Annotated in this window: 52 protein-coding genes and 1 pseudogene (2 of these 53 cut by a window edge); 27 read left to right on the top strand and 26 right to left on the bottom strand. The window is 62.2% G+C overall.

Going from position 1 to position 56,231, the window contains the following annotated elements; translation table 11 throughout:
- A protein-coding gene (gene metR / locus VCJ09_RS17380) for a transcriptional regulator MetR (protein ID WP_324731352.1) crosses the window boundary here: on the bottom strand, positions 1-540 show its 5' portion. Its footprint begins 378 nt before the window's first position; the window shows 540 of its 918 coding nt (coding positions 1-540); its start codon is at positions 538-540; the stop codon falls past the left edge of the window.
- A gap of 198 nt (positions 541-738) precedes the next feature.
- On the opposite strand from metR, the gene metE reads away from it, so the two are divergent.
- Complete coding sequence (gene metE, locus VCJ09_RS17375) at positions 739-3,030, top strand: 5-methyltetrahydropteroyltriglutamate--homocysteine S-methyltransferase (RefSeq protein ID WP_324731351.1); 2,292 nt, start codon at positions 739-741, stop codon at positions 3,028-3,030.
- Positions 3,031-3,142: 112 nt separating this feature from the next.
- On the opposite strand, the gene VCJ09_RS17370 is transcribed toward metE, so the two are convergent.
- Positions 3,143-4,057: a LysR family transcriptional regulator gene (locus tag VCJ09_RS17370; protein ID WP_324731350.1), complete on the bottom strand. Its 915-nt coding sequence runs from the start codon at positions 4,055-4,057 to the stop codon at positions 3,143-3,145.
- Between the two features lie 154 nt (positions 4,058-4,211).
- On the opposite strand from VCJ09_RS17370, the gene speB reads away from it, so the two are divergent.
- The 9 genes from speB (at position 4,212) to VCJ09_RS17325 (ending at position 15,644) form a co-directional block, all read left to right on the top strand.
- Positions 4,212-5,183 carry an agmatinase gene (speB, locus tag VCJ09_RS17365; RefSeq protein ID WP_324731349.1) on the top strand — a complete coding sequence of 324 codons (972 nt, stop codon included), beginning with the start codon at positions 4,212-4,214 and terminating at the stop codon, positions 5,181-5,183.
- A gap of 93 nt (positions 5,184-5,276) precedes the next feature.
- On the top strand, positions 5,277-6,785 hold the full coding sequence (locus tag VCJ09_RS17360) for an aldehyde dehydrogenase family protein (protein ID WP_324731348.1): 1,509 nt from the start codon (positions 5,277-5,279) through the stop codon (positions 6,783-6,785).
- Positions 6,786-6,882: 97 nt separating this feature from the next.
- Positions 6,883-7,056, top strand: a complete 174-nt coding sequence (locus VCJ09_RS17355) for a hypothetical protein (RefSeq protein ID WP_177345213.1) — start codon at positions 6,883-6,885, stop codon at positions 7,054-7,056.
- 3 nt (positions 7,057-7,059) lie between these two features.
- Positions 7,060-8,541 (top strand): purine-cytosine permease family protein, encoded by a 1,482-nt coding sequence (locus tag VCJ09_RS17350; protein ID WP_324731347.1) that lies wholly within the window; start codon positions 7,060-7,062, stop codon positions 8,539-8,541.
- On the top strand, positions 8,534-10,219 hold the full coding sequence (gene betA, locus VCJ09_RS17345) for a choline dehydrogenase (RefSeq protein WP_324731346.1): 1,686 nt from the start codon (positions 8,534-8,536) through the stop codon (positions 10,217-10,219). Before VCJ09_RS17350 ends, betA begins: the two co-directional genes overlap by 8 nt.
- Before the next feature lie 223 nt (positions 10,220-10,442).
- On the top strand, positions 10,443-11,939 hold the full coding sequence (pdxR, locus tag VCJ09_RS17340) for a MocR-like pyridoxine biosynthesis transcription factor PdxR (RefSeq protein ID WP_324731345.1): 1,497 nt from the start codon (positions 10,443-10,445) through the stop codon (positions 11,937-11,939).
- 147 nt (positions 11,940-12,086) lie between these two features.
- Positions 12,087-13,160, top strand: coding sequence for a sugar phosphate isomerase/epimerase family protein (locus VCJ09_RS17335; RefSeq protein ID WP_324731344.1), 1,074 nt, complete (start codon positions 12,087-12,089; stop codon positions 13,158-13,160).
- 47 nt (positions 13,161-13,207) lie between these two features.
- Positions 13,208-14,473: an MFS transporter gene (locus VCJ09_RS17330; protein WP_324731343.1), complete on the top strand. Its 1,266-nt coding sequence runs from the start codon at positions 13,208-13,210 to the stop codon at positions 14,471-14,473.
- A 181-nt stretch (positions 14,474-14,654) separates the two neighbouring features.
- A complete protein-coding gene (locus VCJ09_RS17325; RefSeq protein WP_324731342.1) occupies positions 14,655-15,644 on the top strand; it encodes an alpha/beta fold hydrolase in 990 nt (329 codons plus the stop codon).
- Positions 15,645-15,866: 222 nt separating this feature from the next.
- On the opposite strand, the gene glpD is transcribed toward VCJ09_RS17325, so the two are convergent.
- On the bottom strand, positions 15,867-17,408 hold the full coding sequence (glpD, locus tag VCJ09_RS17320) for a glycerol-3-phosphate dehydrogenase (RefSeq protein WP_324731341.1): 1,542 nt from the start codon (positions 17,406-17,408) through the stop codon (positions 15,867-15,869).
- 193 nt (positions 17,409-17,601) lie between these two features.
- A complete protein-coding gene (locus tag VCJ09_RS17315) occupies positions 17,602-18,360 on the bottom strand; it encodes a DeoR/GlpR family DNA-binding transcription regulator (protein ID WP_324731340.1) in 759 nt (252 codons plus the stop codon).
- A 97-nt stretch (positions 18,361-18,457) separates the two neighbouring features.
- On the opposite strand from VCJ09_RS17315, the gene ybaK reads away from it, so the two are divergent.
- Entirely contained in the window at positions 18,458-18,928 is a 471-nt protein-coding gene (ybaK, locus tag VCJ09_RS17310) for a Cys-tRNA(Pro) deacylase (RefSeq protein ID WP_324731339.1), read from the top strand.
- A gap of 102 nt (positions 18,929-19,030) precedes the next feature.
- Entirely contained in the window at positions 19,031-20,518 is a 1,488-nt protein-coding gene (gene glpK / locus VCJ09_RS17305) for a glycerol kinase GlpK (RefSeq protein WP_324731338.1), read from the top strand.
- A 209-nt stretch (positions 20,519-20,727) separates the two neighbouring features.
- Here glpK and VCJ09_RS17300 read toward each other — a convergent pair whose 3' ends face one another.
- Together VCJ09_RS17300 and VCJ09_RS17295 are read right to left on the bottom strand one after the other, a co-directional pair.
- Complete coding sequence (locus tag VCJ09_RS17300) at positions 20,728-21,510, bottom strand: type IV pili methyl-accepting chemotaxis transducer N-terminal domain-containing protein (protein WP_324731337.1); 783 nt, start codon at positions 21,508-21,510, stop codon at positions 20,728-20,730.
- Between the two features lie 205 nt (positions 21,511-21,715).
- The gene (locus tag VCJ09_RS17295; RefSeq protein WP_324731336.1) at positions 21,716-22,945 is read right to left on the bottom strand and encodes a hypothetical protein; all 1,230 of its coding nucleotides are present in this window, start codon (positions 22,943-22,945) and stop codon (positions 21,716-21,718) included.
- 343 nt (positions 22,946-23,288) lie between these two features.
- Between VCJ09_RS17295 and VCJ09_RS17290 the strand changes: the two genes are divergently transcribed.
- Positions 23,289-24,095, top strand: a complete 807-nt coding sequence (locus VCJ09_RS17290) for a PhzF family phenazine biosynthesis protein (RefSeq protein ID WP_324731335.1) — start codon at positions 23,289-23,291, stop codon at positions 24,093-24,095.
- Positions 24,096-24,151: 56 nt separating this feature from the next.
- On the opposite strand, the gene VCJ09_RS17285 is transcribed toward VCJ09_RS17290, so the two are convergent.
- Together VCJ09_RS17285 and argF are read right to left on the bottom strand one after the other, a co-directional pair.
- The gene (locus VCJ09_RS17285; protein ID WP_324731334.1) at positions 24,152-25,261 is read right to left on the bottom strand and encodes an ABC transporter ATP-binding protein; all 1,110 of its coding nucleotides are present in this window, start codon (positions 25,259-25,261) and stop codon (positions 24,152-24,154) included.
- Positions 25,258-26,178 (bottom strand): ornithine carbamoyltransferase, encoded by a 921-nt coding sequence (gene argF / locus VCJ09_RS17280; protein ID WP_324731333.1) that lies wholly within the window; start codon positions 26,176-26,178, stop codon positions 25,258-25,260. The genes VCJ09_RS17285 and argF overlap by 4 nt, the downstream gene beginning before the upstream one ends.
- Before the next feature lie 330 nt (positions 26,179-26,508).
- Between argF and VCJ09_RS17275 the strand changes: the two genes are divergently transcribed.
- From VCJ09_RS17275 to grxD, 3 genes are all read left to right on the top strand, one after another.
- Positions 26,509-26,940, top strand: a complete 432-nt coding sequence (locus VCJ09_RS17275) for a hypothetical protein (protein ID WP_324731332.1) — start codon at positions 26,509-26,511, stop codon at positions 26,938-26,940.
- A 148-nt stretch (positions 26,941-27,088) separates the two neighbouring features.
- Positions 27,089-29,197 (top strand): molybdopterin oxidoreductase family protein, encoded by a 2,109-nt coding sequence (locus VCJ09_RS17270; RefSeq protein WP_324731331.1) that lies wholly within the window; start codon positions 27,089-27,091, stop codon positions 29,195-29,197.
- Between the two features lie 163 nt (positions 29,198-29,360).
- Positions 29,361-29,687, top strand: coding sequence for a Grx4 family monothiol glutaredoxin (grxD, locus tag VCJ09_RS17265; protein WP_079202765.1), 327 nt, complete (start codon positions 29,361-29,363; stop codon positions 29,685-29,687).
- A 150-nt stretch (positions 29,688-29,837) separates the two neighbouring features.
- Here grxD and bfr read toward each other — a convergent pair whose 3' ends face one another.
- Entirely contained in the window at positions 29,838-30,308 is a 471-nt protein-coding gene (gene bfr / locus VCJ09_RS17260) for a bacterioferritin (RefSeq protein WP_079202764.1), read from the bottom strand.
- 196 nt (positions 30,309-30,504) lie between these two features.
- Complete coding sequence (locus tag VCJ09_RS17255) at positions 30,505-30,723, bottom strand: bacterioferritin-associated ferredoxin (RefSeq protein WP_079202763.1); 219 nt, start codon at positions 30,721-30,723, stop codon at positions 30,505-30,507.
- Positions 30,724-31,017: 294 nt separating this feature from the next.
- Between VCJ09_RS17255 and VCJ09_RS17250 the strand changes: the two genes are divergently transcribed.
- Positions 31,018-31,620 carry a peroxiredoxin gene (locus VCJ09_RS17250; protein WP_324731330.1) on the top strand — a complete coding sequence of 201 codons (603 nt, stop codon included), beginning with the start codon at positions 31,018-31,020 and terminating at the stop codon, positions 31,618-31,620.
- Between the two features lie 99 nt (positions 31,621-31,719).
- Here the strand turns inward: VCJ09_RS17250 and rnt are convergent, their stop codons facing one another.
- Both rnt and pyrC read right to left on the bottom strand, forming a co-directional pair.
- Complete coding sequence (gene rnt / locus VCJ09_RS17245; protein ID WP_079202762.1) at positions 31,720-32,397, bottom strand: ribonuclease T; 678 nt, start codon at positions 32,395-32,397, stop codon at positions 31,720-31,722.
- Positions 32,394-33,440 (bottom strand): dihydroorotase, encoded by a 1,047-nt coding sequence (gene pyrC, locus VCJ09_RS17240; RefSeq protein WP_324731329.1) that lies wholly within the window; start codon positions 33,438-33,440, stop codon positions 32,394-32,396. Before pyrC ends, rnt begins: the two co-directional genes overlap by 4 nt.
- Before the next feature lie 239 nt (positions 33,441-33,679).
- Here pyrC and VCJ09_RS17235 point away from each other — a divergent pair, with 239 nt between their 5' ends.
- The 7 genes and pseudogenes from VCJ09_RS17235 to VCJ09_RS17205 all read left to right on the top strand — a co-directional run.
- On the top strand, positions 33,680-34,564 hold the full coding sequence (locus VCJ09_RS17235; RefSeq protein WP_324731328.1) for a flagellar protein MotY: 885 nt from the start codon (positions 33,680-33,682) through the stop codon (positions 34,562-34,564).
- A 156-nt stretch (positions 34,565-34,720) separates the two neighbouring features.
- On the top strand, positions 34,721-35,938 hold the full coding sequence (locus tag VCJ09_RS17230) for an argininosuccinate synthase (protein WP_079202759.1): 1,218 nt from the start codon (positions 34,721-34,723) through the stop codon (positions 35,936-35,938).
- Between the two features lie 136 nt (positions 35,939-36,074).
- Complete coding sequence (gloA, locus tag VCJ09_RS17225; RefSeq protein ID WP_324731327.1) at positions 36,075-36,467, top strand: lactoylglutathione lyase; 393 nt, start codon at positions 36,075-36,077, stop codon at positions 36,465-36,467.
- 211 nt (positions 36,468-36,678) lie between these two features.
- Positions 36,679-37,053, top strand: coding sequence for a GAF domain-containing protein (locus tag VCJ09_RS17220; RefSeq protein WP_324731326.1), 375 nt, complete (start codon positions 36,679-36,681; stop codon positions 37,051-37,053).
- Positions 36,962-37,213: a hypothetical protein gene (locus tag VCJ09_RS17215; protein WP_324734741.1), complete on the top strand. Its 252-nt coding sequence runs from the start codon at positions 36,962-36,964 to the stop codon at positions 37,211-37,213. The genes VCJ09_RS17220 and VCJ09_RS17215 overlap by 92 nt, the downstream gene beginning before the upstream one ends.
- Entirely contained in the window at positions 37,135-37,374 is a 240-nt protein-coding gene (locus tag VCJ09_RS17210) for a diguanylate cyclase (RefSeq protein WP_324731325.1), read from the top strand. The genes VCJ09_RS17215 and VCJ09_RS17210 overlap by 79 nt, the downstream gene beginning before the upstream one ends.
- 119 nt (positions 37,375-37,493) lie before the next feature.
- A pseudogene (locus VCJ09_RS17205) lies at positions 37,494-38,066 on the top strand (MMPL family transporter); the annotation flags it as partial.
- Positions 38,067-38,131: 65 nt separating this feature from the next.
- Here the strand turns inward: VCJ09_RS17205 and VCJ09_RS17200 are convergent.
- The 10 genes from VCJ09_RS17200 to metG form a co-directional block, all read right to left on the bottom strand.
- The gene (locus tag VCJ09_RS17200; protein ID WP_324731324.1) at positions 38,132-38,542 is read right to left on the bottom strand and encodes a MerR family transcriptional regulator; all 411 of its coding nucleotides are present in this window, start codon (positions 38,540-38,542) and stop codon (positions 38,132-38,134) included.
- A gap of 400 nt (positions 38,543-38,942) precedes the next feature.
- Positions 38,943-39,122: a PA3496 family putative envelope integrity protein gene (locus tag VCJ09_RS17195; protein WP_324731323.1), complete on the bottom strand. Its 180-nt coding sequence runs from the start codon at positions 39,120-39,122 to the stop codon at positions 38,943-38,945.
- 106 nt (positions 39,123-39,228) lie between these two features.
- Positions 39,229-39,867, bottom strand: a complete 639-nt coding sequence (nth, locus tag VCJ09_RS17190; RefSeq protein ID WP_324731322.1) for an endonuclease III — start codon at positions 39,865-39,867, stop codon at positions 39,229-39,231.
- Positions 39,864-40,577, bottom strand: coding sequence for an electron transport complex subunit E (locus VCJ09_RS17185; protein ID WP_324731321.1), 714 nt, complete (start codon positions 40,575-40,577; stop codon positions 39,864-39,866). Before VCJ09_RS17185 ends, nth begins: the two co-directional genes overlap by 4 nt.
- Positions 40,574-41,332: an electron transport complex subunit RsxG gene (gene rsxG, locus VCJ09_RS17180; RefSeq protein ID WP_324731320.1), complete on the bottom strand. Its 759-nt coding sequence runs from the start codon at positions 41,330-41,332 to the stop codon at positions 40,574-40,576. The genes VCJ09_RS17185 and rsxG overlap by 4 nt, the downstream gene beginning before the upstream one ends.
- Before the next feature lie 3 nt (positions 41,333-41,335).
- Positions 41,336-42,367, bottom strand: a complete 1,032-nt coding sequence (gene rsxD, locus VCJ09_RS17175; protein ID WP_324731319.1) for an electron transport complex subunit RsxD — start codon at positions 42,365-42,367, stop codon at positions 41,336-41,338.
- A gap of 146 nt (positions 42,368-42,513) precedes the next feature.
- On the bottom strand, positions 42,514-45,768 hold the full coding sequence (gene rsxC, locus VCJ09_RS17170; RefSeq protein ID WP_407692977.1) for an electron transport complex subunit RsxC: 3,255 nt from the start codon (positions 45,766-45,768) through the stop codon (positions 42,514-42,516).
- On the bottom strand, positions 45,765-46,340 hold the full coding sequence (gene rsxB / locus VCJ09_RS17165; protein ID WP_324731318.1) for an electron transport complex subunit RsxB: 576 nt from the start codon (positions 46,338-46,340) through the stop codon (positions 45,765-45,767). The genes rsxC and rsxB overlap by 4 nt, the downstream gene beginning before the upstream one ends.
- Positions 46,337-46,921 (bottom strand): electron transport complex subunit RsxA, encoded by a 585-nt coding sequence (gene rsxA / locus VCJ09_RS17160; RefSeq protein WP_079202736.1) that lies wholly within the window; start codon positions 46,919-46,921, stop codon positions 46,337-46,339. Before rsxA ends, rsxB begins: the two co-directional genes overlap by 4 nt.
- Before the next feature lie 158 nt (positions 46,922-47,079).
- Positions 47,080-49,122: a methionine--tRNA ligase gene (metG, locus tag VCJ09_RS17155; protein ID WP_324731317.1), complete on the bottom strand. Its 2,043-nt coding sequence runs from the start codon at positions 49,120-49,122 to the stop codon at positions 47,080-47,082.
- Between the two features lie 199 nt (positions 49,123-49,321).
- On the opposite strand from metG, the gene apbC reads away from it, so the two are divergent.
- A complete protein-coding gene (gene apbC, locus VCJ09_RS17150; protein ID WP_324731316.1) occupies positions 49,322-50,413 on the top strand; it encodes an iron-sulfur cluster carrier protein ApbC in 1,092 nt (363 codons plus the stop codon).
- 107 nt (positions 50,414-50,520) lie between these two features.
- Here the strand turns inward: apbC and VCJ09_RS17145 are convergent, their stop codons facing one another.
- Complete coding sequence (locus tag VCJ09_RS17145) at positions 50,521-50,730, bottom strand: cold-shock protein (RefSeq protein WP_079202733.1); 210 nt, start codon at positions 50,728-50,730, stop codon at positions 50,521-50,523.
- A 324-nt stretch (positions 50,731-51,054) separates the two neighbouring features.
- Between VCJ09_RS17145 and dcd the strand changes: the two genes are divergently transcribed.
- On the top strand, positions 51,055-51,621 hold the full coding sequence (gene dcd / locus VCJ09_RS17140; protein WP_079202732.1) for a dCTP deaminase: 567 nt from the start codon (positions 51,055-51,057) through the stop codon (positions 51,619-51,621).
- Between the two features lie 76 nt (positions 51,622-51,697).
- Here dcd and nadE read toward each other — a convergent pair whose 3' ends face one another.
- Positions 51,698-52,525 (bottom strand): ammonia-dependent NAD(+) synthetase, encoded by an 828-nt coding sequence (gene nadE / locus VCJ09_RS17135; RefSeq protein WP_324731315.1) that lies wholly within the window; start codon positions 52,523-52,525, stop codon positions 51,698-51,700.
- 544 nt (positions 52,526-53,069) lie between these two features.
- Between nadE and VCJ09_RS17130 the strand changes: the two genes are divergently transcribed.
- Positions 53,070-53,297 (top strand): hypothetical protein, encoded by a 228-nt coding sequence (locus VCJ09_RS17130; RefSeq protein WP_324731314.1) that lies wholly within the window; start codon positions 53,070-53,072, stop codon positions 53,295-53,297.
- A 163-nt stretch (positions 53,298-53,460) separates the two neighbouring features.
- On the opposite strand, the gene VCJ09_RS17125 is transcribed toward VCJ09_RS17130, so the two are convergent.
- Positions 53,461-55,998, bottom strand: coding sequence for a penicillin acylase family protein (locus tag VCJ09_RS17125; protein WP_324731313.1), 2,538 nt, complete (start codon positions 55,996-55,998; stop codon positions 53,461-53,463).
- 80 nt (positions 55,999-56,078) lie between these two features.
- Positions 56,079-56,231: the final stretch of a DUF2489 domain-containing protein gene (locus tag VCJ09_RS17120; RefSeq protein WP_324731312.1), read on the bottom strand. The gene runs 306 nt beyond the window's last position; 153 of the gene's 459 nt are visible here — the last part of the coding sequence; the start codon falls outside the window, past its right edge — the gene reads right to left on this strand; it ends in the stop codon at positions 56,079-56,081.

Raw genomic sequence — 56,231 nt, 5'->3', positions numbered from 1 at the left:
GGACTTGGCGGCCAGCGGATGCTGGTTGGCCACCGCGAGCATGGCCTCGTAGGTGAACAGCGGCACATAGGTGATGCCGGCCAGTTCCAGCGGGTCGCTGGTTACCACCAGGTCCAGGTCGCCGCGGGCCAGGGCCGGTAGCGGGGCGAAGGAGAAGCCCGAGGCCAGATCCAGCTCCACCTCCGGCCAGGCATCGCGAAACTGGTCGATGGTCGGCATCAGCCACTGGAAGCAGCTGTGGCACTCGATGGCCATATGCAGGCGCCCGGCGGTGCCACCGGCCAGGCGCGCCAGGTCGCGCTCGGCGCCGCGCAGCAGCGGCAGCACCGCATCGGTCAGTTGCAGCAAACGCAGGCCGGCACTGGTGAAACGCACCGGCTTGGTCTTGCGCACGAACAGCTGCATGCCCAGGCGCTCCTCCAGCTCCTTGAACTGATGCGACAGCGCCGACTGGGTCAGGTGCAGGCGTTCGGCGGCGTCGACCAGGCTCTCGCTTTCGCGCAGGGCGTGCAGGGTTTTCAGGTGGCGCAATTCGAGCATGGCGGCCTCGGCGGGAGGGTAGGGTGGATGTGGCTTCACCCATCCACCACAGGGGGTGTTTGCACGTGCTGGATGAAAGCAGGGTCATCCAGCCTACATGAGTAAAACTATAGATCAAGGCGAATATGTTGAGTTTGTCTCACGATGCTGGCTTACGGAGAATAGCCACCATCTTGTTTATCTATGGAGCGTTTCGACATGGCCCTGTCCCATTCCCTGGGTTTCCCGCGTATCGGCGGCGACCGTGAATTGAAGAAGGCCCTGGAGGCTCACTGGAAGGGCGAGCTGGACGAAACCGGCCTGCGCGCGGTCGGTCGCCAGCTGCGCGCCGTCCATTGGCAGCTGCAGAAGGACGCCGGAATCGACCTGCTGCCGGTCGGCGACTTTGCCTGGTACGACCAGGTGCTGACCCACTCGCTGACCTTCGGTGTGATCCCCGAGCGCTTCCGCCCGCACAGCGGCAAGCCGACCCTGGATACCCTGTTCGCCATGGCGCGGGGCGTTAGCCACAACAGCTGCTGTGGCGGTGCCCATGCTCAAGAGATGACCAAGTGGTTCGACAGCAACTACCACTACCTGGTCCCTGAATTCAGTGCCGACCAGCAGTTCCAGCTGAGCTGGGAACAACTGTTCGAGGAGGTCGACGAGGCGCACGCCCTCGGGCACAAGATCAAGCCGGTGCTGATCGGACCGCTGACCTACCTGTGGCTGGGCAAGGCCAAGGGCGACGACTTCGACCGCCTGGACCTGCTCGAGCGTCTACTGCCGCTGTACGGTGAAATCCTCCAGCGCCTGGCCAGTCAAGGTGTGGAGTGGGTGCAGATCGACGAGCCGATCCTGGCGCTCGACCTGCCGCAAGAATGGAAGAACGCCTTCGAACGTGCCTACAACCTGCTGCAGCGTGAGCCGGGCAAGAAGCTGATCGCCACCTACTTCGCCGGCCTGGAAGACAACCTCGGCCTGGCCGCCAACCTGCCGGTCGACGGCCTGCATATCGATCTGGTCCGCGCCCCCGAGCAATTCCCGAGCATTCTCGATCGCTTGCCGGCCTACAAGGTGCTGTCGCTCGGCGTGGTCAACGGGCGCAACGTCTGGCGCACCGATCTGGAAAAAGTCCTGGCCATCCTGCAACAGGCGCAGGAGCGCTTGGGTGATCGCCTATGGGTGGCGCCGAGCTGCTCGTTGCTGCACAGCCCGGTCGACCTGGACCGTGAAGACCAGCTGGATGCGGAGCTGAAAAGCTGGCTGGCCTTCGCCGTGCAGAAGTGCGAGGAAGTCGCCCTGCTGACGACTGCCCTGAATGACCCGCCGAACGCCAAAGTGCTGGCCGCGTTGGCGCAGAGCCGCGCCGTGCAGGCCAGCCGCGCGCAGTCGCCGCGTATCCACAAACCGGCGGTGCAGGCGCGTTTGGCGGCCATTACCGCGGCCGACAGCCGGCGCCAGTCGCCTTTCGTGCAGCGCATCGACCAGCAGCGCGCACGCCTGCAACTGCCGGCGCTGCCGACCACCACCATCGGCTCCTTTCCGCAGACCGCAGCGATCCGCCTGGCGCGTCAGGCGTTCAAGCAGGGCAAGCTGTCGCCCAGCGATTACACCGAGGCCATGCACCGCGAAATCCGCCATGCCGTCGCGGTGCAGGAACACCTCGGTCTGGACGTGCTGGTGCACGGCGAGGCCGAGCGCAATGACATGGTCGAGTACTTCGCCGAGCAGCTCGACGGCTATGCCTTCAGCCGTTTCGGCTGGGTGCAGAGCTACGGCTCGCGCTGCGTCAAGCCGGCAGTGATCTATGGCGACCTGAGTCGTCCGCGCCCGATGACGGTGGAGTGGACTCGCTACGCCCAGAGCCTCACCAGCAAGGTGATGAAGGGCATGCTGACGGGCCCGGTGACCATGCTGATGTGGTCCTTTCCGCGGGACGACATTTCCCGCGAGCAGCAGGCGCGGCAACTGGCGTTGGCGATTCGTGACGAAGTGGTGGACCTGGAAGCGGCCGGGATCAAGATCGTGCAGATCGACGAGGCGGCGTTCCGCGAAGGCTTGCCGCTACGCCGGGCGCAGTGGCAGGACTACCTGGACTGGGCCACCGAGGCCTTCCGCCTGGCTGCCTGCGGCGTGCGCGACGAAACGCAGATCCACACCCACATGTGCTACAGCGAGTTCAACGACGTGATCGAGTCGATCGCCGCCATGGACGCCGACGTGATCACCATCGAAACCTCGCGCTCGGGTATGGAGTTGTTGCAGGCCTTCGAGGCCTTCGATTACCCCAACGATATTGGCCCCGGGGTCTATGACATCCACTCGCCGCGGGTGCCGGACAGCGCCGAGATGCTCAAGCTGCTGCGCAAGGCGGCGCAGCGCATCCCCGCCGAGCGCCTGTGGGTCAACCCGGACTGCGGCCTGAAGACCCGCGCCTGGGCGGAAACCGAAGCGGCGCTGGTGAATATGGTGGCGGCGGCACGGCAGCTGCGTGGCGAGCTGGCCTAGCGGCCTGCGGCCTGGCAGCAAGCACAAGGCGACCCACGGGTCGCCTTTTTTCTGCTCAAACCATGCCCGGATCAGCTGGGCGCCGGACGAGACGCAGCGGTTGCTGCGGTTTTCAAGCGTGATTGGCGGTGGGTGAGCAGGTCGCCAGGTCTTCGAGGAAGGCGCGCAGGATCGGCGGCGGGGCCATGCCGCGCCGGGTGATCACGTCGAATGGTGACATCAGCTGCAGTTGGCTTGCCGCCAGTTGGCGCATGTCGCCGCTCTTGACCCATTGCGCGGTGAAGTGCACCGGCAGGAAACCGAGGTAAGCACCGGAGATGATCAGGATGGCCAGGGCCTCGATGTTGTCCACCGTCGCCGCCGCCTTGCTCACGCCCAGTTGCTCGAGGTCATAGTGCTGCATGTAGCCGCGGGCGACGATGCGGCTGGCGCGGATTTCCTCGAGCAGCTTGGCGCCTTCGGCCTGGCTGGCGAAGAGCGGGTGGCGGCGACCGCAATACAGCCCCAGCGCCTCCTGGTAGAGCGCCGAGTACGACAGCCCGGGCACATGGATGGGGAAGTGCCCCACCGCCAGGTGCAGGCGACCGTCGAGCACACGCTCCTCCAGTTCCGCCGGCGAGCCGATATAGACGTTGAGATGCACGTCATGCCCGCGGGAGACGAAGCGCTGGGTGGTGCGCGGCAGCGGCGAGTCGGGATCGGTGATGGTGGTGTCGATGATGCCCAGGTTGAGCTGGCCGCTGATGTGCTGCTTGAGCACGTCGGCATCCAGGCAGAAATTCTCCACCGCCCCTAGTAGGCGCAGGGTCGCCTCGTGGACCGCCACGCCTTGTTCGGTCAGGTGAAAACCGCTGCGCCCGCGCTGGCAGAGCTTGACCCCGAGCCGGGTTTCCAGATGGCTCATCTGTTCGCTGATGGTCGACTGGCCAGCATTGAGCGCCGCCTGGGCCGCGGAAAAGCCGCCGCATTTGACGATGGTGGCGAAGACCCTGAGCAGTTTCAGGTCGACATCATGCAGTTGGATCACCCAAACCTCCGGTATCGCGATACATCGGGAACACCGATATGAGTATCTGATGTTCAGGATTTTTTCCAGAAAAAACTGCGCCCATAGTCACTCCAACGGCGAATGCCTAGTCGCTTCGCCACTCACTAATAACAAGAGTTGGAGACGCCTGAACATGTCGAGTAACAGTTACGAGTCCGGTCGCCTGAACCTGCCGTTCGTGGGCCATTGCACCTTTGCCAAGTCGCCGGTCTGCACCGACTGGGAGGCCATCGACGCGGATGTCGCGGTTCTCGGCGCCCCGAATGACATGGGCACCCAGTGGCGGCCCGGCGCGCGCTTCGGCCCGCGTGGGATTCGCGAGGCATCGACGCTGTTTTCCTTCGGCCATGCCGGCGCTTACGACCATGAGGACGACGTGCTCTACCTGGCCGCGCAGGACGTGCGCATGGTCGATGTGGGGGATGCCGACATCGTCCACACCGACATGCACAAGAGCAACGCCAATATCGAATTCGCCGTACGCAAGATTCTCCAGGCCGGGGCGATGCCGGTGGTGCTGGGTGGCGACCATTCGATCCATGCGCCGGTGATCAAGGCCTACGAAGGGCACGGGCCGATCCACATCATCCACTTCGACGCGCACCTGGATTTTGTCGATGAGCGCCACGGCGTGCGTTATGGCCACGGCAACCCATTGCGGCGCGCCTCGGAAATGGACCACATCGTCGGCATGACCCAGCTGGGCATCCGCAACGTGTCCTCGTCCAACCGCGATGACTACGATGCGGCGCGGGATGCCGGCTCGCAGATCCTCTCGGTACGCGATGTGCGGCGCCTCGGCTGCGAGGGCGTGCTGGAGCTGATCCCGCAGGGCATCGACTACTACATCACCATCGACATCGACGGCTTCGACCCGTCCATCGCGCCCGGCACCGGCACGCCCAGCCATGGCGGTTTCCTCTACTACGAGGTGCTGGAAATCATCCAGGCACTGGCCAAGCGCAGCCAGGGCAAGATCGTCGGCATGGACCTGGTCGAGGTCGCACCGGCCTACGATCCGGCCGGGGTCACCTCGATTCTGGCCGCGCAACTGCTGTTGAACAGCATCGGTTTCATCTTCCACGAGCGCGCCCGCGCGCGCTAACGCCTGCAACAATCCCCGTGCCCGGCGCGGGCACGGGGATCATCGAACAATGAGTGGCGCCCCTGCCTGCAGGCGGCGCCCGAGGAAATTACAGTGGACATCAAGGTCAAACAGTATCTGCAGCAATTCGGCGTCAGCGAAGCCACCCAGCGCTTCCTCAGCAAACCGCACAAGCTGTTTATCGGCGGGGCCTGGCTGGATGCCGCCGATGGCGGCAGCGCCGAGGTGATCGAGCCTGCCACCGAGGGCGTGCTCGGGCGCATCCCGATGGGCACCGCAGCTGATCTCGACCGCGCCGTGCAGGCTGCCCGCGCGCAGTTCGATGGCGGCGCCTGGCGCCTGCTCAAGCCGCTGGAGCGTGAGCGTTTGCTGCATCGTCTGGCCGACCTGATCGAAACCAATGCCGACGAGCTGGCCGAGATCGAATCGATCGACGTGGGCAAGTCGGTGGCCCAGGCGCGCGCCGTGGACATCCAGGGCACCATCGACACCTTCCGCTACTTCGCCGGCTGGGCCAGCAAGATCCACGGGCGTACCGTCGAGCCGTCGCTGCCCGGCAACTACCTGGCCTATACGCGCAAGGAGCCGGTGGGCGTGGTCGGGGTCATAGTGCCGTGGAACTTCCCGCTGCAGACCATGGCCTGGAAGCTCGGCGCGGCCCTGGCGGTTGGCTGCACCGTGGTGGTCAAGCCGGCCGAGCTGACCTCGCTGTCGGCCCTGCGCTTCGCCGAGCTGGTGCAGCAAGCCGGCATCCCCGATGGCGTGGTCAACATCGTCAGCGGGCGCGGCAGCGTGGTCGGCGCGGCCATGGCCAGCCATCCGGGCATCGACAAGCTCAGCTTCACCGGCTCGACCCCGGTCGGTTGCAGCGTGGGCAAGGCGGCCCTGGATCAGATGAAGCGCCTGACCCTGGAATTGGGCGGCAAGTCGCCGGTGATCGTCTTCGCCGATGTCGACCTCAAGGCGGCCGCGCAGGCGGTAGCCAACGGCGTATTCTTCAACTCTGGGCAGGTGTGCGATGCCGGTACCCGTGCCTACATTCATCGCAGCATCTACGCCGAGTTTCTGGGCGAACTGGCCGCCTACACCGCCAGTCTGAAAATGGCGCCGGGCCTCGATCCCGATTGCTTCATCAGCCCGCTGGTGTCGCGCCAGCAGCAGGAACGGGTGCTCGGCTATATCGAGGCCGGCAAGGCCGAGGGCGCCGAGGTCTATTACGGCGGCGAGGCCGTCGAGGGGCCTGGTTACTTCGTCCAACCGACCATCTTCGCCAACTGCCGCAACGACATGCGCATCGTCCAGGAGGAAATCTTCGGCCCGGTGCTGGTGACGGCGCCGTTCGATGACGAAGAGGAGGCGCTGGCGCTGGCCAACGATTCACCGTTTGGCCTGGCCGCCGCGCTCTACTGCAACGACCTCGGTCGCGTACACAGCCTGATTCCGCGGCTGCGCGCCGGCTCGGTGTATGTCAATGCGCACAGCACCATCGACCCGTGCATGCCCTTCGGCGGCTACAAGCAGTCGGGCTATGGCAAGGACCTCGGTGCCGAACAGCTCGATTACCTGCTGGAGACCAAGGCGGTGTGGATCACCCTGCCCTGAGATGCAGGGCAGGCCCTAACCATCAGTCGTTACAAACGTCGGTATGCCGGATACATCGCGTCGCTCATAACAACAAATCAGACGAGGTTATGCCCAGATGAACAGTCAAGCCGAAAGTGTACGTGCGCAGGACCTGGAAAGACGCATCCGCGTCTATGAGGAGATGGAGCAAGCCAATAACTGGCCGGGGGCGCTGAGCGCCATCGACTACCTCGCAATCACCCTGATGACGCTGGTACTGGTCACCGGCTTCTACCTCTGGGGGTACTGAGCCATGGCCACGTCAAAACCCGTCGATATCAGCCTCGAAGCCGAACGCGGCGATACGCCGCTACTGCCCACAGAACGCATGTGGGGCTTCTGGGAGTTCACCTACGCCAACTCGGCCCTGGCCATCGCCACCTGGGCCTTCCTCATCGGTGGCGCCACCGCGCTGTTCGTCGGCGTCACCGAAGGCATCGCCGCCATCGTCATCGGCAACATCCTCGGCGTGCTGCTGGCGACCTTCGCCACCTGCGTGCCGTGCGGCAAGTACGGCACCGAGCAGTTCACCTTCCTGCGCAGCATGTTTGGCAGCAACGGCAGCCGTCTGGTCTATGTGCTGGCAGTGGTGTTCCTGACCATGGGTTGGCTGGCGGTTCTGGGCCTGATGTTCGGCCGCTCGATTGACGGCCTGACCGGCCTGCTGAGCGAGCATCAGACCGAGCCGACCGGGCTGCTGGTGCTGCTCTCGGGTTTCTTCGCGATAATCCTGGCCGGCTTCGTGGTCGCCAGGGGCCCCACCTCGATCAAGGTGTTCAACACCATAGTCGCCCCGGCGCTGGTGCTGATCATGGGCGCGATGCTCTACCTGATCCTCAGCGAACGTAGCGTCGCCGAACTGCTGGCCCTGCCGGCCCTGGACGCGCCCTTCGCCGACAAACGGGTCAACTTCATGATCGCGGTGGAGGTGAACATGGCGGCGGGCCTGTCCTGGTGGCCCTATATCGGCAACCTGGCGCGCCTGAGCAAGAACCAGCGCAGCGCGTTCTGGCCGAACATCATCGGCATCTTCGGCGCCGCGGTGCTCGGCGAGGTGGTCGGCCTGCTGGCGTCCGCCGCCCTGGGCGACAGCGACCCGACCATCTGGATGACCCATATCGGTGGCCTGGCGTTCGGCGTCATCGCCTTGGGCTTCGTCGCCTTCGCCAACGTCACCAGCATGATCAACATCCTCTACACCTCGATCGTCGGCCTGCGCCAACTGGCCGGCCAGAAGCTCAGGGAGATGCGGTGGGAGCTGCTGGTGGCGCTGTTCTGCGTGGCGCCGGCGATCATCGTCTTCGTCGCCCCGGGAATCTACGACGGCTTCTTCATCTTCCTGGTATGGACCTCGGCGCTGAACAGCGCGCTGGCCGGCATCGGCATCGCCGATTACTACTTCCTGCGCCGGCAGCGGATGAACCTACGGCACATTTATGCGCCCGAGGAGCAGTCGCCGTACCGCTACTGGAAGGGCTTCAATCCGATTGCGCTGCTGGCGCTGGTAGTCGGCGTCGGCGTCTACGTGCTGCTGTTCAACCCGCAGACCCTGGCCAATACCTCGTTGTTCAGCTTCATCTCCGCCTCGCTGCCGTCCTGCCTGCTGGCCGGGGTGGTGCATTACGGGCTGACCCGCGCATTCGCCGCGCGACTGGGCTGGGGCGCCTATGCGCCACGCGGCAGCGTCAAGCCCACTTCCCTGAATCTCAATACACAGGGCTTGAGCAATGATTAAGCGATACGACTACATCATCATCGGCGCCGGTTCGGCCGGCTGCGTGCTGGCCAACCGCCTGAGCGAGGATGCCGACACCTCGGTGCTGGTCCTGGAATTCGGCGGCAGCGACCGCAGCGTGCTGATCCAGATGCCCAGCGCCTTCTCGATCCCGATGAATACCAAGAAGTACAACTGGCGTTATGAGACCGAGCCGGAGCCCGGTCTCGACGGCCGGCGTGTGCATTGCCCGCGGGGCAAGGTGCTCGGCGGCTCATCGTCGATCAACGGCCTGGTGTACATCCGTGGCCACGCCTACGACTTCGATGAATGGGAACAGCTCGGCGCGCACGGCTGGGGCTATCGCAACTGCCTGCCGTACTTTCGCCGCGCCGAGCATTACGAGGCCGGCGGCGACGCCTACCGCGGCGATAGCGGGCCGTTGCACACCAACAACGGCAACCATATGCAGAATCCCTTGTACGGCGCCTGGGTCGAGGCCGGCGCTGAGGCCGGCTACATCAAGACCGCCGACTGCAACGGCTACATGCAGGAAGGCTTCGGCGCCATGCACATGACGGTCAAGAACGGCGTGCGCTGCTCTACCGCCAACGCCTACCTGCGCCCGGCCATGGATCGGCCTAACCTGACCGTGGTGACCCAGGCCATGACCCGACGGATCATCCTCGACGGCAAGCGCGCGGTGGGCATCGAATACGACCACGGCGGGCGCACCCAGCAGGTCTTCTGCAACCGCGAGATCCTCCTGGCAGGCGGGCCGATCGGCTCGCCGCATCTGCTGCAGCGCTCCGGCATCGGCCCGGCGGCGGTACTCAATCAGGCCGGGGTGGCGCTGCAGCACGAGCTGCCCGGGGTCGGCGAGAACCTGCAGGATCACGCGGAGGTCTACATCCAGTTCGGTTGCAAGCAACCGCTGACCCTCAACAGCAAGATGGACCCGCTGAGCAAGCTGCTGATCGGCCTGCGCTGGCTGCTGTTCAAGGACGGTCTGGGCGCCACCAACCACTTCGAGGCCGGCGGTTTCATCCGCTCCGAGGAGGGGCTGCGCTGGCCGGACATCCAGTTCCACTTCCTCCCGGCGGCGATGCGCTACGACGGCAAGAAGCCGATCAAGGGCCACGGCTTCATGGTGCTCACCGGGCCGAACAAACCCAAGAGTCGCGGCCATGTGCGGCTACGTTCGGCCGACCCCTACGAGCATCCGCGTATCCAGTTCAACTACCTGGAGCGCGAGGAAGATCGCGCGGGCTTTCGCCGCTGCGTGCGCCTGACCCGCGAGATCATCGGCCAGCCGGCGATGGACGCCTTCCGCGACGGCGAGATAGCGCCGGGGCCATCCGTGCAGAGCGACGCGGAGATCGACGCCTTCGTCCGTGAAAACCTGGAGAGCACCTACCACCCCTGCGGCACCTGCCGCATGGGCGAGGACGAACTGGCGGTGGTCGACTCTGAGTTGCGCGTGCGCGGCCTCGAGGGGCTGCGGGTGATCGACTCCTCGGTGTTCCCCACCGAACCGAACGGCAACCTCAACGCGCCGACCATCATGCTCGCCGAGCGGGCGTCCGATCTGCTGCGCGGGCGCGGCATGCTACCGGCTGCGGATGTGGAGGTCGGTCTGGCCGAGAACTGGCAAACCCAGCAGCGCACGAAAGCGCCGGCGCGGGATGTCCGGGTCTAACCGGAGGCAGCCCCCACCGCAGTGGAGACGCGGACAAGGTCGCGCGGTTGCGGTGGAGGAGGAGGCTCATCGTTGAATCCCCAGGGGCTTCATTTTGCTAACATTTGCGGCTTGCATAGCGCCTGTGGCCACCCTGATGGATCAGCCATTCAGGTGAATCTCGGCGGTGAGCACCGCTAGATACGGCCGTACAGGCCAATCGCCCATGAGAGGCCGGTAACCGATGAAAGCTCCCGGTGGCATGCTGCTGGCGAGTGTCGAGCTCAATCGCACGGGCTCGGTGCCGCTGTATCGCCAGTTGTACCTGCAGATACGCCAGCAGATCCTCGCCGGCCACCTGCATGGCGGTATGCGTCTGCCGTCGACGCGCACCCTGTGCAGCGAGCTGGGCTTGTCGCGGATCACTATTCTCAATGCCTTCGACCAGCTGACCGCGGAAGGCTTCCTGGAATCGCGCACCGGTGCCGGCACCTATGTCTGCGCCGAGTGGGAAGGCCGTGCCGCGGCTGCCGACGAGCCACGCAAGGCGCCGCGCCTGTCCAGTCTCAGTCAGTCGCTGCTGTCCATGCGCAGCGACCATTTCAGCGGGATCAACTACACGGCCTGGAACCCGGATTGTCCGACTTCGTTCCTGCCCAGCCACGCCGCCTACGACGCTTTTCCATTGGCGCTATGGAAGCGCCTGCTGAGTCGCCACCTGCGCCAGCCGACCAAGGCCATGCTCAGCTATGGCGAATTGATGGGCCAGCAGGCGCTGCGCGAGGCGATTGCCGGCTACGTGTATGACGCGCGCGGCATCGACTGCAGCGCGCAACAGGTGGTGATAGTGTCGGGCGCCCAGCAGGCCTTCAACCTGTTGAGCATGCTCTTGCTCGACCCGCAGGACAGCGTGTGGATGGAGGATCCGGGGCATATCGCTGCGCGCATCACCTTCCAGGCCCAGGGCTGCCGGGTCGTGCCCCTGCGTATCGACGAGGAGGGCATGGACGTGCAGCAAGGGCTGCGCGAGTGCCCAAAGGCCCGCCTGGCCTTCACCACGCCCGCGCGCCAGCACCCGCTCGGTACCACCATGAGCTATGCGCGGCGACTCGAACTGATCGAGTGGGCCGGGCGTGAGTCGGGCTGGATCATCGAGGACGATTGCGACAGCGAGTACCGCTACCAGGGGAGGGCGCAACCGGCGCTCTACGCCATGGATCAGCGGGCGCGGGTGCTTCACGTCGGCACCTTCAGCAAGGTGCTGTTCCCCTCGCTGCGCCTGGGTTACGTGATTCTTCCCGAGGCGCTGGTCGAGCCGTTCTGCGCCATGCGTGCGGTGATGGATCGCAGTCCCGCCACGCTGTTGCAGGCGGTCACCGCCGACTTCATGCGTGAAGGCTATTTTCTCGGTCACATCCGGCGTATGCGCACCCTCTACCAGGCCCGCCAGGACTGCCTGCTGGAGAAGCTGCAGCAACGCTTGGGCGGTTTTATCGAGGTCAAACCGGTGGCCGCCGGGATGCACGTGATCGGCTGGCTGGCGCCCGAACTGGATGACGCCGCCGTCGCCAGCGGGCTGTCCAGCCAGCAGATCTATACCTATGCCTTGAGCGACTATTGCATCCAGCGTTACCTGCCGCCCGGGCTGCTGATCGGGTTTGCCGGTACGCCCGAGGATCAGGCCGAAGCTAAGGTCGCGGCCCTGGCCCAAGCCCTGAGGGCTATGGGGCACCGGGTTTGACGCCGGTACCACTGGTTAGCGTGGAGTCGTTGCCCGCAGCAGAAAGTGGTCATAACAAATAGGCGATAGTGGCTATATGGAGAGTTTCATTCCCGCGCGATAAAGGCACCACCGGCCAGCCCGGTGCCTACCCTAGGAATGACTCGAATGAACGCTATCCAAGCACGCTTCAACGCCCTGCTGAGCCACAAGGCCAGCGGCCACAGCCCACCCCCGCTACTCACCCCGGCAGTGGCCGGTAAACTGCTCGAGCGACTGAACCAGCTGCGTCTGTTCGCCCATGCCTATCCGCTCTTGAGCAATCTCACCCAGGGTTGCCTCAAACCGTCCGACCTACTCGATTTCGCCTACGCCCATGAGCTCCAGGGCGTGAGCCTGCACCTGCTCGACGGCGAGGAAAACAGCCTGGGCAGGATGAACCGGGAGCAGCTCCTGGCATTTTCCGCCAAGGCCGAACGCTTGGGCCTCGACCTGCATCTGGAGATCAGCAGCACGCGCAAGGAGGACGTGGATCAGGTGGTGGCCATCGCCAGAGCCCTGGGTGTACGCAATATCCGCGTCTATTCGCGCTACGAGGGGCATCTCTCGCGGGTGATGGATCTGATCGAAACCGACCTGCATTACCTGGCCAAACTGGCGGATCAGCACGATCTGTTCTTCGACTTCGAGCAGCACGAGGAGCTCAAGAGTGGCGAGATCGCCCAATTCCTCGAACGCCTGAAGCACCCGCGCCTGCATGCCCTGTTCGACTTCGGCAACATGATCAACGCCTGCGAGCGGCCCCTCGCGGCCCTGCAGACCCTGGCCCCGCACATCCGTCAGGTGCACCTGAAGGGGGTGCGCATCGTGCCCGAACAGAACGGTTTCGGCCATTACGGTGTACTGCAGGGCAGCGCCGAGGACGATCTGCCTGGCCCGCGGATGCTCTACGAACTGCTGATGCTGGGTGAGCAGGCACCGCAGGTCATCGCCTTCATCCTCGAGCAGGAAAATCACTACGTCGCCCCAGCCTTCCGCCAGTCGGACGAGGCGCCAGACCCCTTTATTGCCTACCGCGAGATGAGCGAGACGGCCCTGCCGCCCGGCTACACGGCGCAGCGGATGGCCGCAGATGAACGGCGTTGGGCGAACAATCAGATCCGTTACGTGCGCGGTCTGCTCGGCGAACTCAGGGTGCTGTGCGAACTGACCCTGGCAGACACGCCGCTTGCCTGCGCCTGAATCGCGCAGTGCTCGGCATACATACAATCATTCTGTGGAGAACAACAATGACAGCAGAAGCCAAAGCCAAATGGCTGCGATTCCTGGTTCTGGTCCTCGGTGGCGGGACTATCTATAAGCTGGCGAGCCTCAAGGACGCCTTCTATGTGCCCATGCAGGAGTTTATGGGGCTGAGCCACACCGAAATCGGTACGCTCTTGAGCGCCAACGCCATTGTCGCTACCGCCCTGTTCGTGGTCGGCGGCATGCTCGCCGACCGTTTCGATACCCGCAAACTGATTCCCCTGGGCTTGATTGGTACCGGTAGTTTGGGCCTGTACCTGGCGACCTTTCCCGGTTTCGACAAGCTGCTGATCGTCTTCAGCCTGTTGGCGATCTGCGCCGACTGCATCTTCTGGCCCTCCTTGCTCAAGGCCATTCGCAACCTGGGCGATGATCAGGAACAGGGCCGCATGTTCGGCTTGCTCGAAGGCGGGCGCGGGGTAGTCGACACCCTGGTGGCTTTCTCTGCCCTGGGGGTGTTTGTTGCCATGGGTTCGGGTGAGACGGGCCTGAAGTCGGCCATCCTGTTCTATGCGTTGGTCGATATTCTCGCCGGTATCTTTACCTGGTTCCTGCTCAGTGACAGCGCGCAGCGGCCGGCCGCGACTCAGCGCTCCAGCCTCTCCGGGCTGCTCGAAGCGGTGCGCGTACCGGGCGTCTGGCTGGTCAGCTTCAACGTGTTCATGGTCTACATCGTCTACTGCGGCCTGACCTATTTCATCCCCTACCTGAAGGACATGTACGAGTTGCCGGTGGCGCTGGTCGGTGCATACGGCATCATCAACCAGTACTTCCTCAAGGTGCTGGGCGGGCCGGCGGGCGGCTACATGGCGGACAAGCGCCTGAAGAGTTCGAGTCATTACCTGAAGTGGGCATTCCTGGCGCTGCTGCCGGCCATGGCGCTAATCATGCTGATCCCCAAGGGCAACAGTTTCATCTACGCCGGCATGGCCGCCACGCTCTCCTTCGCCTTGATCGTGTTCACCATGCGTGGCGTGTTCTGGGCGCCCATGAGTGAGGTGGGGATCGCCCCGCATATCACCGGCTCGGCCTTCGGTATCGGCTGCCTGATCGGTTATGCCCCCGGCATGTTTGCCTATGTCATCTATGGCTCGATCCTCGATCACTTCCCGGGTCAGCAGGGCTACACCTATGTCTTCTCCTTGATGAGCATATTGGCGGTGATAGGTTTTATGGTGTCCAGCCTGCTGTATCGCTCCGTGCAGAAGCGCGCACCGCTACCCTGCGCCGAAGCCCTGCCGCAAACCTGATAGCTATGCGTCAGGCAACCTGACGGGCAGGCCGAAAGCGGATTTCGGCTTGCCGCAGTGAGCGTGGCCGGATAGCCACCGCTCGGCAAGATTCATCAAATTGTCATGCTTGTGTGGCAGCGCGCTCGCCTGAATGTCAGCAAACTCGCGTCTCAATGGGGTTCTGCGTTTCGGTGTTTCTATGCGTGTGTTGATTTTTCTTGCCGCTCTGCTTTGCGGCTTGCCTGTTTTTGCCAGCGAACGTTGTGATGTCCGGGTGCCGACCGTCAAGGTCGAAATGGGCGAGGTGCAACTGGCCTATCAAAGCATCGGCCGCGCCAGCGATCCGGCGCTGCTGATGGTCATGGGACTCGGTGGGCAGTTGATCCATTGGCCGGACGAGGTGGTCGCGCGCCTATGCCAGCAGGGCTTGCGGGTGATTCGCTTCGATAACCGCGATGTCGGCCTGAGCACCTGGGTTCAGGCTGCGCCGCCGGCCAATCTCGTCTACCAGGCGCTGCGCTATAGGGTCGGTTTGTCGGTGTCGGCGCCGTACCGCCTACGTGACATGGCCGGCGATGCCCTCGGCCTGATGGATGCCCTCGGCGTGCGCCAGTTCCATGTGCTCGGCGCCAGCATGGGCGGGATGATCGCCCAGCATCTGGCCGACCTGGCCCCCGAACGGGTGCAGAGCCTGACCCTGATCATGACCAGCTCCGGCGCCCAGGGCCTGCCGGCGCCAAATCCGGCATTGCTGGCCTTGCTGGCCGAACGCGAGGCGCCAAACCGCGAAGTGGCGCTGGAACAGCAAGCTGATCTGCTCGCCGCCCTTGGCAGTCCATTGGTCAGCGATGATCGCCGAGCGCTGCTGCAACAGGCCGAGATCGCCTACGACCGCGCCTTCAATCCAGCGGGGGTGGAGCGCCAGTTGCTGGCGATCCTCGCCGAACCGAGCCGGGTTGAACTGCTCAACCGTCTGCGCGTGCCGACCCTGGTGGTGCACGGCACCGCCGATCCGCTGCTGCCGGTGATGCACGGCGTGCATGTCGCCGCGCATATCAAGGGCAGTGAGCTGAAGCTGATTCCCGGCCTGGCCCATCGGTTCCAGGAGGCGTTCAAGGAGCCGTTGCTGGCGGCGGTGCTGCCGCATTTACGAGCGCATCGCCAGGATGGGCATTGGGCGCAGTTGTAGCGCGGGGCAGGGCCAAGGACGGCTGAGCGGATCATCTGCGCCCTGAGAACGGGGCTTCTCGCGAAGCCATCCCCCAGCGTCTGGCTGCATCCGGCACAACAGACGGACTGTCCGCTGCGTTCCTGCGCGACTGGCGTCCCCAATAATTCGCGTCGAAAAAAAGCCCCGCGTCTCGGGCGATCGGCGGGGCAAAGGGAACTGCAATTCAGGACTCGCAGGCAATCAGATGGCGTGGGCATCTTCCGGGCTGTGCGGCGCATGCACGCCCAGGTAGCGGCTCAAACGCGCCTGCTGTGAGGGCGTCATGAACAACCCCAGCTTGGTCCGCCGCCAGAGGATATCGGCGGCGTCGATGGCCCATTCGTGCTGGCACAGGTAATCCACTTCGCGTGCATACAGGCCGCCACCCAGGTGTTCGCCGAGGTCGCTCTGTTGTTGCACGCCCTCGAGCAGCAGCCAGCTGCGGCTGCCATAACAACTGGCCCAGCGCCGGGCGAGGGCGGTCGGCAGCCAGCCGCAGCGTGCGCACAGGGCTTCGACCATGGCACTTTGGCTTTCCAGGTTTTCCGCGCCGGGGAGCAGGGCAGTGGCGGTCCAGCACGGTTTCATCTGCGGGAAGTGCGGCGCCAATTGCGCCAGTGCCGACTCCGCCAATTTGCGGTAGGTGGTCAGCTTGCCGCCGAATACCGAGAGCAACGGCGCCTCGCCCGGTTGGCCGGACAGCGCCAGGGTGTAGTCGCGGGTGACGGCGGAAGGTTGGTCGGATTCGTCGTCGCACAGTGGCCGCACCCCGGCGAAACTGTGCAGGATGTCGTCGCGGCTCAGTTGCTGTTTGAAGTGGGCGTTGACCACCTGCAGCAGATAAGCGGTTTCCTCATCGCTGATCGCCACCTTGGCCGGGTCGCCGGTGTATTCGCGGTCGGTGGTGCCGATCAGGGTGAAGCGGTCGAGGTAGGGGATGGCGAAGACGATGCGGCGGTCTTCGTTCTGCAGGATGTAGGCCTCTTCGCCGTCGAACAGCTTGGGCACGATGATATGGCTGCCCTGGATCAGGCGAATGCCATAGGGCGAATCCTGCTTGAGATCCTCGCGGATAAAGCGTGCCACCCAGGGGCCGGCGGCGTTGACCAGGGCGCGGGCGCGGATCGAGAACAGGCTGCCATCGGCGCGTTCCAGGTGGATATGCCACAAGCCCTTGCTGCGCCGTGCGCTGACGCAACGGGTGCGGGTGTGCACATGGGCGCCCTGTTCGCGAGCGGCCATGGCGTTGAGCACGACCAGGCGGGCGTCGTCGACCCAGCAGTCGGAATATTCGAAGCCGCGGGTGATCTCGGCCTTCAGCGGGCTGCCCGCGCCGAAACTCAGGCTGCGCGAGCCCGGCAGCTTCTCGCGCTTACCCAGGTGATCGTAGAGAAACAGGCCGGCGCGAATCATCCAGGCCGGGCGCAAGTGCGGACGGTGCGGCAGGATGAAACGCAACGGCTTGACGATATGCGGCGCCTTGGCCAGCAGCACTTCGCGTTCGGCCAGGGCTTCGCGTACCAGGCGGAATTCGTAATGTTCGAGGTAGCGCAGGCCGCCGTGGATCAGCTTGCTGCTGGCCGAGGAAGTGTGCTCGGCCAGATCGTCCTTTTCGCAAAGGAACACCGACAGGCCGCGACCGGCCGCGTCGGCAGCGATGCCGACGCCATTGATGCCGCCGCCCACGACCGCCAGATCGTAGACTTCGGCGAGAGGGGCAGTGTGGTTGGAGAGCGTAGGCATGGCAGCACCGTAAAGTCGAAAGTGAACTTATTGATGTTCAGTTTCGAAAATATGCTAGTCGAATATGCACAGCTTCGCCACCCCAAAGCGCGCTTTCGTGCCGAGTGGTCGTGAAGTTTTCTTGGGGATGGGTTGCCGTGCTCAGGGGTTGTGAATATATCGAGCGCAGTCGGCGAGCGTTTTTCAGGGTTGCTCAGGCCAGGTCCAGATGCACCTTGTTCTCGGCCAGCAGGCGGCTGATCGCCGCAGAAGGCGCTACGTCGGTGAATACTCGATCGACCAGGGTGATCGAGCCCAAGCGAACCACGGCATTGCGCCCGAACTTGCTCGAGTCGGCGGCGAGAAAGACTTGCCGTGCGTTGTCGATGATGGCCTGGGAGACCCGCACTTCCTGGTAGTCGAAGTCGAGCAGGCTACCGTCTTCATCGATGCCGCTGATGCCGACCAGGGCGAAGTCGACCTTGAACTGCTGGATGAAATCCACCGTCGACTGGCCGACCACGCCGCCGTCGCTGCGCACCGTGCCGCCCGCCACTAGAACCTCGAAATCCGCCCTGGTGCTGAGCTGGGCGGCGACGTGCAGATTGTTGGTGATGACCTTCAAACCCTTGCGTTTGAGCAGCTCGCGAGCAATCGCCTCGGTGGTGGTGCCGATGTTGATGAACAGTGAGGCGTGGTCGGGGATATGCGCGACGATGGCCTCGGCAATGCGTTGCTTCTCCTCGCGCATCTGCCCGGCGCGCATGGCGTAAGCGGTGTTCTGGGTGCTCGAGGCTTCGCTGGCGGCGCCGCCATGGGTGCGCCGCAACAAGCCCTGCTCGGCCAGCTGGTTGATGTCGCGGCGGATGGTCTGCGGGGTGACGGCAAACGCCTGGGCCAGTTCGTCGATACTGACGTAGCCGCGTTCGCGGGCGAGGTTGAGAATGTCGTGTTGGCGTGGTGCCAGGGTCATGGGGGCGATCCTTGTTGTGCACGGCATTATAGGCTGTCGTTCGGTAAATTTTCGGCTAAGGTACGCAGACTTCATCAGATTGTTTTCACATTCGAACATGACTCCTGCCATCGACCTGCTGAAAAAAGCCCAGGCTGCCCACCGGGTACACAATTACAGCCATGATCCCAAGGCCGCGTCCTATGGTCTGGAGGCGGCGGAAAAACTCAATCTCGAGCCGGCCCGGGTGTTCAAGACCCTGCTCGCCGCGACTGAAAAAGGCGAGTTGCTGGTGGCAGTAGTGCCGGTGGCCGGCAGCCTCGACCTGAAAGCCCTGGCCCAGGCCGCCGGGGTGAAGAAGGCCGACATGGCTGAACCTAATGCCGCGCAGCGTGCCACCGGCTACCTGCTCGGCGGGATCAGTCCGCTGGGGCAGAAAAAGCGTCTACGCACATTCATCGACGCATCGGCGCAACAGTATCCGAGCATCTTCGTCAGCGCCGGGCGGCGCGGGTTGGAGGTGGAACTGGCGGCTGAGGTGCTGGCGCAACTGACCCAGGCGCCATTCGCGGCCATCGGCCGGCAGTGAGTCGCGCCGCAACGTGCTGGGCTTCACGCCGCTCAGCCTGCGCGGCCCGACCGCCACACACTCCGCTTCAATTGCAACTGCCATAACAACAAGGAAATCCGCATGTCCGATTACCTGCTCGCAATCGACCAAGGCACCACCAGCAGCCGCGCCATCGTCTTCAACGCCCAGGGCTTGCCGGTGGCGCGGGCGCAGCAGGAATTCAAGCAGTACTTCCCGCAGGACGGCTGGGTCGAGCATGACGGCGAGGAACTCTGGCAGAGCACTCTGCAGGTGTGCCGTGAGGCGCTGGCCCAGAGTGGTCTTGAGGCCAGCCAGATCACCGCTATCGGCATCACTAATCAGCGTGAGACCACCCTGGTTTGGGACGCCACAACCGGCATTCCTATCTATCCGGCCATCGTCTGGCAAGACCGGCGCACCGCCGATTATTGTGCCGAACTCAAGGCCGCCGGCCATGAGGCGGTGGTGACGGCCAATACCGGCCTGCTGATCGACCCCTATTTCTCCGGCACCAAGCTGCGTTGGGTGCTGAATAACGTGGCCGGCGCGCGTGAGCGGGCCGAACGTGGCGAACTCCGCTTCGGTACGGTGGACAGTTTCCTGCTGTGGCGCCTGACCGGCGGTAAATCGCACAAGACCGACGCGACCAATGCCTCGCGCACCCTGATGTTCAATATCCACACCCAGCAATGGGATGCGCAGATGCTTGAGCTGCTGGAGATTCCGGCCAGCCTGCTGCCCGAGGTACTGGACTGCGCGGCAGAGTTCGGCACCCTCGAGGCCGAACTGCTCGGCGCGGCTATTCCGGTGCTGGGCATGGCCGGCGACCAGCAGGCCGCGCTGATTGGCCAGGCCTGTTTCCAGCCGGGTATGGTCAAGAGCACCTACGGCACCGGTTGTTTCATGATCCAGAACACCGGCGCCACTCCGGTAGCCTCGAAAAACCGCTTGCTCACCACCGTCGGCTACCGCCTGGATGGCAAGGTCACCTACGCGGTGGAGGGCAGCATCTTCGTCGCCGGCGCGGCGGTGCAGTGGCTGCGCGACGGCATCAAGCTGATCAGCCATGCGCGTGACAGCGAGGCCCTGGCCGAACAGACCGGCGATGCCTGCGGAGTCTACCTGGTGCCGGCGTTTACCGGCCTGGGTGCGCCTTACTGGGACCCCAAGGCGCGCGGCGCGATCTTCGGTCTGACCCGCGATACCGGGATCAAGGAGATCGTCACCGCCGGCCTGCAATCGGTCTGCTACCAGACCCGCGACCTGCTCGAGGCCATGCGCCAGGACGGCGCCGCCGAACCCAGCGCGCTGCGGGTGGATGGCGGCATGGTGGAAAACAACTGGGTCATGCAGTTTCTCGCCGACATTCTCGGGGTGCCGGTCGAACGGCCCGAGATCACCGAAACCACTGCCCTTGGGGTGGCCTATCTGGCCGGACTCAAGGCCGGCGTGTACCGCGACCTCGACGAGATCGCTGGGCATTGGCAGCGCCAGCAGCGCTTCGATCCACGGATGGACCCCGAGCACCGCAGCAAGCTGTATCACGGCTGGCTGGATGCCGTGCAACGGGTACGTAGCGAGGGCTGAGGGGGCAATGTCGCCCAGTCCATATACGGATAAGAGCCGCAGGCTCGGGCAACTAGCTTCTCGGATTGCACCCGGACTACGGAATCTGGGTGGATGACAGCTCTATCATCCACCCTCGGCATTGATGGCTGGATCAAGCGTCATTCACGGTCCCACAGGCCCTGTACATCGGCCGTCGTGCCTATCCCCGAAACCAGCCGCCGACCAGCTCAGGAGCCCGCCAGCATCACCCTTTCATACTGGCTGGTCAGCTCATTCATCTGCCACAGCAGGGTTTCGCTGGTGGTGGCGATCACCGTCGGCACGAAGCGCGAGTCACTGGAGAGATTGAAACCGGCGCGGGTGAAGCGCCATTGCGCTTCGGCCTGCTGCAGGCCCTTGGCAATGGCCGGGGTGTTCTGTCTGGCCTGCTGCAGCTCCTGCAGGGCCTGGTCGAATTCTGCCACCGCCTGATTGAACGACTGCTCCAGACCGGCGACCGGCAGGCGCCAGCTCATGGCCAGGTAGAGTTTGGCGATGCGCTGGCTGAGCATGCGCTGGCGGCCGCTGCGGTTGACCAGGCGGGCGCTTTGCCCGCCGCTGTGGCGCTCGAGCAGTTGCACCACCTGTTCGCTCTGCGCCAGCAGTTGGTCGCTGAGTTCCAGGATGACCAGCGCCTGCTGTTTGTCCGGACGTGACAGTGCCAGTTCGCGGTAGCGCTGCCAGGTCTTGCCGGCGTGCTCCAGGGCGCTGCGAATCTGTGCGGTGGGGGCGTATTCGCCGAGGGCCAGGTAGTTGCTCTCGAATTTGGCGATGCTCTGGTCGAGCTGCTGTTCGGCCCGGTCCGGGCGCACCTCGGCGCCGATCATCAGGTAAGTCTTGGCGATACGCTGGCTGAGCATGCGCTGCATGCCGGACAGGTTCATCGCTTCGGCGGCGTTGATGGCCGCCCAGCTCGGCGGGCTGAGCAGGGCGAGACCGAACAGCAGGCCGGCAATAATGGGATTGAGCATGGGAACATCTCCTTGAGGCCCGCGACGACTGGCGGCGCGGGCGCAAGCGCAAGGCCGTGGTCTGCCTGCGCTGCGCTGTGGTGAGCGGAGGGGATATCCGCGCAGTTCGCGGCTCAAGCCGCTCCTACCGGACGCTAGGGTCATCCAGGCAGCGCATAACTGCAGCAGATCCACGGGAAAGGCCCCGCACAGCGGGGCCGGGTCGTCAGTAGCTGTATTGCAGTTGCGCCCAGAACTTGTCGCTATCCACAGAGAACTCAGCGGCATCATAGCTGGCGTATTTCACCAGGCCGACCAGGCCCTTCACGCCGGGAATCGGGTGGGCGTAGGAAACATCAATTTCAGCGCCGTACTGGCCGTTACTCTGTTCGGCGCTGAAGTCGTGGTACCAGGCCGCCAGGTTGCCGCCGAGCAGGGGGGCAGTAAAGCCGACGTAAGCGTCCTCGACACCATTGGCCGGGGTCAGCAGGAAGATGTCGGACCAGCCCTGGAAAGCGTGCTTGGTCGCCAGCGGGGTCTGGAAGGCGCGGTTGCCTGGTCCTGCGTCGCCGCCGAGCACTTCGTAACCGGCTTTCAGCGCGATGCCCTTGATCGTGTAACCCAGTTCGCCTAGGTAGTAATCGCTGTCCAGTTCCAGCGGGTTGTCTGCGTAATCCTTCTGCTGGGCGTATTCCAGGGCATAGCTGACTCCCGCGATGGCACCATTGAGGCGTACACCGCTGGTCTGGCTCGATTGATTGCCCAGCGCCAGGTTATCCAGACCCAGGCGGTACTGGTAGGCGGTGGCGATCAGCTCGGGCATGACCACGTACTGGGCATTCAGCAGGTGGCTGTGGCCTTCGATGTTGGCTGGGTTGCCCGCCGTGTCGAAGCGGCCGTTGCCGGGGCCGAAGATACTGTTGATGTTGTCGATGTAGGCGTAGGTCAGGGTCAGGCCGTCCAGCGGTTTGAGCTGGCCGAGCACACCGTCATAGGTCTGCTCGTTCTGCCGCCAGGCGACGCCGCCGACGAAGCGTTGGTTGTCCAGGTTGATGCGCTGGCGGCCAACGACCGCGCTGCCCAGGCTGTGGTCATAGCGCAGCAGGGCCTGGTTGACTTCGCTGCCTTCCGGATCGGCGACCACCGAGTAGTCGCCCTGGCCGTTGCGCGTGCTGTTGTAGCTGGCGTCACCGATCCGACTGACGTTGTCCGCCTCGATCAGGGCGGAGAGGCCGTACCACTTGCCGCTCTGGAAGCCGACGCGGGTGCGCAGGGTCTGGGCGTTGGCGTTGTTCAGCGCGTTGTCCTGGTCGGCGTGCTCGTAGCGGTAGCGCAGGTCGAGGATCGGTTTGCCTTCGGTGATCAGCGTGCTCAACGGTTGGGTAGCGAAGGCGGCGTGGCTGAAGGTGCTGCTGGCGATGGCCAGGGACAAGATGGAGAGCGTTATCGGGCGCATGGCATGCTTCCTATATGGGCCAAAATCGCAAAAAAAAACGTCACAGTGCCCGCGGCTCAAAGATGAGCGGGGCGCCGTGACGTCGTTGTCGGATGTGTGGCAGACACGCCATTGTGCTGACCGAAGCTGGTCAAAGCAGATGGCGTGCCATAATTTACAAGCGCATGATATTTATAGTTTTAGTTGTTTTTTTAATAACCTTTCGCGATCAATCTACGCACCGTCCCTGTTCGTTGCGCATTGATACAGTGCAGCTGTAATGCCTTTATCCGGGGCGACTGTAGCGGGTGCAATGCAGGCGGCCACGGCATGCTAGCCGTATCACATGCCAGGAGCTTCACCCATGCAACTCGAATTCCATCAGGTCGACGCCTTCACCAATCGCCCTTTCGCCGGTAATCCGGCCATGGTCTATCGCCTGGATAGCTGGCTCAGCGACGCCCTGATGCAGCAGATTGCCGCGGAACACAATCTGGCGGAAACCGCGTTTCTGCTGAAGGAGGGTGCTGCCTGGCATATCCGCTGGTTTACCCCGCTCGCCGAGGTGCCGTTGTGCGGGCACGCTACCCTGGCCAGTGCCCATGTGCTGTTCGAGTGCTATGCCGAGCCGGGTGAGCACATCGACTTTACGTGCTTGTCTGGCGCGCTACGGGTGAGTCGCGAGGAGGGCAGGCTGGTGCTGGATTTCCCGCTGCGCAGGGCCGAGCCCTGTGAGTTGACCGCGCAGGTCGAGCAGGCCATAGGCATGCCGGTGCAAGGGCTATTGGCGCTGCAAGGCCAGCAGGGCATTCAGGAACTGCTGGTGATTCTGGCGTCGGAAGCCGCGGTGCGTGCGTTCGAGCCGAATTTGCCAGCCCTGGCCGAGTTGCCGGGTTTGGGTGTGCTGGTCACGGCGCCAGGCGAACGGCATGATTTTGTCTCGCGTTACTTCGCCCCGGCAATCGGTATCAATGAAGACCCGGTCACCGGTTCGACCCATTGCATGCTCACGCCCTATTGGGCAGAGCGCTTGGGCAAGACTGAACTGAGTGCCTACCAGTGCTCGGCCCGTGGCGGCGAGTTGCACTGCCGGCTTGAGGGGGAGCGGGTCAAGATCGCCGGTCAGGCGCTGTTGGTGGCCAGCGGACGCTTGTACTTGAGCGAGGACTAACAGCCTGAGCCCGTAGCGTAGGGGTATATGGACGCCCTAAGCGTTCTGGTTCGGACTCAGCTGGCGCTGCTGTAGCGGCGCACGCTGGAGTCGCCGAGGTTGATGTGGGCGGCGATGCTGCCAGGGACGGGGAACACCACCAGGTGATCGGCTGCCACGCGAATGCCGACGTGTTCGCCAGTGCGGTGGTCGGCATGGCTGGGGAACAGCGATTCCAGCAGACTTCCAGTAGCAAGCTGCAGGCGATACAGGGTAGCGGCGCCGAGGAAGGTCTTGCCGACGATCAGTGCTTTCAGCTCGCTGTCTGGGGCGTAGACGATGTCGTCCGGGCGCAGCAGCACATCCACTGCGCTGCCGCTCGCCCAGGTATAGGCGCGGTTGCCGCGAATCAGGCCCAGCTCGGTCTGCACCGTGTCCGGGCTGAGCAACTGGCCGCGAATGAAGTAGCCCTGGCCGATGAAGCTGGCGACGAAGGGGGTCAGTGGTTCGTGGTAGAGGTTGTACGGGGTGTCCCATTGCTGTAGTCGACCCTCATGAAAGACGCCGACATGATCGCTGACGGCGAAGGCTTCTTCCTGGTCATGGGTCACCAGAATCGCACTGGTGCCGCGGGCTTTGAGGATCTCGCGAACCTCGTGGCTCAAGCGTCGGCGCAGCTCGCCGTCGAGGTTGGAAAAGGGTTCGTCGAGCAGCAGCAGGCGTGGCTCCGGGGCCAAAGCCCGGGCCAGGGCCACACGTTGTTGCTGGCCGCCGGACAGCTCGTGGGGATAGCGCTTGCTCAGGTGGCTGAGTTTGACCAGCTCCAGCAGTTCGCCGGTGATGCGTTCGCAGTTGGCCTGCTGACGAATGCCGAAGGCAATGTTTTCCGCCACGCTCAGGTGTGGGAATAGCGCGTAGTCCTGGAACACCATGCCGATCCGGCGCTTCTCTGGCGCCAGGGTGAAACCGGCGCGGGAGATCACCTCGCCGGCCAGTTGGATCTCGCCTTCGAGTACCGGCTCGAAGCCGGCAATGGCACGCAGGGTAGTGGTCTTGCCACAGCCTGAGGGGCCGAGCAGGCAGCCGATGTCGCCAGCGTTGAGGTGCAGGTGGAGGTTTTGCACCACCTTGTGCTCGGGGTAGCCGCAGCTCAAGTCACGCAAATTCAGCAGCAGGGGGTGGCTCATGCGTGGTGGTACGCCGGCTCGACCAGGAACTCGAGCAGGGCCTTTTGCGCATGCAGACGGTTCTCCGCTTGGTCCCAGGCCCCCGAACGCGGGTCGTCGAGTAGGTCTTCGCTGATTTCCTCGCCACGGTGGGCTGGCAGGCAGTGCAGGAACAGCACGTCTTTGGCGGCGGCATCGAGCAGGGCGCGATTGACCTGATACGGGGTGAACAACTTGAGGCGCTCGGCGATTTCTTCCTCCTGGCCCATCGAGGCCCAGACATCGGTGCTCACCAGATGCGCGCCGGCTACCGCCTCGCGCGGGTCGCGGAAAATCGTCACCCGATCCGCGGCCTGAGCCAGGAATTCGGGGTGCGGCTCATAGCCTTCGGGACAGGCTACGCGCAGTTGGAAGTCGAATTGCTGCGCGGCTTCTATATAGGAGTTGCACATGTTGTTGCCATCGCCGATCCAGGCCACGATCTTGCCTTTGATGCTGCCGCGCTTCTCGTGGAAGGTCTGCATGTCGGCCAGCAGTTGGCAGGGGTGCAGGTCGTCGGACAAGCCGTTGATCACCGGCACTCGCGAACTCGCTGCGAACTCGGTCAGGGTGCTGTGGGCGAAGGTACGGATCATCACCGCATCGAGCATGCGCGACATGACGATGGCCGCATCGCCGATCGGTTCGCCACGGCCGAGTTGAGTGTCGCGGGGCGAGAGGAAGATCGCCTGGCCGCCCAGTTGGATCATCCCGGCTTCGAAGGACAGACGGGTACGGGTCGAGGCCTTCTCGAAAATCATCCCCAGCACGCGGTTCTTCAGCGGCTCGAACAGCACGCCACGGTTGCGCAAGTCCTTCAGCTCCATGCCGCGGCGGATCAGGCTCACCAGTTCTTGCGGTGTGCAGTCCTTCAGCGAGAGAAAGTGTCTTGCGCTCATGGTTAACTACCTTTTGACAGCAGGGCGCAGGTTCAAGGGCCGGATAAACAGAGAAAACGGCAGAACCTGCGGCTGGAAGCCGCACAGTGCGACGAAACGGGGAGGGCGCGATCTTATAAGGAAATGACGAGCATGCGCAAATTGTCCGGTCGGTCATGGATAAGTCGGTGCCGTGTAAGCATTTACCTCATTCGTTGTGCGAGATGTCACATTTTTGACATCTGTGCTTGCCCAGGGGATGCCTGGCTTCTAGGATGCCCGCGCCTTTTGCAGGTAATGCATTACCCCGCAATGGGGTTCCCATGGAATGTTATACACAAGGAGTTTCACATGAAACACGTAGCCTACGCCGCCGCTTTCTCTGCCCTCGCCCTGTTGACTGGCTGTGCCAGCCAGAACGTTAGTCAACCGACCGCGCCGTTGAACGGCACCGTTGAGACTAACCTCAAGGCCGATGTCAAAGTAGGTGAGACCATCTCCGGTCAATCCTCGGTGAACATCTTGTTCAATGTGATCAAGTTGGGTGGCGACACTCAGTTCGCCGATGGCGTGACTTACGGTGGTGGCGAGGGTGGTTTCGCACTGGGTATCGACCCGGTTGCTTCCGCAAAATCCGCAGCTGCTTACAAAGCCGTCATGTCTTCGGGTGCCGACCTGATCGTTGCGCCGCGTTACGAAGTGAGCGTTGAAGATTACTTTGTCTACAAAACCGTCAACGTAAAAGTGACTGGCAAAAAAGGCACCGTGACGGCTATCCGCTAAGGATTAGTTGTCTGCACGCCTGAATCGGCCGGCATGATGCCGGCCGATTCATGAAACGAACGCTGCTGGCGCAGTTCCCCTCCAGTCTCCATAGTCATGTTCGTGCCGACCATTGCGGTTGTATTGAACAAGAATATGAGGCTAGGCCATGACCAAGACCCTCCATCACCGTGCGTGCCATCTGTGCGAAGCCATCTGCGGCTTGACCATCGAAACCGAAACTCAAGCTGACGGCTCAACGCAGATCCGCTCGATCAAGGGTGATGCCCAGGACAGCTTCAGTCGCGGTCATATCTGCCCTAAAGCGGTGGCCTTGCAGGACATCCAGAACGATCCGGACCGTTTGCGTCAACCGATGCGCCGTGTTGGCAGCGAATGGCAGGCAATCGAGTGGGAAGAGGCCTTTGCCCTGGTTGCCGAGCGCCTCAGCGATATCCAGGCGCGGCGTGGCGCCAATACCGTGGCCATCTACCACGGTAACCCCAGTGTGCATAACTACGGGTTGCTGACCCACAGCAATTATTTCCTCGGCCTGCTGAAAACGCGCAGCCGCTTCTCCGCCACCTCGGTGGACCAACTGCCGCATCACCTGGTCAGTTTGCAGATGTACGGTCACGGCATGTTGCTGCCGATCCCGGATATCGACCACACCGACTTCATGCTAATCCTCGGCGGCAATCCGCTGGCCTCCAACGGCAGTATCATGACCGTGCCGGATGTTGAGAAACGCCTGAAGGCGATCAAGGCGCGCGGCGGTAAGGTGGTGGTGGTCGATCCGCGGCGCAGCGAGACGGCGGCAATTGCCGACCAGCATGTATTCGTGCGCCCGGGCGAGGACGCCGCGCTGCTGTTCGGCCTGCTCAATACCTTGTTCGAAGAGGGCCTGACGCGCGCCAGCCATCTGCCGGCCGCCGGCCTGGACGAAGCCCGTGAAGCCATCGCCGGCTTTACTGCCGAAGCCATGAGCACGCGTTGCGGTGTGCCAGCCGACACCATTCGCCAGTTGGCCCGCGACTTCGCCGCTGCCGACAAGGCGGTGTGCTATGGCCGCATGGGGGTGTCCACCCAGGCCTTCGGCACGCTTTGCCATTGGCTGATCCAGTTGATCAATCTGGTCACCGGCAACCTCGACCGCGAGGGCGGGGTGCTGTGCACCGAGGCCGCCATCGACCTGACTACGGGCAGTTCCGCCACCCACTTCGACCGTTGGCGCAGTCGCGTCTCCGACCTGCCGGAATACGGCGGCGAGCTGCCGGTGGCGGCCCTGGCCGAAGAAATGCTGACCCCGGGCGATGGGCAGGTCCGGGCGCTGATTACCATCGCCGGTAATCCGGTGCTGTCCACTCCCAATGGCCGTCAGTTGGAACAGGCACTGGATGGCCTGGAGTTCATGCTTTGCATCGACCCCTATATCAACGAAACCACCCGCTACGCCGACCTGATCCTGCCCCCCACCGGACCGCTGGAACATGATCACTACGACATGACCTTCAACAGCTTCGCCGTGCGCAACGTCAGCCGCTTCAACGAACCGGTGTTGGCAAAACCGGCCGGTGCGCTGCATGACTGGGAGGTTTTCGTTGGCCTGGCCAAGGCTTTCGCCAGCAAGATTGGCGTTGAGCTGAAACCGACCATGGCGCCCGATCAGATGATCGATTTGGGCCTGCGCGCGGGTCGCTATGGCGACCAGTCCGAGTACAAACTGTCCCTGGCCACGCTTCGTGAGCACCCGCATGGCATTGACCTCGGGCCGCTCAAGCCGAACCTGGCCGAACGTTTGAACACTCCAGGAAAGCAGGTGCAGGCCGCTCCGGCCTTGCTCCTGAGCGACTTGCCGCGCTTCGCCGCGCAGCCCGTGGTGAAGGCGGGTGAGTTGCTGCTGATCGGTCGTCGTCATGTGCGCAGCAACAACTCCTGGATGCACAACTATCACCGCCTGGTGAAAGGCAAGCCGCGCCATCAACTATTGATGAATCCAGAGGATCTGGCCCTGCGTGGTCTGAGCGATGGTCAGGTTGTGCGGGTGCGTTCGCGGGTCGGGGCCATCGAGGTGGAAGTGGCCGCCAGCGAGGAAATGATGGCCGGCGTGGTCAGCCTGCCGCATGGCTGGGGCCATGCGCGACCTGGGGTGAAGATGGCCATTGCCAGTGCCCAGCCGGGCGCCAGCGCCAACGACCTGACCGACGAGCGCCAGCTTGACGCCTTGTCCGGCAATGCTGCGCTCAACGGCGTGCCGGTCGAGGTTTGCGCTGCCTGACTCCGGATTGCGCACCGCTATGCGCGGAGTCGTGCGCACGAATGGCCTTTTATCCACTCGACGGGGTCCTTCGGGCCAAGACCAAGCATTGCGCTCGGCTTTTCGTTACAATGCCGCCATCGTGCCGACCCGTGAGTCGGGAAGTTAAGTCCAGAGGTGCCCCATGGATATCATCGAAACCATCAAAGAACAGATCGCCAACAACACCGTTCTGTTGTACATGAAAGGCTCGCCGAATGCCCCGCAGTGCGGCTTTTCCTCCAAGTCCGCACAAGCCGTGATGGCCTGTGGTGAAAAATTCGCCTATGTCGACATCCTGCAGAACCCGGAAATTCGCGCCAATCTGCCGAAGTACGCCAACTGGCCGACCTTCCCGCAGCTCTGGGTTGGCGGTGAACTGGTTGGTGGCAGCGACATCGTGACCGAGATGTTCGAGAAGGGTGAGCTGCAGACCCTGATCAAGAGCGCCATGCAAAAAACTGACGCCTGAGTCGGTTTCTTGTAAAGAAACCCCGCTGCGGCGGGGTTTTTTGTGCGCGGAATTTTTCGCCAAGGCCACGGCAAGTCGTTTCATTCGGGCCCTGAGCTTGAATAAAAAACGGGAGCCTGAGGCTCCCGTTATCATGCAGCAAGCAGGCTGCTACTCGTCCATCTGCGACTGCAGGTAGTTCTGCAGGCCAACTTTATCGATCAGGCTCAACTGGGTTTCCAGCCAGTCGATATGGTCTTCTTCAGAGCAGATGATTTCTTCCAATAGCTCGCGGCTGGCGTAGTCGCCGGTGCTTTCGCAGTAGGCAATCGCAGCTTTCAGGTCGATGTGGGCCTTGTGCTCGATCTTCAGATCGCATTCGAGCATTTCCTGGGTGTTTTCACCGATCAGGATTTTGCCGAGATCCTGCACATTCGGCAGACCTTCGAGAAAGAGGATGCGCTTGATCAGCTTGTCCGCATGCTTCATCTCGTCGATGGATTCGTGGTACTCGTGCTCGCCGAGTTTCTTCAGGCCCCAGTCTTCGTACATCCGTGCGTGCAGGAAGTACTGGTTGATGGCGACCAACTCGTTACCGAGGATCTTGTTCAGATGCTGGATGACTTTCTTATCGCCTTTCATGGTCTGAGCTGCCTTGCTGGGAAAGTTGATAGGAAATTTTGGGCCGGGTAATAGCGTCTGTCAAATCTAAGTATTTGAAATTTAGGCAGAAATAAATATTAACAAGAACGATTTTCCTCCGCATCCAGAGCCTAAGCTCTTGAATTGCGGACATAAAAAACCGGACGCGAGGCCCGGTTGTTTTACATCGTCTGACTCAGGCCGCGACAAAATTCGCTGGATAGGCCAAGGCGACCTGACTGCTCTGCACTTCGCTGAGGGTTTCGCGAACCACTTGCTTGGCCAGGCAGGCACATTTGCCGCATTGGCTGCCGACACCGAGGGTCGTGCGAACATCACGGTAACTGCAGCAACCTGCAAAGATTGCGTCGCGGATCTGGTTGTCGGTGACACCTTCGCAGAGGCAGACGTACATAAATAAGACTCGTCGCATGGCAGTGGTTGTTGAGTTGGATACTAATGCTAATGAGAATGCTTGTCAAAACTATATTTCAGGCTGGCGTTCTAAGTCCTGTGCCGCAGGCGAACGGTCGAGGTGGGGTGGGTCAAACGCCCCGGGCCGGGGGTCGGTAAAGCGGTGGGCGAGGCTGAAAATCGCGGTGTATGATGGCCGGCCCTGGTGGTGCGGGCGTTGTCATCATGCTGCCGTCAGGCGGCTTCAAGGTTAAATTGGCTCGCACCTGATCCCCATGACTCAAGGAGATATTCAATGAGCGTACTCGTCGGTAAGAAAGCCCCTGATTTTGATGTTGCTGCGGTGCTCGGCAATGGCGAAATCGTCGACAGCTTCAGCCTGTCCTCGGCAATCAAGGGTAAGTACGGCCTGGTGTTCTTCTATCCGCTGGACTTCACCTTCGTTTGCCCATCCGAGCTGATCGCTTTGGATCGCCGCATTCCCGAGTTCCGCGAGCGTAACGTCGAAGTGATTGGCGTGTCGATCGACTCGCACTTCACCCACAATGCCTGGCGCCATACCCCGGTAGACAAGGGCGGCATTGGCCCGGTCAGGTACACTCTGGCGGCCGACATCAATCACGCAATCTGCAAGGCCTATGACGTCGAGTCCGAAGACGGCGTGGCCTTCCGGGGCGCGTTCCTGATCGACTTGAATGGCGTTGTGCGTTCGCAGATCGTCAACGACCTGCCGCTGGGCCGCAACATGGACGAGCTGCTGCGTCTGGTCGATGCCCTGCAGTTCACCGAAGAGCATGGCGAAGTGTGCCCGGCCAACTGGATGAAAGGTGACAAAGGCATGACCGCCTCGCCGGAAGGTGTGGCCAAGTATTTGGCCGAGAACGCCGACAGCCTGTAAGGCATTCTGCGTGGCACAAAAAAACCGGCTCGCTGCCGGTTTTTTGTGGTTTTTCTGTAGGAGCCAGCGAGCTGTCGTCCTACAGATTGAACACAGGTTTCAGTCGTCGAAGTCGTGCCAGCCGCCCATTTCCTTCCAGCGGTTGACGATGCCGCAGAACAGTTCGGCGGTTTTTTCGGTGTCGTAGCGCGCCGAGTGGGCTTCGCGGCCATCGAAGTCGATATCGGCGGCCTGGCAGGCTTTGGCCAGTACGGTCTGACCGTAGGCAAGGCCGGCGAGGGTGGCGGTGTCGAAGCTGGAGAAGGGGTGGAAGGGGTTGCGCTTCATGTCGCAGCGCGTGACGGCGGCATTGAGGAAGCCGAGGTCGAAGCTGCTGTTATGCCCCACCAGGATCGCCCGCTTACAGCCGTTGGATTTCAGCGACTTGCGCAGGCTACGGAAGATCTCGGTCAGCGCGTGTTCTTCGCTGACGGCCATGCGCAGCGGATGATCGAGTTTGATCCCGGTGAAGTCCAGGGCCGCCTGTTCGATATTGGCGCCGGCGAAGGGCTCGACGCGGAAAAACAGGGTGTGCTCGGGGTAGAGGAAGCCGCTTTCATCCATGCCGATGGTGGTGGCGGCGATTTCCAGCAGGGCATCGGTGGCGCAATTGAAGCCGCCGGTTTCCACGTCCACCACGACCGGCAGGTAGCCGCGAAAGCGTTCCGCCATCGGATGACGCGAGCCGCTGCCGGCATTAGGGTGATCCAGTTCGGTGTCGAAATGTTCGCCGCTCACTCGTTTTCCTCCAGCAGGCGCCAGCGCAGTTTTTCACCAGCGCGCAGCGGGATTACGGTTTGATCGCCCAGCGGTAGTTCGCCAGGTACGACCCAGTCTTGACGAATCAGGGTGATGGTCTCGCTGTTGCGCGGCAGGCCGTAAAAGTCGGGGCCATGCTGGCTGGCGAAGGCTTCGAGTTTGTCCAGGGCATTACGCTGCTCGAACGCCTCGGCATACAGCTCGATGGCGGCATAGGCGCTATAGCAACCGGCGCAACCGCAGGCGGCTTCCTTGGCGTGCCGTGCATGTGGCGCCGAGTCGGTACCGAGGAAGAATTTCGGGTTGCCGCTAGTGGCGGCGTCGAGCAGGGCTTCCTGGTGCACGTTGCGCTTGAGAATCGGCAGGCAGTAGAAGTGCGGGCGGATACCGCCAACCAACATGTGGTTGCGGTTGTACAGCAGGTGATGGGCGGTGATGGTTGCGCCGACGTTGGCCGATGCGGCATTGACGAACTCGACTGCGTCGCGGGTGGTGATGTGCTCGAACACCACCTTGAGGGTAGGGAAGCGCTCGACCACCCGGCTCAGTTGCTCGTCGATAAAGAATTTTTCGCGGTCGAATACATCGACTTCACTGCGCGTCACTTCGCCGTGCACCAACAGTGGCAGGCCGACTTCGGCCATGACTTCGAGGGTCGGGAAGATCTTGTCGATGCTGGTCACGCCGGAATCGGAGTTGGTGGTGGCACCGGCCGGGTAGAGTTTGGCGGCATGCACAAAGCCCGAGGCCTTGGCGGCGCGCACATCGGCCGGGCTGCTCAGGTCGGTGAGGTAAAGCACCATCAAGGGCTCGAAACGACTGCCTGCCGGGCGTGCGGCGAGAATCCTCTGGCGGTAGGCATCGGCCTCGCTGGCATTGCGTACCGGCGGTACCAGATTGGGCATGATGATGGCGCGGGCGAAGGTCCGGGCGGCGTCTGCGACTGTGTGTGGCAGCACGGCGCCATCGCGCAGGTGAATATGCCAGTCGTCGGGACGCAGCAAAGTGAGGTGGTCGGTCATGGATGTTTCCAGGCGGGCATAACGTGCCGGGAATGCTACCGGAAAAGCCCTGTCAGGGCACGCCGAAAGCGGCTCGTGTGCGATGAGCTGTCGCGGTTAAAACCAGGTCGAACAACCGTGCAAACGGAAATCCAGGTGCGCGCGCCGGTTTCGCTGAGCCTGCTGGCTCAATGTAAGCCTCAAGTTTTGCCCGGCGGCACCGATAGTCAGGGGGTACGTGGTATTTCCTGGAGTCTTCCGTGCGTTCGTCCTCACTCGCCCTATTGTGCTTGTTGGCCAGTCAGCCAGCGCTAGCCATCACCTTCCAGACCCGTTTGGAAAAGGTCGAGTGGGCGGTTGCGGGTGATCAGTTCGAGTGCCGCCTGAGCCAGCCGATCACCGACTTCGGTGCAGGAATCTTCGTGCGCCGGGCTGGCGAGCAGGCGACCTTTAATCTGCAGGTACCTGAACGCTGGCTGGGCGTCGGTTCGGCAACGCTGCTGGCGGCTGCTGCCCCTTGGCAGCCAGGGCGCGGCGATATCAACCTGGGGGCGGTCAGGGTTGGCGACGGGGAGATGCCTTTCAGTAGCACTCAGGAGCAGGCCAGTCGTCTGCTCACCGGCTTGCTTGAGGGGCGTAGCCCGTTGATCCGCCATCGCACCCGGCAGGCTGGCGATAGCCTTGAAGTGCGCTTGCTGCCGGTCAGGTTTCGCAAGGCCTACAACGATTACCTGGCGTGTACGGCCAAGCTGTTGCCGGTCAATTTCGAACAAATCCGCCAATCCCATGTCGGCTTCCCAGGCGGGGGTGTGGACTTGGCGCCGCAGGCCAAGGCCAAGCTGGACATCATTCTGAGTTATCTCAAGGCCGACCCCAGCGTCAATCGTATCCAGCTCGACGGTCATGCCGATAACAGCGGCAATCGCCTGACCAATCGTGATCTGTCGCGGCGACGCGCCCTGGCGGTGATGGAGTATCTGCAAGCCAATGGCGTGTCGGCCGAGCAGATCACCTTGCGCTTTCATGGCGAGCGTTACCCGCTGGCGCCGAATAACAGTCAGGCCAATCGGGCGAAGAATCGCCGGGTAACCATGGGGTTGGCCCGGGTTGCCGAGGCGGATGAAACGCCTGAAACCCCGCTGTAGCGCTACCTGCAGCGGCGCTCTCAATCGCTGCGAGTGGGGCGGGCCGACTGCCGGCTGTGCCGCTTCGTCGTCACAGACTGTCGCAGTGCTGTAAATCATCTTGCGTGACCAGTAGAATCACGGGTTTTCCCGAACAACCCCGTGGAGTTGATTGGCATGGCCGACGTAAACAAGGTAGTCCTGGCATATTCCGGTGGCCTGGACACTTCCGTGATCCTCAAGTGGCTGCAAGACACCTATAACTGCGAAGTGGTGACCTTCACCGCCGACCTCGGCCAGGGCGAGGAAGTCGAGCCGGCACGCGCCAAGGCCAAGGCCATGGGCGTCAAGGAAATCTACATTGACGACTTGCGCGAAGAATTCGTCCGCGACTTCGTCTACCCGATGTTCCGCGCCAACACCGTCTACGAAGGCGAGTACCTGCTGGGCACCTCCATCGCCCGTCCGCTGATCGCCAAGCGCCTGATCGAGATCGCCAACGAGACCGGCGCCGACGCCATCTCTCATGGTGCCACCGGCAAGGGTAACGACCAGGTACGTTTCGAACTGGGCGCCTACGCGCTCAAGCCAGGTGTGAAAGTCATCGCCCCATGGCGCGAGTGGGATCTGCTGTCGCGCGAGAAATTGATGGACTACGCCGCCAAGCACGAAATCCCGATCGAGCGCCACGGCAAGAAGAAGTCGCCGTACTCCATGGATGCCAACCTGCTGCACATCTCCTATGAAGGCGGCGTGCTGGAAGACACCTGGACCGAGCATGAAGAAGACATGTGGAAGTGGACGGTGTCCCCTGAAGCTGCGCCGGACACTGCGACCTATATCGAGCTGACCTACCGCGCCGGTGACATTGTCGCCATCGACGGCAAGGAGCTGAGCCCGGCTACCGTATTGGCCGAGCTGAACCGCATCGGCGGCGAGAACGGCATCGGCCGTCTGGACATAGTCGAAAACCGCTATGTCGGCATGAAGTCACGTGGCTGCTACGAGACCCCCGGCGGCACTATCATGCTCAAGGGCCACCGCGCCATCGAGTCGATTACCCTGGATCGCGAAGTCGCGCATCTGAAAGACGAGCTGATGCCGAAATACGCCAGCCTGATCTACAACGGCTTCTGGTGGAGCCCAGAGCGTCTGATGCTGCAGCAGATGATCGACGCTTCCCAGGCCAACGTGAACGGCGTGGTACGCATGAAACTGTACAAGGGCAACGTGATCATCACCGGGCGCAAGTCCGACGATTCGTTGTTCGATGCCAATATCGCCACCTTCGAAGAAGACGGCGGCGCGTACAACCAGGCCGATGCCGGTGGCTTTATCAAGCTCAACGCGCTGCGCATGCGGATCGCGGCGGGCAAGGGCCGTAAGCTGCTCTGATAACGTGAGCGGTGTATCTGCTCGTGAGTGATCGCGAGCAAACTCGCTCCCGTAAAGCGCTCGCCAACCCCGGCCACTGGCCGGGGTTGTGCTTTCTACAGACCGTTACCAACGGCCAGGAATGAGGAGAAACCTGATGAGACTGCTGCACACCATGCTGCGAGTCGGCGATCTGGATAAATCCATCGCCTTCTACACCGACGTGCTGGGCATGACCCTGTTGCGGCGCAAGGACTATCCGGACGGCCAGTTCACCCTGGCCTTCGTCGGCTACGGTGACGAAGCGCACAACAGCGTGATCGAGCTGACCCATAACTGGGGCGTCGACACCTACGAGCAGGGTACTGGTTACGGTCACATCGCCCTGGAAGTGGCGGATGTGTACAAGGCCTGTGACGACATCCGTGCCCGTGGCGGCAAGATCACCCGCGAGCCGGGGCCGATGAAGCACGGCAGCAGTATCCTGGCCTTCGTCGAAGACCCGGACGGCTACAAAATCGAGCTGTTATCGCCGCGGCGTGCAGACTGAGAACTGCTATTCCGTATCAGTAAAGACTTAGCTATTTCATAGCTATATAGCTCGTCAGACAGGGTGTTCCATGACGAGCGAGAACTATGCACGGAGGCTGATCCAGTCCGTGCAGGAGCTGTCCTTGGCAAAGCGCCTGGTTGCTTGTTGCGCCGGTGGTTCGCCATGCGGCGCGTGAACTGGTCGGGGCCTATGGCGCCATCAGCCCCTTGTGGAGGGGCAGCGTTTCCCCCTGCAGGCCTGCATCAGCGGCTGGAGCATGCTCAACCGTCAGGCCGCGGTCATCGAAGACATCTATTTTGACCCGCGCATCCCCCATGCGGCTTATTGGCCAACCTCCGTCAAGAGCCTGGTTATGGTGCCTATCCGTGCTCCGGAACCCATAGGGGCTATTGGCGCCTACTGGGCCAGGCAGCATAGGGTCAGCGCGGCCGAGGTCGAGATGCTGCAGACCCCTGGCCGACTCCACCTCGGTCGCCCTGGAGAATATCCAGGTGTATGCCGAGCTGGAGCGCCGGGTCGAGGAGCGCACGGCGCAACTGGCCGAGGCCAACCAGCGCCTGCATGCGGAGATCGCCGAGCGTGAGCGCGCCGAGCAGGCCGTGCGCCAGCTCTTTCTGATCGACGAGTTGACCGCGGGCTGTATAACCGCCGCGACTTCCTGCTATTGGCCGAACGCGAGCTGCTGGCGGCATGGCGGCGTCAGCGGCGAAGCCTGCTGCTGTATGCCGATCTGGATTACCTGACGCGGGACAATGACAGCTTTGGCCATGATGGTGGTGATCGCATGCTGGTCGATGCGGCGCAGGTGCTCAAGGGCGTGTTTCGCTCCGGCGATGTGGCGGCGCGCTTGGGTGGCGACGAGCTTGCCATTACAACAGCAGCGAACAGCTGTTGCAGCGCCTGAATCAGGCGCTGATGAGTTCCGTCGCCGCAGTGGCCGGCCGTTGCCACTGAGTGTCGGCATCGCCGAGTCCTCCTTGCAGGTGGGTGAGGGGTTGTAGCAATTACTGACCCAAGCCGATGCATGCGGGTACGCCGGTAATCTGGACCGGGGTGCTCCAGGAAATCGCCCGCGGCCAGGTGCTCAGCTTCACCCTGGCGCTACTGGTGGTTACCTTGATGATGATGTTCTGGTTGCGCTCGTTGCGCTTGGGCCTGCTCGGCATGTTCACCCTGTTGACCACCTCGGTCAGCCTGTACGGCTGCATGTATCTGTTCGAGATCGAACTGAATATCGGCACCGCGCTGGTCACCTTCCTGGTCGTTGGGGTAGTCGATTACGCGGTGCATCTGATCTCGCGGATCAAGCTATTCGTACAGCGCGGCATGCATATCGACGCGGCAATACTCGAAGCGATGCACAGTGTCGGGCGCTCGACCGTGATCAACGTGGTGATTTTCTCGGTCGGCTTCCTGGCGCTGTTGTTTTCCGACTACAAGCCGATCATCGATATGGGTGGGCTGGTGGCGCTAGCGCTGTTTATCAGCGAGGTGATGACCATTCTGGTGGTGACGCTGATCTCGCCGTGGTTCTTCGCCAAGGTGATGCCGGTAACGCAAGAGAGCTATCCGGCTGCTGGTGAGGCGGCGGTCTAGGCCGCCTCCAGCGGAAAAAACCACTGCCGATGCAGTCGGCTTTTTCAGCACCGCTAGCAGATGACCTAGCTCTGTAGTTCGGGAAGATTCTTTTTTGTTTGATCGCTGTTTTGAGCAAAATGGCATTGCTCTTTTGCGCCATGCAGGTTCTGTTCGAAGTCCACTAGGCCTTGGTAAAGTTGCTGCATGGAATCAATCCGGGTGAGCAGCTCTTGTTTCTTTCTAGTGATTTCCAGTTGCGCCAGATTCCAGGGGAAATCCAAACCTTTATAGTCTCGCAGGATGTCTTGCAACTCCTTCAGTTTGAAACCGAGCTGTTGGGCGCATTTGATAAAACGCAGCACATCGACGCATTCCTGCCGATAGATACGGTATTTACCAACACGCTGGGGCGGAGGGATGAGGCCTATATCCTCGTAATGGCGAATGCTTTTGACTGTGGCCCCTGAGAGCTTGGCGGCTTGTCCTATATACATAAATTCCATCTTCCTCAGGAGTTAATCAGGGCTAACCCAGGGTTTGCGCCATTTCGCGATAGTCGAGATAGGGCTGGAAGAGCGCTCAACCCTTCTCGGTTATTCTGCAAGTCGATTGCAAAGACTTGACCTGAGAGGGGGGGCGGTTGGATGGCTGATCCAGGCCAAGCAACGTTTAATACCGGTAGGTAGCGCAAGGCGGTCGATGGGCTAGGCAGTCACAGCCCCCCATCAAGCAGGCCATTATATGCAGGGAAGGCTGAGTATTTAGCCCTGCTGCACGCCCCGTGCCTTGTGGCAAGAGTCAATGGGTTGCCATCCTCGGTAAAGGTCGAACGCCCTTGAAATAACCAATCCGCAACCTAGGGTGCGCAAGACCCTAGACGCGGGGTTGGCGCAACTACAAATCGAAGTCGTATTCGCTCAACTGTTTGTTCAAACGTCGTTCGTCGAGGAAATTGTCGATGACGCGCCGTTTGGTCAGATTGGTTTTGGCAACCTCCACAGGGGCATCGCCATCGTCTGCATCTTCTGCGACAAAGTCTTCGTCGAGCTCGAGGTCTTCTTTACCAGTGCTCATGTTTTCCACTCCCGGCGACAAGGGCCATTTGCGCACCTTATAGCCGCAAAACCGAGGCGGGTAAAAAAGATTTTTTCTATCGGTCAGACGCTGAGCGATGGAAAGCTCAATCGTCCGAGGTTTTGTCCTTGTATTCGCACAGGTCTTCGATGCGGCAACTGCCGCAGCGCGGCTTGCGCGCCAGGCAAACATAGCGACCATGGAGGATCAGCCAGTGGTGTGAATCGAGGAGAAATTCCTTGGGCACAAACTTCAGCAGCTGCTTTTCCACCTCGAGCACATTCTTGCCAGGAGCTATCCCGGTGCGGTTGCTGACCCGGAAAATATGCGTGTCCACCGCCATGGTCAGCTGACGAAAGGCTGTGTTGAGCACCACGTTGGCGGTCTTGCGGCCGACCCCTGGCAAGGCTTCGAGGGCTTCGCGAGTCTGCGGTACCTGGCTGCTGTGCAGCTCGACCAGCAGGCGGCAGGTTTCGATGACATTCTTCGCTTTGCCGTTGAACAGGCCGATAGTTTTTATGTATTCGCTCAAACCTGCCACACCCAGGGCATAGATAGCTTCTGGTGTGTTGGCCACCGGGTAAAGCTTGGCGGTCGCCTTGTTGACACTAACATCGGTGGCCTGGGCCGAGAGAATGACTGCGATCAGCAGCTCGAAAGGCGAGCTGTAGGCCAGCTCGGTTTTTGGCTCTGGATTATCTTCATGCAGGCGACGAAATATTTCGTGGCGCTTGGCGGCGTTCACTCGATCACTCCGGTGACCCGCACCCGACGGCTTTGCACCGGCACGTCGACCTGTTTTGCCTTGGCCCGTTCGGTTAGCACTTCATCGATGCGGTTCTTTCCGGCGATGAGCAGGCCGAGCATGATGAAGGCTCCCGGCGGCAGGATGGCCAGGAGGAAGCCTTTGTAGTCGGCGAACAGGGTCAGCTGCCAATCTGCTGCGATCGGGCCGAACAGCAAGTGCATGTTGGCAAATAGTGCGCCGGTACCGAGCAGTTCGCGCAGGGCGCCAATCATGACCAGTACCACGCCGAAACCGATACCCATCACCAGGCCATCATAGGCGGCCCGCCCCGGATCGTTCTTCGCCGCAAAACCGTCGGCGCGACCGAGGATCACGCAGTTGGTGGTGATCAACGGAATGAAGATGCCGAGGATCTGATACAGCTCGTAGGTGTAGGCCTGCATCAATAGCTCGATGCAGGTGGTCAGCGCGGCGATGATCATCACGAAGGCGGGCAGGCGCACGGCGGTATTGACCACGCCGCGCACCAGCGATACCGCGGTGTTGGAGCAGATCAGTACCACCGCACTGGCCAGGGCCAGGCCCAGGGCATTGACCGTGGAGTTGCTGACGCCGAGCAGCGGGCAGAGACCGAGCAGCTGAACCAGGGCCGGGTTGTTCTTCCACAGGCCGTTAAGGGTGATATCGCGATAGCTGGGGCTGCTCATGGCGCGGTTCCTCGATCATCAGGGGCGCTGCTGTCGCCCTCGCGGCTAGCGGCACTGCCGGCGCGCGAATGGGTGACCTCGGAGTCGGCCTCAGCCTTGTGCTGCAAGGCGGTGTCGCTGGCAGCGTCAGTAGTGCGGGTGACCAGCAGTTCGGCGCGGTGCTGATCGAAATACAGCAGCGCGTTATGCACCGCTTTAACCACCGCGCGCGGCGTGATGGTGGCGCCGGCGAACTGATCGAACTCGCCGCGATCCTTTCTGACCGCCCAGCCGGTTTCGCCTGGATTGTCGAGTGACTTGCCAGCGAAACCCAGGATCCAGTTGCTTTTCGTCCGGTCGACCTTATCGCCCAGACCTGGGGTTTCACGGTGGCTGAGTACGCGCACACCGGCCAGGCGGCCATCTGCACCAATACCGACCAGCAAGCGGATTGCACCGCTGTAACCGTCCGGTGCGGTGGCCTGGAGGATCACCGCGTTGGCTTGGCCATCTTTCAGGGCGATATAAGCGGGCTGCGGACTGCGGTTGCCAAGCAAGGGGTCGTGCACGCTGATGCTGTTATCCAGCAAGTGGTTGTCATAGCTGCCAGGGGGGAGAATCTCGCCCAGCGCACGGACCTGTGCGGCGCGCGCAGAGGCCTCGATCCGCGTGGCGGTGGCCTGCTGGATCAGTGTCACCAGGCCCACCGTGACGATGGCAAAGAGGCCGAGCACCAGGCTGTTTTTCAGCATCGAACGGCTGATTTCCGGGAGCATTCTCTATTCTCCCAACTTGAAGCCGCGAGTCGGCTTGCGATGACCGTAGGTGCGCGGTCGGGTGTAGTAGTCGATGGTTGGCGCTGCCAGGTTCATCAGCAGCACGGCGAAGGCCACGGCATCCGGGTAGCCGCCCCAGGCGCGGATCACATAGACCAGCACGCCGACGCCTGCGCCGAAAATCAGGCGGCCACGATTGCTGGTGGCGCCGGATACCGGGTCGGTGACGATGAAGAAGGCGCCCAGCATGGTGGCGCCGGTGAGCAGGTGAAACAGCGGTGAGCCATTGGAATCCGAGCCCGAGCCATGCCAGAACAGCAGGCTCATGAGGGCCAGGGAGGCGAGCATGCCCGCGGGCGCGTGCCAAGTGAACAGGCGCTTGTAGAGCAGATAGAGACCACCGGCGAGAAAGGCTAGGTTGACGGCTTCAGCCCCGGCGCCGCCGAAGCGGCCAAACGCCGGGCTTTGTGCCCAGAGTTCGTCCATGGTCAGGCTTTTATTGATCTTGATGGCATCCAGCGCCGTGGCCTGGGTCCAGCCATCGGGCAGGGCGGCCAGGCCGAAAATGTGCTGCAGGCCATCGAGCAGGCCGACCGTGTGCGGCGCTGGCCAACTGGTCATTTCCACTGGGAAGGAGATCAGCACCACTACATAACCGAGCATTGCCGGGTTGAATGGGTTCTGCCCGAGGCCGCCGTACAGTTGCTTGCCGAAGACGATGGCGAAGCCGGTGGCGATCAGGGTCAGCCACCAAGGCGAATAGGCTGGTAGGGCCAGGGCCAGCAGCACCGCGGTGACCAAGGCGCTGTAGTCATTGAGGAAAAATCCCAGGGGTCGCTGGCGCAGGGCCAGGATCGCTGCTTCGAAGCCCAGGGCGCAGGCGCTGGCCCAGAGCAGGTTGGTCAGGGTGCCGAAGCCGAACAGCCAGGTCAGCGCCAGGATCCCCGGCACGGTGGCCAGCAGTACCTGCAGCATCACCTGCTGGGTACGATTGCTGCCCTTGGCGTGGGGCGATGTGATACGGGGCAGAGCCATTGGCACTCCGGTTAGTGGCTTGCGTAGGCTGCGCGGTGCGCCGCCATAAAGGCTGTTAAAAATCGTAGCCCGGATGCACTCCGGGGTATTACCAGCGGGCATGCTCGACACTGCCTCCGGATTGCATCCGGGTTACAGGGTGTCGGTTAGCCTGCGTGTTGCTGTAATTTCTGTTCGGCTTCTACCAGGCGTTGACGGGCTGCCGCCAGGGCATCGGTGGCACTGCTCTCGTCGCGTTCCAGTTTGCGCAGGTCGGCGCGGGCGAAGGCTACTTCGGTTTTAAGGGCGCGGGTGGTGTCGTCGGTCGGGATTTTGTCGGTGCGTACCAGCGTCGGCGCAGGCTTGCGGGATGTTGCTTCGGCAGTGTGCAGCGCCTGTTCGGCCTGGGCCAACGCATCGCGCAGACTGCCTAGTTCGGTTTCATCGCTGCCGGTTTTCTCGGCTTTTTTCAGCGCAGCGCGTTTCATCGCCAGTTCTATCTTGGCTTTTTTCAGCGCGCCGTCATCGACAGGTTTGGCTGACGCGGCGGGAGCCTGGGTTTCCAGTTCAGTCAGCAGTTTTTCTGCCGCCTGTAGCTGCTCGCGCAGTTGTTGCAGTTCGCTCTGCTGTTCAGGGCTGGGTGTCCCGGCTTTCTCCAGCTTGCGCAGCTGGGCGCGGAGCATGGCGGCGTCGATCTTGGCTTTTTTCAGGGCGTCGTCGGCGACAGGTTTGGCTGTCGCGGCGGGAGCCTGGGTTTCCAGTTCAGTCAGCAGTTTTTCTGCCGCCTGTAGCTGCTCGCGCAGTTGTTGCAGTTCGCTCTGCTGTTCAGGGCTGGGTGTCCCGGCTTTCTCCAGCTTGCGCAGCTGGGCGCGGAGCATGGCGGCGTCGATCTTGGCTTTTTTCAGGGCGTCGTCGGCGACAGGTTTGGCTGTCGCGGCGGGAGCCTGGGTTTCCAGTTCAGCCAGCAGTTTTTCTGCCGCCTGTAGCTGCTCGCGCAGTTGTTGCAGTTCGCTCTGCTGTTCAGGGCTGGGTGCATCAAGTTTCTCCAGCTTGCGCAACTGGGCACGGAGCATGGCGGCGTCGATCTTGGATTTTTTCAGGGCGTCGTCGGCGACAGGTTTGGCTGACGCGGCGGGAGCCTGGGTTTCCAGTTCAGCCAGCAGTTTTTCTGCCGCCTGTAGCTGCTCGCGCAGTTGTTGCAGTTCGTTCTGCTGTTCTGGGCTTGGTGCCTCGGCTTTCTCCAGCTTGCGCAGCTGGGCGCGGAGCATGGCGGCGTCGATCTTGGCTTTCTTCAGCGCACCGTCATCGACAGGTTTGGCTGACGCGATGGGAGCCTGGGTTTCCAGCTCAGCCAGCAGTTTTTCTGCCGCCTGTAGCTGCTCGCGCAGTTGTTGCAGTTCGCTCTGCTGTTCAGGGCTTGGCGCCTCAAGTTTCTCCAGCTTGCGCAGCTGGGCGCGGAGCATGGCGGCGTCGATCTTGGCTTTTTTCAGGGCGTCGTCGGCGACAGGTTTGGCTGACGCGGCGGGAGCCTGGGTTTCCAGTTCAGCCAGCAGTTTTTCTGCCGCCTGTAGCTGCTCGCGCAGTTGTTGCAGTTCGTTCTGCTGTTCTGGGCTTGGTGCCTCGGCTTTCTCCAGCTTGCGCAGCTGGGCGCGGAGCATGGCGGCGTCGATCTTGGCTTTCTTCAGGGCGCCGCCGTCGTCCACCGCAGGCGTTGTTGCGGCGGGTGGGGTGGCCGCTACGGCGGCATCCAGAGCCTGCTGTGCGGTTGTTGCGGCACTGCGCAGCTGGTCGACCTGGGCCTGCATCTCGGGCGTGACGTGGGCCACCAGTTGTTTCTCGGCCTTCTTCAGTGCGACCTGGGCCATGCTGGCTTCGATCTTGAGTTTCTTCAGGTCATCGCCGAGGCCGGCCGGCTTGCCTGCTTGCGCGTCATCGTCAGTGCTCGCTGATGCTTCGGCCTGGGCGGCTTTGGCGCGGGCGGCTTTCTCGGCGCGGGCCTTGCGCTCGGCTTCTTTCTGCTCTTCGGCGCGGCGCAGGCGCTCCTGGCGCAGCTCGAAGCGCTGCTTGGACTGCTCGGCCTTGAGCTGCTTCTGTTCAAGGTCGCGAATTTCGCCCTTGGCCGCACGGTAGTACTGCACCAGGGGAATGCTCGACGGGCAGACATAGGCACAAGCGCCGCATTCGATGCAGTCGAACAGGTTGTGCGCCTTGAGCTGCTCGTGTTCCTGGCCGATGGCGAAGAAATGCAATTGCTGCGGCAGCAGGCTGGCCGGACAGACCTCGGCGCATTCACCACAGCGAATGCAGGGCATGGCCGGCGGCGGCGCTGGCAATTCGGCGCTGGTCGCGGCGAGCAGGCAGTTGGTGGTCTTGATCAGCGGTACGTCGAAGTCGGGCAGGGTAAAGCCCATCATCGGCCCGCCCATGATCAGGCGGTTGAGCTTGCTGCGGTCGAGGCCGGCAAACTCCAGCAGTTCGCCGACCGGGGTGCCGAGCAGCACCTCGACGTTCATTGGTTGCGCCAGAGCCTCGCCGGTAAGGGTGGTGATGCGCGAGATCAGCGGTTTGCCGAGAATCACCGCATCGTGGATGGCTTTGCAGGTGCCGACGTTCTGGCAGAGGATGCCGATATCCGCCGGCAGGCCGCCGCTGGGTACTTCGACGCCGGTGAGAATCTGGATCAGTTGCTTCTCGCCGCCCGAGGGGTATTTGGTCGGGAAGACCCGCAGTTGATAACTGCGCTCGCTCAAGGCCGTGCGCAGTGCGGCGATGGCTTCAGGCTTGTTGTCTTCGACGCCGATCAGCACCTGATCGGGCTGGATCAGTTGCGCAAGGATGTCGATGCCGGAGATCAGCTGCTCGGTTCGTTCGCGCATCAACAGGTCATCGGCCGTGATGTACGGCTCGCACTCGGTACCGTTGATCACCAGCGTATGGACTTTCTGGGTGGGTCGCGCGTTGAGCTTGACCGCCGTGGGGAAGCCAGCGCCGCCCAGGCCGCTGATCCCGGCCTGGCGAATCATCTCCAGCAGGCTGCTGTTTTCCAGGTGGCGGTAGTCCAGGCAGGGCGTCAGTGCGCACCACTGATCCAGGCCATCGCTGTCGATGACGATGGCCGGGGCAAGCATGCCGGAAACATGTGGATAAGGCTGCGGGCCGATAAAACTGATAGTGCCGGAGGTCGGGGCATGCAGCGGCACGCTGACGAAACCATTGGCAGCAGCGATCAGCTGGCCCTTGAGTACCCGTTGGCCCAGGCTAACCACCGGCTCGGCCGCAGCGCCAATGTGCTGGTTGAGCGGCAACACCAGGCGCTTGGGCAACGGTGCGGGCTGGATCGGCGTGCGGTTGGAGAGTTGTTTGCGCTCCGGCGGATGAATGCCGCCGGGGATATCCCAAGCCATGGGTTGCATCGCCGTCATGCCGCCTGCTCCCGATCGGTGGCGATCAACTGGCCAGGTGCCAGGGGTTTGCTCCACTTCCAGCTTTGCACGCTGCTGTCCAGCGGAAGCATGTCGATGCAGTCCACCGGACAGGGTTCGACGCACAGGTCGCAGCCGGTGCATTCGGAGACGATCACCGTGTGCATCTGCTTGGCCGCGCCGACAATAGCGTCCACCGGACAGGCCTGGATGCACTTGGTGCAGCCGATGCATTCGGCCTCGCGAATGTAGGCGACCATCTGCGGTTTTTCGCCTTCCACCGCGTCCAGGGCTTCAGCCTCGACATCCAGCAGGTCGGCCAGTGCCTGGATGGTCGCTTCGCCGCCCGGTGGGCACTTGTTGATCTTGTCGCCGCCGGCAATCGCCTCGGCATAGGGCTTGCAACCGGGATAGCCGCACTGGCCGCACTGGGTCTGCGGCAGCAAGGCGTTGATCTGCTCGGCGATCGGGTTGCCTTCGACCTTGAAGCGCACGGCGGCGAAACCGAGGATGGCGCCGGCCACCAGGCACAGCGCCAGCAGGGCAAGAACCGCGCTGAGCAACAGGCTCATAGCTTGATCAGGCCGGTAAAGCCCATGAACGCCAGCGACATCAGGCCGGCCGTAACCATGCCGATGGCTGCACCCTGGAAGTTTTTCGGCACGTCGGCGATGGCGATGCGCTCACGCATGGCGGCGAACAGCACCAGCACCAGGGAGAAACCGAGCCCGGCGGCGAAACCATTGGCGGTGGCGGTGATAAAGGTGAACTCGGCCTTGTTGGCATTGAGCAGGGCCACGCCGAGGACGATGCAGTTGGTGGTGATCAGCGGCAGGAAGATACCGAGCACGCGGTACAGCAGCGGACTGGTCTTGTTCACCACCATTTCGGTGAACTGCACCACCACGGCGATCACCAGGATAAAGCTGATGGTGCGCAGGAATTCGATATCCAGCGGCTTGAGCACGTATTGCTGGACCAGGTAGCTGCACATGGCGGCCAGGGTCAGGACGAAGGTGGTGGCGAGGGACAAGCCGATGGCCGTCTCGATCTTCCTCGACACGCCCATAAACGGGCACAGGCCGAGGAACTGCACCAGTACGAAGTTGTTGACCAGGATGGCGCTGACCATGATCAAGGCGAGTTCGGTCATTGCGGGTTCCGTTGGTGGACAGGCAAGGCCGTGGGAAAAGGGGTGTCTATTATCGACAAGCCGATCCGGCCACACAAGCCGGATCAGCGTCCTTGAGTGGCTAGCATAAGGCTAGCGCAGCGTATTGGGGCACGCTGCGCCAATACGCCGCAGTAGCGTTACTTGACCCGCTGGCCTGGTTTGGCGCCGCTGTCCGGGCTGAGCAGGTAGATTTCCTCGCCGCCGGGGCCGGCAGCCAGGACCATGCCTTCGGACACGCCGAACTTCATCTTGCGCGCGGCCAGGTTGGCCACGTACAGGGTCAGGCGGCCTTCCAGCTTGCTCGGGTCCGGGTAGGCACTCTTGATCCCGCTGAACACGTTGCGCTTGCCATCGCCGATATCCAGAGTCAGGCGCAGCAGCTTGTCAGCGCCTTCGACGAATTCGCATTTCTCGATCAGGGCGATACGCAGGTCGACCGCGGCGAAGGCGTCGAAGGCGATTTCCGCGGCCAGCGGCTCCTTGGTTAGTTCTCCATTGCCTTGCGGCGCGCTGTCGGTCTGGCTGGCGGCCAGGTCTTCTTTGGAGGCTTCGATCATGGCGTCGATTTTCGCAGGCTCGATACGGGTCAGCAGGGCGCTGAACGGGTTCAATTGATGGTTGGCCAGCAGGCTCTGGTGGTCGTTCCAGGTCAGCGGCGCGACATTCAGGAAAGCTTCTGCGTCGGCGGCCAGTTTCGGCAGCACCGGCTTGAGGAAGATCAGTAGCTGCCGGAACAGATTGATGCCCAGGGCGCAGATGGCCTGCACCTCGTCCTGCTTGCCGTCCTGTTTGGCCAGGGACCAGGGCGCCTTGTCAGCGATCCAGGCGTTGGCGCGGTCGGCCAGGCCCATGATCTCGCGCATGGCACGGGCAAAGTCGCGCGCCTCGTAGGCTTCGGCAATGCTCGGCGCTGCGGCCTGGAAGGCCTCAGTCAGCTCGGGGGCGGCGTTGCCGGCGACCAGCACGCCAGCATTGCCCTTGTGGATAAAGCCGGCGCAGCGACTGGCGATGTTGACTACCTTGCCGACCAGATCGGAGTTGACCTTCTGCACGAAGTCTTCGAGGTTGAGGTCGAGGTCGTCGACGCCGCGTGCCAGCTTGGCGGCGTAGTAGTAACGTAGGTATTCCGGGTTCAGATGATCCAGGTAGGTGCGCGCCTTGATAAAGGTGCCGCGCGACTTGGACATCTTCTGGCCGTTGACGGTCAGGTAGCCATGCACGGCGATGGCGGTCGGCTTGCGCAGGCCGGCGCCTTCGAGCATCGCTGGCCAGAACAGGGCGTGGAAGTTGACGATGTCCTTGCCGATGAAGTGGTACAGCTCGGCCGTCGAGTCCTTGCCCCAGAAGGCGTCGAAGTCCAGCTCGGGGGTGCGTGCGCAGAGGTTCTTGAAGCTGGCCATGTAGCCAACAGGTGCGTCCAGCCAGACATAGAAGTACTTGCCGGGCTCGTCGGGGATCTCGAAGCCGAAGTAGGGCGCATCGCGGCTGATGTCCCATTCCTTCAGGCCGGAGTCCAGCCATTCGGCGATCTTGTTGGCCACCGCGTCCTGCAGGGCGCCGCCACGGGTCCAGCTTTTCAGCATGGCCTCGAAGTCCGGCAGCTTGAAGAAGAGGTGTTTGGAGTCGCGCAGCTCCGGTACGGCGCCGGAGATGGCCGAGCGCGGGTTCTTCAGCTCCGTGGGCTCATAGGTGGCGCCACATTTCTCGCAGTTGTCGCCGTACTGGTCCTCGGCGCCGCACTTCGGGCAGCTGCCCTTGATGAAGCGGTCGGCGAGAAACATGCCCTTTTCCGGGTCGAAGTATTGGGTTACCGAGCGGGTGGCGATATGCCCGGCGTCACGCAGTTTCAGGTAGATCGCCGCCGATAGCTCGCGGTTCTCTTCGGAGTGGGTCGAGTGGTAGTTGTCGAAATTCACCAGAAAGTCGCCGAAGTCGGCAGTGTGCTCGGCCTTGACGTTGTCGATCAGCTGTTCCGGGGTGATGCCTTCTTTCTCGGCACGCAGCATGATCGCCGAGCCATGGGCGTCGTCGGCGCAGACGTACACACACTGATTGCCGCGCAGCTTCTGGAAACGCACCCACATGTCGGTCTGGATGTACTCGAGCATATGGCCAAGGTGAATCGAACCATTGGCATAGGGCAGGGCGCTGGTAACGAGAATCTTGCGGGCTTCGCTCATGGGAATCGGCTGCACTGGTATAACGAAAGAAGTCGGCAACTATATAGGCGGCGCGGATTTTTTTCACCCGCTGGATCGTCTGGGCAGGCTGCGCGGCGTCGACCAAGGGCGACGATGAGCCAGAGAGGCGGTGCGCGCGGCGTAGCCTACGGGGTAATATACCCGCCTGTTTTGCTCGGTCTTTCCCTGGGAGTTTTCTATGTCCGTCACCCGCGCAGCGATCGAAGCTGCACTGTCCCAATACACCGACCCCCACCTTGATCAGGACCCTGTCAGCGCCGGCTGTCTGCGTGCAGTGGATATCCAGGGCGGCAAAGTCAGCGTGCGTCTGCAACTGGGTTACGCCGCCGGCCTGTTCAAGAGCGGCTGGGCGCAGATGCTGCAGATGGCCTTGGAAAACCTCGACGGCGTCGACAGTGCGCAGGTGCAGGTCGATTGCGTGATCGAGGCGCATAAGGCGCAGGAGCAAATACCGGCCCTGGCCAACGTGAAGAACGTGATCGCGGTGGCCTCGGGCAAGGGTGGCGTGGGCAAATCGACCACGGCCGCCAACCTGGCGCTGGCGCTGATGCGCGAAGGTGCCAAGGTCGGCATTCTCGATGCGGATATCTATGGGCCGAGTCAGGGCATCATGTTCGGTATCCCCGAGGGCACGCGGCCTGAGATCAAGGATCAGAAATGGTTCGTGCCGCTCAAGGCCCATGGCGTCGAGGTCATGTCGATGGCCTTTCTGACCGACGAAAACACCCCGGTGGTATGGCGCGGACCAATGGTCTCCGGTGCGCTGATCCAGTTGATCACCCAGACCGCCTGGGGCGACCTGGATTATCTGGTGGTCGACATGCCCCCAGGCACTGGCGACATCCAGCTGACCCTGGCGCAGAAGGTGCCGGTGTCCGGCGCGGTGATCGTCACCACGCCGCAGGATCTGGCGCTGCTGGATGCCAAGAAGGGCGTGGAGATGTTCCGCAAGGTGAATATCCCGGTGCTTGGTGTGGTGGAAAACATGGCGGTGCACATCTGCTCGAACTGCGGCCATGCCGAACACCTGTTCGGTGAAGGAGGTGGCGAGAAGCTGGCGGCGCAGTTCGGTGTCGACCTGCTGGCGTCCATGCCCCTGTCGATGGCCATCCGCATGCAGTCCGACGGCGGCAAGCCGACCACAGTCGCCGACCCGGAAAGCCAGATCGCCATGATCTATCAGGAGATCGCCCGTAATGTTGGCGCGCGTATCGCCCAGGGTGAACGGCAGGTGCAGGCCATGCCGAGCATCGTAGTCAGCGAGGACTGAATGAGTCAGCGCCGTGCGCTTAGTGCGCACGGCGTCGGCGACGGATCAGCGCCCACAAAAAAGCCCCGCACATGGCGGGGCTTTTTCTCAAGCGAGGTTAGATCAGGTTATGCAACCTGAACTTCCTCAGCTTGCATGCCTTTCTGACCACGGGTGGCCACGAAAGTCACTGCTTGGCCTTCTTTCAGGCTCTTGAAGCCATCGCTCTGGATAGCTTTGAAGTGTACGAACAGGTCATCACCGGATTGCGGAGTGATAAAGCCGTAGCCTTTCTCATCGTTAAACCACTTGACGGTACCATTCTGACGATTCGACATGTTATGTCTCCTAACAATTTTTAATAACAGCCCTGGAAAAGCCCAGGCCGGGACTGAGTGCAACGAGTACTAGGAGTCGGACGATGTTTGGATCGAGATCTAGGCATCAAGTAGCGATTCGCGGTGACACATGCAGCACAGTGGCGCTACTGTACGCGGTTTTAACGCTAAGCGCGAACGCTCTGTAGGCCTTTTTGTTATTTGGCGACGGGTGAAGTAAAGCTAGGCTTGCGCACTGACGTTGGTCGACAGCCTTTGAACCCTGTGGCCGGCCCCGGTAAGATGCGCTCACTTTTTCATCACCCGCTTATCAGGACGCCCGCCATGAGCATCAAATCGGATAAATGGATTCGCCGCATGGCGCAAGAGCACGGCATGATCGAGCCTTTCGTCGAGCGCCAAGTGCGCACCGAAGGCAGTCAGGCGCTGATCTCTTACGGTGTTTCCAGCTATGGCTACGATGTGCGCTGCGCCGATGAATTCAAGGTGTTTACCAACATCAATTCGGCCACCGTCGACCCGAAGAATTTCGATGAAAAGAGCTTCGTCGACGTAAAGAGCGATGTCTGCATCATTCCGCCAAACTCCTTCGCCCTGGCCCGCACCGTCGAATACTTCCGTATCCCGCGCAATGTACTGACCATCTGCCTGGGCAAGAGCACCTACGCACGCTGCGGCATCATCGTCAACGTCACCCCGCTGGAACCCGAGTGGGAGGGTCATGTGACGCTGGAGTTCTCCAATACCACAACCTTGCCGGCGAAGATCTACGCCCACGAAGGCGTGGCCCAGATGCTCTTTTTCGAGTCCGATGAAGAGTGCGAAGTGTCCTATAAGGATCGCGGTGGTAAATACCAGGGGCAACTCGGCGTGACCTTGCCGAAAGCCTGATCGATCTGCTGGATCAAGAAAAAGCCGGTTTTCACACTACGTGGAAACCGGCTTTTTCTTGCCTGCAACTTCGTGATCAGGGCGCCAGTGGCAGTTCGCGCTTATGCCGGCTGTTGTCATAGGTGCGGGTGATGATGGCGTAAGCCTCGTCGCGAACCGGCTGGCCATGCAGGAACGCGTCGATCTCGGCGTAACTGACGCCGTGCGCTTCTTCGTCCGGCTTGCCTGGGCGCAGCTCCTCCAGGTCGGCGGTGGGCACCTTGAAGGCCAGGTTTTCCGGTGCGCCAAGCTGCTTGGCGATGGCGCGTACCTGGCCTTTGACCAGGCCGCTGAGCGGCGCCAGGTCGCAGGCACCGTCACCGAACTTGGTGAAAAAGCCCATCACCGCCTCGGCAGCGTGGTCGGTGCCGATGACCAGGCCGTTATTGGCGTTGGCAATGGTGAACTGGGCGACCATGCGCATGCGCGCCTTGATGTTGCCGACGACGAAGTCGCGACGTGCATCGCTGAGCGTCTGCAGGTGGCTGACCTGCTCGCCGAGTGCGTACACGCTGTCGGCGATGTTCACCGTGTCTTCTTCGTCCGCGCGGATAAACTGCAGTGACGCCTGGGCGTCGTGCTCGTCGTGCTGGGTGCCGTGAGGCAGGCGCACGGCGATGAAGCGATACGCGGCGTCGTTCGTCTCGTTGCGCAGTTCTTCCACGCTCAGTTGCGCGAGGCGTCCAGCGGTCAGCGAATCGACCCCTCCGCTGATGCCCAGTACCAGTACTTTCAGGCCCGCGTTACGCAGGCAATTCTTGATAAAGGTTTTGCGCCGCTCGATCTCTGCCAGCAGGGCGGTTTCGTCGGCAAAGGGGGGCTCCACGTTCAGGGCGGTGGCGATCTCGGCTTGGCGGCTGCTCATGGTGGTTCCTTAGTGCAAGTCGGTTACGCGGAAGATAGTGGTCAGAAGGTGACAACCTGCTCGTTGGGGCATTGCGTCCAGTTGGGCTGGCTTGGCGCAGGCGCTGCAGGATCATAAGCCAACTGTGGCCTTGCGTTAATCGTCAATGACCGTGCATAAGGCTGAATTTCAAGCAAAAAAATAGGCGCCATAGGCGCCCGGAGAATCAATCGATGCATCTGCTTTGAGGCATGTCGGCGCACAAGGTTCAGTCTTGGCGGTAATGCTGTTCACTTGAGGGGCGCTCATCCTCCGCTTCCACGTCCGTCGCGGCCTGTTGTCCGTGGCTTTTCGCCAATTTCATCCGGCTACAAAAATGCCGCTAACTTGGCTTAAATGAACAGCATTGCAGTCTTGCCGAGCTAGCGGCGCTGAAACATCTGGAAAGCCTGTCCGGCGGGGTGTCGCCCACAGTGTCCGGGCGGCTTTGGTAAGGTGGGTCTAATAAGGACCGTGTCCGTCAACATGCGGATGGTCGAGTTTTTTAGCGCGGGAGGAATCAGTCATGACAACCTGGAAGATCACATACAGTAAAGATGAGCGCACCGAGGTGTTCGAGCTGCAGTCCGCCAGTAAACCGAGCCTGGAACAGGCGGTGATGCATCTGCTCAAAATGGCCGAGCAGGTCTACGAGCGCGAAGAGCCAAAAGACCTTCCCAATGAAATCCAGACCCCGGCCGTGCGTCTGGCTGAGTGTTACTGCATCACCATCACCGGAATTACTCGGGTCTGACCCTTGTCAGCCGCCCGGCAGAATGGGGCGGGCGATCAAACGGCTAAATCGCGCACAAAAAAAGGGCGCCCAAAGGCGCCCTAAAATGATGATCTATGGAGTAAGTCCGTTAACTCAGAGCGGGGCCTGCCAGGTTGGTTCAGCAACCGCCGATGAGCGGTAATTATTTTCCGGGGGTCAGGATCAGTCGTTTAGTGCCATAGACCTTCTCGAGGTTCTGCGGCTGAAACGGGAAGCTCATGTACTGGCCCTTGCGCCAGGCCTCGATACCGTCGGCGTAATGCTCGCTCGCCGGGTTGCCGGATTGGCCGGAGCTGTTCAGGCCGATCAGCGGCTCTTCGCGGCCGAAGTCGACGACGATGCGCATGGCTGGAATCAGCCAGGTGTCGAAATCCTGCCCCCAGTTGTAGGCCGAGACATTGAGGGTGCTGTGGTCGCCACCGGCCGGGTAGGGGCCGCGGTCGAGATAGCCCTTCAGTGCGTTGATTGCGGCGTGCTGGCTGGTGCTCATGTAGGGCGCCAGTTTGCTGGTTTCGCTGGTCCAGCTGTAGCTGTGCAGCTTGCCCCATTGCCAGGCACTGCGCTCAGTGCCGAGCTTGGTTTCGGCGAAGCTCACGGCGGCGGCCAGGCTGCGGGCGAGAATGGCCGGCTTGTCTTCTTGCTGGGCGCTGCCGATATCGTTCCAGAATGGACTGTCGTCGCGGCCCAGCAGGTGGTCGGCCTGGGCCGAATAGGATTGATTGGCGGTCTCCACCAAGGCCAGCCAGGCCGGACTGGTATCGGGGCCCAGTTCATCGAGGAAGATCTGCCGCGCGCTTTCGTGCAGGAAGGCGCCGTAGAGTGCGGCATCCCCCGAACTTGCGCTGAGATTGCCGTCGAACGCCATCAGTCGGCGGTAGGCTTCGCGCGCTTTTGCGCGCTCCTGCGCTGGCAGGGCATCGATGGCTTTTTGCAGCGGCTCGGCCATGCCGGGGGCTTCGAACATGCGTTGCAGCTTGCTGACGAAGGGCGTGGTCTGGTCGTACTGCATGGCAATCATGCTGCGCGTGTCGTGCTTGCCGCTGCCAGCCAGATGCGCGAGGCGCTCGTAGCGATCCGGGTAGAACCAGGAATTGGACAATTGCATGCCATAACCGCGCGGCACGGTGCGATTGTTGGCGGTGCCCAACCAGCCTTGCTGCGGGTCCTGGTCGTAGGGATGCAGCATCGGGTCGGCGAAGCCATCCCAGTCGTAACGGCTATCCCAGCCAGGCGAGGGCATCAGGCCAAGGCCTTCGCGGCGATTGGGGAAGCGCCCGGTGACCTGCCAGCCGATGTGCTGGGCGTCGGCGAAGACGATATTCAATGGCATGGCACGCACGTCGCGGGTGGCCTCGAAGGCTTGCTCCACCGATTGCGCGCGGGACAGATCGAACAGCGCATCGAGGCTCTGGTCCGCCTCGAATTGGGTGGTTTGCAGGGCCAGGCCGTAACCGCTGCTCAGATGCAGCGGCTGCAAAGGGTGTTTGCGTTCGCCCAGTACCGAGTTGAGCAGCGGGCCGTGACGGGTCTCGAAGATGGTTTCGCGGATCGGTCGCTGACCCTTGATGAAGAAGGTTTCCTGGCGCTCCCGGGCCGGTAGCCACTTGCCGTCGGCCTGATAATAGAGGCGGTTGCCTTGGCGTCGGATTTTCTCCAGGAACAGGTCCTGGTTGTCGCCCATGACCATGGTCATGCCCCAGCCGAGCTTGCCGTTGAACCCGGCGACGATGGCGGGCACGCCGGCGATCGACACGCCGGCGGCCTGGAATTTCGGCGAGCGGATCTGGACGAAGTTCCACGCCGATGGCATCGACAGTGGCAGGTGGGTGTCGTTGGCCAGCAGGCTCTTGCCGCTGCGGCTGTTCTGCGGGGCGATGGCCCAGTTATTGGACGCGGCGACGCCAAGCATGTGGGTGCTGGCGAGTTGGCTGGCCGCATTGTTGACGGCGGCCAAACCGGGGATTTGTCCGCTCAGGGTCAGGCCCTTGAGCTTTTCGGCCTCCTCGAACGGTAACGGTTCGTCCGGGTAGGTGGGCAGCAGCCAGGCGAGGGGTTCGCTGCCGACTTTCTGCGCCAGCACCAGGGAGGCGATTTCTTCCTGCAGGTTGACCGCCAGGCCGAAGTTCAGCAGGCAGAACACCAGCACTGAATCTTCGGCTTTCCAGTAGGGCGGACGATAGCCGGATTGGGCCAGGTCCATCGGCAGCTTGTCGCGATAGCGGAACAGGTAGGCATTGACGCCGCGGGCGTACACCTCGAAGAACTTCTTCAGGCGTGGCGAGGCGTTGGCATAGAGCACTGCGGCACTTTTTTTCAGGTTGACCGCGCGCATCAGGCGGTCGATTTCCAGTACGCCGGGGCCCGCCATTTCCGCCAATCGGCCTTCGGCCAACAGGCGCATGCCGATCATCTGGCTGAGGCGGTCGCTGGCATGCACATAGCCCAAGGCGAACAGCGCGTCGTGGAAGGTATTGGTTTCGATCAGCGGCATGCCCAGAGCATTGCGTCGAACCACAACGGTTTGTGCCAGGCCCTGAATGCGCACGCTGCCCTGGTCCGGGTGCAGACTATCGCGGTAGCGGTTGTCGAGAAATGACTGGCAGCCGCTTAACGCCAGGCCGGTAGTAAGGGTGGCGGCGAGGCCCAAGTGGGCCATGGGACGGAATGCGCGCGATAGCATGCAGCGAGCTCCTTGCAGAACGCAGGACTGGAAAGATCGGTGGATGAGAATGCTGGGCAAACCCTGAAAGCCCGCCAGGGTCAGTTGCCGGGTTGCTTCAGGCCTTCATCGAGCAGCCAGCGTGCGGCTGTGCGAGTGGCAGCCTTGTGCTGCAGCTCCAGTTCATTGAAGCGTTTTTCGTGCTGGCGCCGCTCGCTCGGCTCCAATGCCTTCCAGTTTGCATGGGTCGGCAC

This window comes from Pseudomonas paeninsulae, from assembly GCF_035621475.1.
Lineage (GTDB): Bacteria > Pseudomonadota > Gammaproteobacteria > Pseudomonadales > Pseudomonadaceae > Aquipseudomonas > Aquipseudomonas paeninsulae.
Note: the sequence above shows the minus strand (reverse complement) of the source record. Positions and strands in the feature narration are given on the sequence as shown.

What these genes read in the sequence shown, in the direction of transcription:
- betA (WP_324731346.1), top strand. Translation starts at nt 8,534, where the DNA reads ATGATTAAGCGATACGACTACATCATCATCGGCGCCGGTTCGGCCGGC.
- VCJ09_RS17300 (WP_324731337.1), bottom strand. Translation starts at nt 21,510, where the DNA reads ATGCTCAATCCCATTATTGCCGGCCTGCTGTTCGGTCTCGCCCTGCTC.
- VCJ09_RS17185 (WP_324731321.1), bottom strand. Translation starts at nt 40,577, where the DNA reads ATGAGCAGCCCCAGCTATCGCGATATCACCCTTAACGGCCTGTGGAAG.
- argF (WP_324731333.1), bottom strand. Translation starts at nt 26,178, where the DNA reads ATGAGCGCAAGACACTTTCTCTCGCTGAAGGACTGCACACCGCAAGAA.
- ybaK (WP_324731339.1), top strand. Translation starts at nt 18,458, where the DNA reads ATGACTCCTGCCATCGACCTGCTGAAAAAAGCCCAGGCTGCCCACCGG.
- pyrC (WP_324731329.1), bottom strand. Translation starts at nt 33,440, where the DNA reads ATGACCGACCACCTCACTTTGCTGCGTCCCGACGACTGGCATATTCAC.
- rsxB (WP_324731318.1), bottom strand. Translation starts at nt 46,340, where the DNA reads ATGAGCCTGTTGCTCAGCGCGGTTCTTGCCCTGCTGGCGCTGTGCCTG.
- VCJ09_RS17290 (WP_324731335.1), top strand. Translation starts at nt 23,289, where the DNA reads ATGCAACTCGAATTCCATCAGGTCGACGCCTTCACCAATCGCCCTTTC.
- bfr (WP_079202764.1), bottom strand. Translation starts at nt 30,308, where the DNA reads ATGAAAGGCGATAAGAAAGTCATCCAGCATCTGAACAAGATCCTCGGT.
- glpK (WP_324731338.1), top strand. Translation starts at nt 19,031, where the DNA reads ATGTCCGATTACCTGCTCGCAATCGACCAAGGCACCACCAGCAGCCGC.
- VCJ09_RS17350 (WP_324731347.1), top strand. Translation starts at nt 7,060, where the DNA reads ATGGCCACGTCAAAACCCGTCGATATCAGCCTCGAAGCCGAACGCGGC.
- VCJ09_RS17230 (WP_079202759.1), top strand. Translation starts at nt 34,721, where the DNA reads ATGGCCGACGTAAACAAGGTAGTCCTGGCATATTCCGGTGGCCTGGAC.
- VCJ09_RS17315 (WP_324731340.1), bottom strand. Translation starts at nt 18,360, where the DNA reads ATGACCCTGGCACCACGCCAACACGACATTCTCAACCTCGCCCGCGAA.
- VCJ09_RS17145 (WP_079202733.1), bottom strand. Translation starts at nt 50,730, where the DNA reads ATGTCGAATCGTCAGAATGGTACCGTCAAGTGGTTTAACGATGAGAAA.
- VCJ09_RS17255 (WP_079202763.1), bottom strand. Translation starts at nt 30,723, where the DNA reads ATGTACGTCTGCCTCTGCGAAGGTGTCACCGACAACCAGATCCGCGAC.
- apbC (WP_324731316.1), top strand. Translation starts at nt 49,322, where the DNA reads ATGTCCGTCACCCGCGCAGCGATCGAAGCTGCACTGTCCCAATACACC.
- VCJ09_RS17270 (WP_324731331.1), top strand. Translation starts at nt 27,089, where the DNA reads ATGACCAAGACCCTCCATCACCGTGCGTGCCATCTGTGCGAAGCCATC.
- VCJ09_RS17200 (WP_324731324.1), bottom strand. Translation starts at nt 38,542, where the DNA reads ATGTATATAGGACAAGCCGCCAAGCTCTCAGGGGCCACAGTCAAAAGC.
- VCJ09_RS17275 (WP_324731332.1), top strand. Translation starts at nt 26,509, where the DNA reads ATGAAACACGTAGCCTACGCCGCCGCTTTCTCTGCCCTCGCCCTGTTG.
- nadE (WP_324731315.1), bottom strand. Translation starts at nt 52,525, where the DNA reads ATGAGCAGCCGCCAAGCCGAGATCGCCACCGCCCTGAACGTGGAGCCC.
- grxD (WP_079202765.1), top strand. Translation starts at nt 29,361, where the DNA reads ATGGATATCATCGAAACCATCAAAGAACAGATCGCCAACAACACCGTT.
- VCJ09_RS17125 (WP_324731313.1), bottom strand. Translation starts at nt 55,998, where the DNA reads ATGCTATCGCGCGCATTCCGTCCCATGGCCCACTTGGGCCTCGCCGCC.
- VCJ09_RS17330 (WP_324731343.1), top strand. Translation starts at nt 13,208, where the DNA reads ATGACAGCAGAAGCCAAAGCCAAATGGCTGCGATTCCTGGTTCTGGTC.
- VCJ09_RS17130 (WP_324731314.1), top strand. Translation starts at nt 53,070, where the DNA reads ATGACAACCTGGAAGATCACATACAGTAAAGATGAGCGCACCGAGGTG.
- metE (WP_324731351.1), top strand. Translation starts at nt 739, where the DNA reads ATGGCCCTGTCCCATTCCCTGGGTTTCCCGCGTATCGGCGGCGACCGT.
- VCJ09_RS17285 (WP_324731334.1), bottom strand. Translation starts at nt 25,261, where the DNA reads ATGAGCCACCCCCTGCTGCTGAATTTGCGTGACTTGAGCTGCGGCTAC.
- rsxG (WP_324731320.1), bottom strand. Translation starts at nt 41,332, where the DNA reads ATGCTCCCGGAAATCAGCCGTTCGATGCTGAAAAACAGCCTGGTGCTC.
- VCJ09_RS17295 (WP_324731336.1), bottom strand. Translation starts at nt 22,945, where the DNA reads ATGCGCCCGATAACGCTCTCCATCTTGTCCCTGGCCATCGCCAGCAGC.
- dcd (WP_079202732.1), top strand. Translation starts at nt 51,055, where the DNA reads ATGAGCATCAAATCGGATAAATGGATTCGCCGCATGGCGCAAGAGCAC.
- rsxD (WP_324731319.1), bottom strand. Translation starts at nt 42,367, where the DNA reads ATGGCTCTGCCCCGTATCACATCGCCCCACGCCAAGGGCAGCAATCGT.
- glpD (WP_324731341.1), bottom strand. Translation starts at nt 17,408, where the DNA reads ATGCCTACGCTCTCCAACCACACTGCCCCTCTCGCCGAAGTCTACGAT.
- VCJ09_RS17335 (WP_324731344.1), top strand. Translation starts at nt 12,087, where the DNA reads ATGAACGCTATCCAAGCACGCTTCAACGCCCTGCTGAGCCACAAGGCC.
- rsxA (WP_079202736.1), bottom strand. Translation starts at nt 46,921, where the DNA reads ATGACCGAACTCGCCTTGATCATGGTCAGCGCCATCCTGGTCAACAAC.
- VCJ09_RS17195 (WP_324731323.1), bottom strand. Translation starts at nt 39,122, where the DNA reads ATGAGCACTGGTAAAGAAGACCTCGAGCTCGACGAAGACTTTGTCGCA.
- pdxR (WP_324731345.1), top strand. Translation starts at nt 10,443, where the DNA reads ATGAAAGCTCCCGGTGGCATGCTGCTGGCGAGTGTCGAGCTCAATCGC.
- metG (WP_324731317.1), bottom strand. Translation starts at nt 49,122, where the DNA reads ATGAGCGAAGCCCGCAAGATTCTCGTTACCAGCGCCCTGCCCTATGCC.
- speB (WP_324731349.1), top strand. Translation starts at nt 4,212, where the DNA reads ATGTCGAGTAACAGTTACGAGTCCGGTCGCCTGAACCTGCCGTTCGTG.
- VCJ09_RS17325 (WP_324731342.1), top strand. Translation starts at nt 14,655, where the DNA reads ATGCGTGTGTTGATTTTTCTTGCCGCTCTGCTTTGCGGCTTGCCTGTT.
- gloA (WP_324731327.1), top strand. Translation starts at nt 36,075, where the DNA reads ATGAGACTGCTGCACACCATGCTGCGAGTCGGCGATCTGGATAAATCC.
- VCJ09_RS17355 (WP_177345213.1), top strand. Translation starts at nt 6,883, where the DNA reads ATGAACAGTCAAGCCGAAAGTGTACGTGCGCAGGACCTGGAAAGACGC.
- VCJ09_RS17250 (WP_324731330.1), top strand. Translation starts at nt 31,018, where the DNA reads ATGAGCGTACTCGTCGGTAAGAAAGCCCCTGATTTTGATGTTGCTGCG.
- rsxC (WP_407692977.1), bottom strand. Translation starts at nt 45,768, where the DNA reads ATGACGGCGATGCAACCCATGGCTTGGGATATCCCCGGCGGCATTCAT.